Annotated in this window: 53 protein-coding genes, 3 tRNA genes, 1 rRNA gene and 1 other annotated feature; of the genes, 27 read left to right on the forward strand and 30 right to left on the reverse strand. The window is 37.1% G+C overall.

Going from position 1 to position 57,671, the window contains the following annotated elements; genetic code table 11:
• The 16 genes from H7T93_RS03235 to H7T93_RS03310 form a co-directional block, all read right to left on the reverse strand.
• A 16S ribosomal RNA gene (locus tag H7T93_RS03235) occupies window positions 1-76 on the reverse strand; the annotation flags it as partial.
• Between the two features lie 360 nt (window positions 77-436).
• The gene (ftsH, locus tag H7T93_RS03240; RefSeq protein ID WP_049553502.1) at window positions 437-2,416 is read right to left on the reverse strand and encodes an ATP-dependent zinc metalloprotease FtsH; all 1,980 of its coding nucleotides are present in this window, start codon (window positions 2,414-2,416) and stop codon (window positions 437-439) included.
• Between the two features lie 19 nt (window positions 2,417-2,435).
• The gene (gene hpt, locus H7T93_RS03245; protein WP_002883962.1) at window positions 2,436-2,978 is read right to left on the reverse strand and encodes a hypoxanthine phosphoribosyltransferase; all 543 of its coding nucleotides are present in this window, start codon (window positions 2,976-2,978) and stop codon (window positions 2,436-2,438) included.
• Between the two features lie 81 nt (window positions 2,979-3,059).
• Entirely contained in the window at window positions 3,060-4,325 is a 1,266-nt protein-coding gene (gene tilS / locus H7T93_RS03250; protein ID WP_084915162.1) for a tRNA lysidine(34) synthetase TilS, read from the reverse strand.
• Window positions 4,325-5,617, reverse strand: coding sequence for a serine hydrolase (locus H7T93_RS03255; RefSeq protein ID WP_201041622.1), 1,293 nt, complete (start codon window positions 5,615-5,617; stop codon window positions 4,325-4,327). The genes tilS and H7T93_RS03255 overlap by 1 nt, the downstream gene beginning before the upstream one ends.
• A complete protein-coding gene (locus H7T93_RS03260; RefSeq protein ID WP_021144772.1) occupies window positions 5,614-5,745 on the reverse strand; it encodes an SP_0009 family protein in 132 nt (43 codons plus the stop codon). Before H7T93_RS03260 ends, H7T93_RS03255 begins: the two co-directional genes overlap by 4 nt.
• On the reverse strand, window positions 5,745-6,116 hold the full coding sequence (locus tag H7T93_RS03265; protein ID WP_002886276.1) for an FtsB family cell division protein: 372 nt from the start codon (window positions 6,114-6,116) through the stop codon (window positions 5,745-5,747). The genes H7T93_RS03260 and H7T93_RS03265 overlap by 1 nt, the downstream gene beginning before the upstream one ends.
• Window positions 6,100-6,375 carry an RNA-binding S4 domain-containing protein gene (locus tag H7T93_RS03270; RefSeq protein ID WP_002883975.1) on the reverse strand — a complete coding sequence of 92 codons (276 nt, stop codon included), beginning with the start codon at window positions 6,373-6,375 and terminating at the stop codon, window positions 6,100-6,102. The genes H7T93_RS03265 and H7T93_RS03270 overlap by 17 nt, the downstream gene beginning before the upstream one ends.
• Before the next feature lie 185 nt (window positions 6,376-6,560).
• A complete protein-coding gene (gene mfd / locus H7T93_RS03275; RefSeq protein WP_059749056.1) occupies window positions 6,561-10,067 on the reverse strand; it encodes a transcription-repair coupling factor in 3,507 nt (1,168 codons plus the stop codon).
• Window positions 10,060-10,629, reverse strand: coding sequence for an aminoacyl-tRNA hydrolase (gene pth / locus H7T93_RS03280; protein WP_037597255.1), 570 nt, complete (start codon window positions 10,627-10,629; stop codon window positions 10,060-10,062). Before pth ends, mfd begins: the two co-directional genes overlap by 8 nt.
• Before the next feature lie 72 nt (window positions 10,630-10,701).
• Window positions 10,702-11,817, reverse strand: coding sequence for a redox-regulated ATPase YchF (gene ychF / locus H7T93_RS03285; RefSeq protein ID WP_175057339.1), 1,116 nt, complete (start codon window positions 11,815-11,817; stop codon window positions 10,702-10,704).
• A gap of 209 nt (window positions 11,818-12,026) precedes the next feature.
• Complete coding sequence (locus H7T93_RS03290; RefSeq protein WP_037599384.1) at window positions 12,027-12,218, reverse strand: DUF951 domain-containing protein; 192 nt, start codon at window positions 12,216-12,218, stop codon at window positions 12,027-12,029.
• 51 nt (window positions 12,219-12,269) lie between these two features.
• The gene (gene dnaN, locus H7T93_RS03295; RefSeq protein ID WP_049528165.1) at window positions 12,270-13,406 is read right to left on the reverse strand and encodes a DNA polymerase III subunit beta; all 1,137 of its coding nucleotides are present in this window, start codon (window positions 13,404-13,406) and stop codon (window positions 12,270-12,272) included.
• Window positions 13,407-13,560: 154 nt separating this feature from the next.
• Entirely contained in the window at window positions 13,561-14,925 is a 1,365-nt protein-coding gene (gene dnaA / locus H7T93_RS03300) for a chromosomal replication initiator protein DnaA (protein WP_037599382.1), read from the reverse strand.
• A gap of 237 nt (window positions 14,926-15,162) precedes the next feature.
• Window positions 15,163-15,930: a ParB/RepB/Spo0J family partition protein gene (locus H7T93_RS03305; RefSeq protein WP_037598566.1), complete on the reverse strand. Its 768-nt coding sequence runs from the start codon at window positions 15,928-15,930 to the stop codon at window positions 15,163-15,165.
• A gap of 65 nt (window positions 15,931-15,995) precedes the next feature.
• Complete coding sequence (locus tag H7T93_RS03310; RefSeq protein WP_002892211.1) at window positions 15,996-17,231, reverse strand: S1C family serine protease; 1,236 nt, start codon at window positions 17,229-17,231, stop codon at window positions 15,996-15,998.
• A 205-nt stretch (window positions 17,232-17,436) separates the two neighbouring features.
• On the opposite strand from H7T93_RS03310, the gene rlmH reads away from it, so the two are divergent.
• The gene (gene rlmH, locus H7T93_RS03315) at window positions 17,437-17,916 is read left to right on the forward strand and encodes a 23S rRNA (pseudouridine(1915)-N(3))-methyltransferase RlmH (RefSeq protein WP_037598563.1); all 480 of its coding nucleotides are present in this window, start codon (window positions 17,437-17,439) and stop codon (window positions 17,914-17,916) included.
• 16 nt (window positions 17,917-17,932) lie between these two features.
• Window positions 17,933-18,616 (forward strand): YoaK family protein, encoded by a 684-nt coding sequence (locus H7T93_RS03320; protein WP_002892206.1) that lies wholly within the window; start codon window positions 17,933-17,935, stop codon window positions 18,614-18,616.
• 25 nt (window positions 18,617-18,641) lie between these two features.
• Here the strand turns inward: H7T93_RS03320 and H7T93_RS03325 are convergent.
• Window positions 18,642-18,715, reverse strand: a tRNA-Arg gene (locus H7T93_RS03325).
• A gap of 186 nt (window positions 18,716-18,901) precedes the next feature.
• Here H7T93_RS03325 and H7T93_RS03330 point away from each other — a divergent pair.
• Window positions 18,902-18,973: transfer RNA gene (locus H7T93_RS03330), tRNA-Glu, on the forward strand.
• Between the two features lie 22 nt (window positions 18,974-18,995).
• Window positions 18,996-19,069 (forward strand) — tRNA-Asn (locus H7T93_RS03335).
• Window positions 19,070-19,165: 96 nt separating this feature from the next.
• Here the strand turns inward: H7T93_RS03335 and H7T93_RS03340 are convergent.
• From H7T93_RS03340 to H7T93_RS03350, 3 genes are all read right to left on the reverse strand, one after another.
• Complete coding sequence (locus H7T93_RS03340) at window positions 19,166-21,760, reverse strand: YfhO family protein (protein WP_175057877.1); 2,595 nt, start codon at window positions 21,758-21,760, stop codon at window positions 19,166-19,168.
• 49 nt (window positions 21,761-21,809) lie between these two features.
• Window positions 21,810-23,432, reverse strand: a complete 1,623-nt coding sequence (locus H7T93_RS03345; RefSeq protein ID WP_037602413.1) for an ABC-F family ATP-binding cassette domain-containing protein — start codon at window positions 23,430-23,432, stop codon at window positions 21,810-21,812.
• Window positions 23,433-23,498: 66 nt separating this feature from the next.
• Window positions 23,499-24,371: a YitT family protein gene (locus H7T93_RS03350; RefSeq protein WP_073686054.1), complete on the reverse strand. Its 873-nt coding sequence runs from the start codon at window positions 24,369-24,371 to the stop codon at window positions 23,499-23,501.
• A 144-nt stretch (window positions 24,372-24,515) separates the two neighbouring features.
• Window positions 24,516-24,755: a binding site (T-box leader), on the forward strand.
• A gap of 45 nt (window positions 24,756-24,800) precedes the next feature.
• Here H7T93_RS03350 and trpS point away from each other — a divergent pair.
• Both trpS and guaB read left to right on the forward strand, forming a co-directional pair.
• Entirely contained in the window at window positions 24,801-25,823 is a 1,023-nt protein-coding gene (trpS, locus tag H7T93_RS03355) for a tryptophan--tRNA ligase (protein WP_175057876.1), read from the forward strand.
• Window positions 25,824-26,001: 178 nt separating this feature from the next.
• Window positions 26,002-27,483, forward strand: coding sequence for an IMP dehydrogenase (guaB, locus tag H7T93_RS03360; RefSeq protein ID WP_175057875.1), 1,482 nt, complete (start codon window positions 26,002-26,004; stop codon window positions 27,481-27,483).
• A gap of 182 nt (window positions 27,484-27,665) precedes the next feature.
• On the opposite strand, the gene recF is transcribed toward guaB, so the two are convergent.
• Both recF and yaaA read right to left on the reverse strand, forming a co-directional pair.
• Complete coding sequence (gene recF, locus H7T93_RS03365) at window positions 27,666-28,766, reverse strand: DNA replication/repair protein RecF (RefSeq protein WP_175057874.1); 1,101 nt, start codon at window positions 28,764-28,766, stop codon at window positions 27,666-27,668.
• A gap of 2 nt (window positions 28,767-28,768) precedes the next feature.
• The gene (gene yaaA / locus H7T93_RS03370; RefSeq protein ID WP_037599372.1) at window positions 28,769-29,146 is read right to left on the reverse strand and encodes a S4 domain-containing protein YaaA; all 378 of its coding nucleotides are present in this window, start codon (window positions 29,144-29,146) and stop codon (window positions 28,769-28,771) included.
• A gap of 77 nt (window positions 29,147-29,223) precedes the next feature.
• Between yaaA and yfmF the strand changes: the two genes are divergently transcribed.
• The 18 genes from yfmF (at window position 29,224) to rpsD (ending at window position 48,258) form a co-directional block, all read left to right on the forward strand.
• Window positions 29,224-30,474 (forward strand): EF-P 5-aminopentanol modification-associated protein YfmF, encoded by a 1,251-nt coding sequence (gene yfmF / locus H7T93_RS03375; protein WP_175057873.1) that lies wholly within the window; start codon window positions 29,224-29,226, stop codon window positions 30,472-30,474.
• A 1-nt stretch (window position 30,475) separates the two neighbouring features.
• Window positions 30,476-31,753, forward strand: a complete 1,278-nt coding sequence (gene yfmH / locus H7T93_RS03380; RefSeq protein ID WP_175057872.1) for an EF-P 5-aminopentanol modification-associated protein YfmH — start codon at window positions 30,476-30,478, stop codon at window positions 31,751-31,753.
• A 58-nt stretch (window positions 31,754-31,811) separates the two neighbouring features.
• On the forward strand, window positions 31,812-32,669 hold the full coding sequence (locus H7T93_RS03385; RefSeq protein WP_073689262.1) for a helix-turn-helix domain-containing protein: 858 nt from the start codon (window positions 31,812-31,814) through the stop codon (window positions 32,667-32,669).
• Between the two features lie 12 nt (window positions 32,670-32,681).
• Window positions 32,682-33,224 carry a CDP-diacylglycerol--glycerol-3-phosphate 3-phosphatidyltransferase gene (gene pgsA / locus H7T93_RS03390; RefSeq protein WP_002892178.1) on the forward strand — a complete coding sequence of 181 codons (543 nt, stop codon included), beginning with the start codon at window positions 32,682-32,684 and terminating at the stop codon, window positions 33,222-33,224.
• 12 nt (window positions 33,225-33,236) lie between these two features.
• Entirely contained in the window at window positions 33,237-34,067 is an 831-nt protein-coding gene (locus tag H7T93_RS03395; protein WP_002892176.1) for an energy-coupling factor ABC transporter ATP-binding protein, read from the forward strand.
• Window positions 34,043-34,885, forward strand: a complete 843-nt coding sequence (locus H7T93_RS03400; protein ID WP_175057871.1) for an energy-coupling factor transporter ATPase — start codon at window positions 34,043-34,045, stop codon at window positions 34,883-34,885. Before H7T93_RS03395 ends, H7T93_RS03400 begins: the two co-directional genes overlap by 25 nt.
• Window positions 34,878-35,672: an energy-coupling factor transporter transmembrane component T family protein gene (locus H7T93_RS03405; RefSeq protein WP_002892171.1), complete on the forward strand. Its 795-nt coding sequence runs from the start codon at window positions 34,878-34,880 to the stop codon at window positions 35,670-35,672. Before H7T93_RS03400 ends, H7T93_RS03405 begins: the two co-directional genes overlap by 8 nt.
• Window positions 35,673-35,972: 300 nt before the next feature.
• Window positions 35,973-36,545 carry a LysM peptidoglycan-binding domain-containing protein gene (locus H7T93_RS03410; RefSeq protein ID WP_037599365.1) on the forward strand — a complete coding sequence of 191 codons (573 nt, stop codon included), beginning with the start codon at window positions 35,973-35,975 and terminating at the stop codon, window positions 36,543-36,545.
• A gap of 183 nt (window positions 36,546-36,728) precedes the next feature.
• Window positions 36,729-37,427 carry a transglycosylase SLT domain-containing protein gene (locus tag H7T93_RS03415; protein ID WP_060972945.1) on the forward strand — a complete coding sequence of 233 codons (699 nt, stop codon included), beginning with the start codon at window positions 36,729-36,731 and terminating at the stop codon, window positions 37,425-37,427.
• Between the two features lie 100 nt (window positions 37,428-37,527).
• Entirely contained in the window at window positions 37,528-39,237 is a 1,710-nt protein-coding gene (locus tag H7T93_RS03420; RefSeq protein WP_175057909.1) for a hypothetical protein, read from the forward strand.
• 144 nt (window positions 39,238-39,381) lie between these two features.
• Window positions 39,382-40,503 carry a tRNA 2-thiouridine(34) synthase MnmA gene (gene mnmA, locus H7T93_RS03425; protein WP_002892162.1) on the forward strand — a complete coding sequence of 374 codons (1,122 nt, stop codon included), beginning with the start codon at window positions 39,382-39,384 and terminating at the stop codon, window positions 40,501-40,503.
• Window positions 40,504-40,522: 19 nt separating this feature from the next.
• A complete protein-coding gene (locus H7T93_RS03430; RefSeq protein WP_073686048.1) occupies window positions 40,523-41,137 on the forward strand; it encodes a MarC family protein in 615 nt (204 codons plus the stop codon).
• Window positions 41,138-41,316: 179 nt separating this feature from the next.
• Window positions 41,317-43,218 carry a tRNA uridine-5-carboxymethylaminomethyl(34) synthesis enzyme MnmG gene (mnmG, locus tag H7T93_RS03435; RefSeq protein ID WP_073686047.1) on the forward strand — a complete coding sequence of 634 codons (1,902 nt, stop codon included), beginning with the start codon at window positions 41,317-41,319 and terminating at the stop codon, window positions 43,216-43,218.
• 73 nt (window positions 43,219-43,291) lie between these two features.
• Window positions 43,292-45,256 carry a DHH family phosphoesterase gene (locus H7T93_RS03440; protein WP_073686046.1) on the forward strand — a complete coding sequence of 655 codons (1,965 nt, stop codon included), beginning with the start codon at window positions 43,292-43,294 and terminating at the stop codon, window positions 45,254-45,256.
• A 1-nt stretch (window position 45,257) separates the two neighbouring features.
• Entirely contained in the window at window positions 45,258-45,716 is a 459-nt protein-coding gene (gene rplI, locus H7T93_RS03445; protein WP_002885729.1) for a 50S ribosomal protein L9, read from the forward strand.
• Between the two features lie 43 nt (window positions 45,717-45,759).
• Entirely contained in the window at window positions 45,760-47,121 is a 1,362-nt protein-coding gene (gene dnaB, locus H7T93_RS03450; RefSeq protein ID WP_002892156.1) for a replicative DNA helicase, read from the forward strand.
• A gap of 25 nt (window positions 47,122-47,146) precedes the next feature.
• Window positions 47,147-47,449, forward strand: coding sequence for a Veg family protein (locus H7T93_RS03455; protein ID WP_002885699.1), 303 nt, complete (start codon window positions 47,147-47,149; stop codon window positions 47,447-47,449).
• A gap of 197 nt (window positions 47,450-47,646) precedes the next feature.
• Window positions 47,647-48,258 (forward strand): 30S ribosomal protein S4, encoded by a 612-nt coding sequence (gene rpsD / locus H7T93_RS03460; RefSeq protein WP_002885833.1) that lies wholly within the window; start codon window positions 47,647-47,649, stop codon window positions 48,256-48,258.
• 210 nt (window positions 48,259-48,468) lie between these two features.
• Here rpsD and H7T93_RS03465 read toward each other — a convergent pair whose 3' ends face one another.
• Window positions 48,469-48,657, reverse strand: a complete 189-nt coding sequence (locus H7T93_RS03465; RefSeq protein ID WP_003095232.1) for a hypothetical protein — start codon at window positions 48,655-48,657, stop codon at window positions 48,469-48,471.
• Window positions 48,658-48,772: 115 nt separating this feature from the next.
• Here H7T93_RS03465 and H7T93_RS03470 point away from each other — a divergent pair, with 115 nt between their 5' ends.
• A complete protein-coding gene (locus H7T93_RS03470; protein ID WP_037601225.1) occupies window positions 48,773-49,135 on the forward strand; it encodes a DUF1304 domain-containing protein in 363 nt (120 codons plus the stop codon).
• Between the two features lie 74 nt (window positions 49,136-49,209).
• On the opposite strand, the gene H7T93_RS03475 is transcribed toward H7T93_RS03470, so the two are convergent.
• Entirely contained in the window at window positions 49,210-49,749 is a 540-nt protein-coding gene (locus tag H7T93_RS03475) for a TetR/AcrR family transcriptional regulator (RefSeq protein WP_037601229.1), read from the reverse strand.
• Between the two features lie 128 nt (window positions 49,750-49,877).
• On the opposite strand from H7T93_RS03475, the gene H7T93_RS03480 reads away from it, so the two are divergent.
• Window positions 49,878-52,247, forward strand: a complete 2,370-nt coding sequence (locus H7T93_RS03480) for a YhgE/Pip domain-containing protein (RefSeq protein WP_201041623.1) — start codon at window positions 49,878-49,880, stop codon at window positions 52,245-52,247.
• 37 nt (window positions 52,248-52,284) lie between these two features.
• On the opposite strand, the gene H7T93_RS03485 is transcribed toward H7T93_RS03480, so the two are convergent.
• Genes H7T93_RS03485 through H7T93_RS03495 form a run of 3 tightly spaced genes read right to left on the reverse strand, consistent with a single transcriptional unit; the run spans window position 52,285 to window position 54,024 of the window.
• On the reverse strand, window positions 52,285-53,130 hold the full coding sequence (locus tag H7T93_RS03485; protein ID WP_201041624.1) for a DUF4097 family beta strand repeat-containing protein: 846 nt from the start codon (window positions 53,128-53,130) through the stop codon (window positions 52,285-52,287).
• The gene (locus tag H7T93_RS03490) at window positions 53,127-53,711 is read right to left on the reverse strand and encodes a DUF1700 domain-containing protein (protein ID WP_073686043.1); all 585 of its coding nucleotides are present in this window, start codon (window positions 53,709-53,711) and stop codon (window positions 53,127-53,129) included. Before H7T93_RS03490 ends, H7T93_RS03485 begins: the two co-directional genes overlap by 4 nt.
• Complete coding sequence (locus H7T93_RS03495) at window positions 53,698-54,024, reverse strand: PadR family transcriptional regulator (RefSeq protein WP_175057860.1); 327 nt, start codon at window positions 54,022-54,024, stop codon at window positions 53,698-53,700. Before H7T93_RS03495 ends, H7T93_RS03490 begins: the two co-directional genes overlap by 14 nt.
• A 161-nt stretch (window positions 54,025-54,185) precedes the next feature.
• Here H7T93_RS03495 and H7T93_RS03500 point away from each other — a divergent pair, with 161 nt between their 5' ends.
• Window positions 54,186-54,794 (forward strand): NUDIX hydrolase, encoded by a 609-nt coding sequence (locus tag H7T93_RS03500; protein ID WP_073686041.1) that lies wholly within the window; start codon window positions 54,186-54,188, stop codon window positions 54,792-54,794.
• Between the two features lie 233 nt (window positions 54,795-55,027).
• Here H7T93_RS03500 and H7T93_RS03505 read toward each other — a convergent pair whose 3' ends face one another.
• The 3 genes from H7T93_RS03505 to H7T93_RS03515 are packed head-to-tail and all read right to left on the reverse strand — an operon-like array spanning window position 55,028 to window position 57,228.
• Window positions 55,028-55,528 (reverse strand): hypothetical protein, encoded by a 501-nt coding sequence (locus H7T93_RS03505; protein ID WP_073686040.1) that lies wholly within the window; start codon window positions 55,526-55,528, stop codon window positions 55,028-55,030.
• On the reverse strand, window positions 55,503-56,294 hold the full coding sequence (locus H7T93_RS03510; RefSeq protein ID WP_195918083.1) for a hypothetical protein: 792 nt from the start codon (window positions 56,292-56,294) through the stop codon (window positions 55,503-55,505). Before H7T93_RS03510 ends, H7T93_RS03505 begins: the two co-directional genes overlap by 26 nt.
• Before the next feature lies 1 nt (window position 56,295).
• Entirely contained in the window at window positions 56,296-57,228 is a 933-nt protein-coding gene (locus H7T93_RS03515) for a hypothetical protein (RefSeq protein WP_049545994.1), read from the reverse strand.
• Window positions 57,229-57,671: the final 443 nt, after the last annotated feature.

Raw genomic sequence — 57,671 nt, forward strand, 5'->3', positions numbered from 1 at the left:
CTCTTCAGCGTTCTACTTGCATGTATTAGGCACGCCGCCAGCGTTCGTCCTGAGCCAGGATCAAACTCTCATTAAAAATTTTAATAATTGTTCGAGCGTTAACTCATTACCGTCGTCTGACGATTTATTCTTGTAAATTGACAGGTTATAATTCTTCTATCATAACCCTGCACTTGGTTTCTTATTCAGTTCTCAAAGGTCTTTGTCTCTCTTAAGACAACTTCTATATTCTAGCAAATCTAGAATGACTTGTCAACACTTTTTTGAAGTTTTTTCACTTCTCGTGTCCGCTGTCTCTCCCGAAACAGCTTATTTATAATATCATCTCTAGCTTGTCTTGTCAATAACTTGTGTTGATTTTAATTTTCTTTTTTTATAATACTTTTTAATAGTATTTCTTCTCTCGATTTATCTAAAAAAAGAAGAGTAAAACTCCTTACTCTTCTTCATCTTTATTTTTATTTTCAATTCTTTCTTTGACTTCATCGTAAGATAGGGCATGATTATCTTCTTCTGAATCTCCAAGAGAATCCTCCGGCATCTTACCAGTCTCATAAATTGACTTGATTTGTGCAGCATCAAGTGTTTCATACTTAAGCAAAGCTTCTGCAATGAGTGCATGTGTTTCTCGGTTTGCATTGATAATTTCAGCTGCTTTGTCATGTGCCTCAACTAAAAGTGATCGAATTTCTTCGTCAATAAGTTGAGCTGTATGAGCTGAGTAAGACTTATCTGTCGTAAATTGTCCTGGATTCATCGCATGATTACCTTCATATTGGACTGGTCCAAGTTTTTCGCTCATACCATATTCAGTAACCATTGCACGTGCTAACTGTGTTGCTTGCTCAAAGTCATTTGAAGCGCCTGAGGTTTGAACGTTGAAAATAATTTCTTCTGCAACACGTCCACCCATAAGACCTGCCAATTGTTCTTTTAGCTCATCTTTAGATGACAACATCTGATCCTCTTTTGGTAGAGAAATCATATAACCACCTGCGCGACCTCGTGGAACAATAGTAACCTTGTGAACATCACGAGCGCTAGAAAGTGTTAAACCAACAATTGTATGGCCGGCTTCATGGTAAGCCACAACTTTACGTTCGTGTTCTGAAACTTGGCGGTCTTTCTTAGATGGTCCAGCAATAACACGATCCTCTGCTTCGTCGATATCACTAGCATCAATTTTAGTCTTACTACGTCGTGCAGCAACTAGGGCTGCTTCATTCAAGACATTCTCTAAGTCAGCTCCAACAAAACCTGGAGTTTGTTGAGCAACAACTTTAAGGTCAACATCTTCAGCCAATGGTTTATTCTTGGCATGGACTTTCAAGATAGCTTCTCGGCCTTTTACATCTGGGCGACCAACAAGAACTTTACGGTCAAAACGTCCTGGACGTAGGAGGGCTGGATCAAGAACATCACTGCGGTTGGTTGCAGCAATAACAATGATATTCTCATTTCCATCAAATCCATCCATTTCTATCAACAGTTGGTTAAGGGTTTGTTCACGTTCGTCGTTACCGCCGCCCATTCCAGTACCACGACGACGACCAACCGCATCGATTTCATCAATAAAGATAATAGCACGTTCGGCCTTCTTAGCGTCTTCAAAAAGACTACGAACACGACTTGCTCCGACACCGACAAACATCTCTACGAAATCAGAACCTGAGATACTAAAGAAAGGAACATCTGCTTCACCAGCAACAGCTTTAGCAAGCAGAGTTTTACCTGTCCCTGGAGGGCCTTCAAGGAGAACACCCTTAGGGATACGTGCACCAAGTGCTTTATATTTACGTGGATTTTTGAGGAAATCTACGACTTCTACAAGTTCTTCTTTTTCTTCTTCCGCACCAGCCACATCTGTGAAACGAACTTTAATATTCTCTTTTGATTGAGTCTTAGCACGGTTGCGGCCAAAATTCATAGCACCGCGGTTACCGCCTTGATTCATCATGAAAAGGAAGAAAATAGCAATCCCAATCAAAGGTAGGTAACTAAAAAGATATGAAATCCAAGCACCACTTGAACTTTCACGTATCATTTTAACATTAACATCAGCTGCTTCTGATGCTGACTGCAATTTCTGCATGGTTGTTTCATTCTGCAGCACAGTCGATGTAAAGCTACGTGTCTCTGATGATGCACTACCTAAAAATGGTAGACTAAGATCAGTATCAACCTTTTCGGCCTTTTTGTAGCTACCTTTAACTTCAATGATACTACCGTCTGGCTGATAAGTGATAGATTTTACCTTACCATCTTCAATTTTCTTAACCAACTGTGTGTAAGACAATTGTTGACTTGGGCTTTGGCTTCCTCCTGCAAAGTATTGTACTCCGGTTACAACCGCAATAATAACTATGATGTAGAGAAAAGCGTTCCGTAAGAAGCCATTATTATTTTTATTATTCATAAATTAATTAGACCTTTACTTATTTTGTATAAATTTCTTCTTTTAGGACACCGACATAAGGGAGGTTACGGTATTTTTCATCATAGTCTAGTCCGAAACCAACGATAAATTCATTAGGAACATCGTAACATACGTAATCTGCCTCAATATCAACAACACGACCTTCTGGTTTATCAAAAAGAGTTGCGATTTTGACTGAATTGGCTTTACGGTACTTGAACATATCTCGAAGATAAAGGAGCGTACGACCTGTATCAATGATATCTTCAATAAAGATGATGTCTCGTCCTTCAACATTAGTGTCAACATCTTTAAGAATCTTTACTTCACCACTGCTGACAGTTCCACCACCATAACTTGAAACGACCATAAAGTCCATCTCAATATGGGTATCGATATGTTTGATAAGTTCTGCCATAAATGGAACAGCACCTTTCAAAACACAGACTAGTAGAGGATTTTTCCCCGCATAATCCTCTGTCAATTGTTGTCCTAGTTCTTTAGTTTTAGCTACGATATCCTCTTGGGAAAAGAGGACTTTTTTAATGTCTTTTTCTAACATTTGGGTTCCCTTTCTCGAAGTCAATGTTCTGTTATTATACCACTTTTACTTCAATCATCGTTATTTGAACATGGTATTTGATTAGAAATTCTTATAAATGACTACAGTGCCATAAAGTATAGCATTTTCAGGTCTTTTTTTCAAATAGAGACGCCCAGCAACATAAAGAAAAATAATCTGGCCATCTTGTTCTCCTATAATGGCTTTTTGACGATCCTTCTCTAAAATCTTATTGTCTATAAACAGTCGTCTTAATTTTTTATGGTGACTACCAAGGTCAATCTTATCTCCTTCTTTTCTATGACGAATCACTATTGGGGCATCTGACCAAATGCTAATAGCATCTGTGTTAGAAACGTCATTGAATTCTGAAAAAGTCAAGGTATAATCCTCAAACTCAACAGATTTTCCAAATTCTAAGAGACAAGAAGGGGATAAAGAGATAACCTCTTCTTTCCTTACTAGGAAAGAAGTCTGTGTTTTTACTAGTTCGTAACCATTTTTTAGGGGTATCTTCCCTGAACCATTTTTTCTTAGATAACTTATCAATTGATTAAATTGGCCTTTAGAAAGCTGTAAATCAGGAAAGGTATCTAAATAGTTCTGAAGAAGAAAGAGCTGGACAGGATCTGACTGTTGCTGAAAAACAGATAAATCAGTGATAGTAATATCCTTTGTTAACTCCCCTAAAGCTTGCTTCATAAGACCAATCTCCTCGGCTAAAAGACAAAGGTGCTCCTTAAATTTAGGATTTTCCTGAGATAAGGTAGGAAGATAGGACAGTCTGATGCGATTCCGAAGATAGGCTAGTGACGTATTACTCCTATCCTCAAAATGGAAAGTTACGGGAAGCTGATCTTTCGTAAGATGCAAAAAGGGACGAATAATCTGACCAGTACCAAATGGTCTGATAGCTGAAATTCCTGTCAGGTGTCTTAAACGACTTCCTCTCAACAGTCTCATAAAAATCGTCTCTGCTTGATCATCTGCATGATGGGCTGTTACAAGAGCAGAGTAATCATAATCTTTCATGACCCGCTTAAAAAACTCATAGCGAAAGGTACGGGCAGCATTTTCTGAAAACTTTCCTGAGAAGGCACTATAGTGAAAAGGGACCTTATGTTCCTCTGCCCAATGACGTAAATACGCTTCTTCATGCTCCGACTCTTGTCGTTGTTTATGGTTAACGTGAGCAATCCCCAACTGAATATCCAAATCTTTTTGATGGTTATACAAAAAGTGCAGCAAACTCATAGAGTCTGCTCCACCTGATACTGCTACTAAAATTTTCTTGTGCTGGTTAAAATAACCCTTGGCTTGCATCATTTGCAACAATTTTTGTGTCATTATTTTAAAATTCCATAAACATCATCTGCAATTGAGGTGATTTTGTCATAGCCCTCTTTATCCGTAAAAATCGATAGAATAAAGGGAGAATCTGCATAAACAATAGCGACGTCATGTTTAAAGTCGTAGGCATCACCAATTTTATGAGCGACAGGCACATCAATGTTTTTGGAAATACGTTCGCCATCATAGTCCGTACTTGAAAGATAATTGATAATATCTCCATTTTGTCTATAAACAGCCTCCATCAAAGTACCTGCGGCTCTAGCAGTCAACTCCTTTTTATCCATATTCCACGAAGTCGCTGCGGCTTTATCTACTGATTTTTGGAAGGCCTTGTCATACTGATTGGTTACATAATAACCTAATATATTTGTCGCTACATTATCTGAGTTTTGGGCTACAGCCTTTAACAGATTTTCCAAGCTATAATTCTTATCATCAGGTATCTTACTAATCTTTCCAGAACCATCTGGATCATAGGCACCTGGAAAACCATGCACAGCTGCGGTATATTGATACTCATCTGATAATGATAATTTTTTTTGAGACAGACGTTCCTGTGCATAATAGAGTACTCCAAGCTTGGCTACGCTTGCTGCATACATGCTTTTTTCGTCATTGATAGCAGCTACTCGGTCCGTATCAAGCTGTTTAACATAAACTGAGATGCGCTCTTGATTGTTATACTTCTCATTAAGGACTTTTTGAACAGCCTCGATGCGATTGTCAGTCGTTGATAAATCAGAAGCGTTGATCCACCCCTCACCGTCTACCAAATAGTAGGTCCCTGCATGCGTCTGAGCTGCTTGGCTAACCTTAATGGGTTTAAAACTAGCGAGTTTGGAGTCAGCTTTTTCAGTTCCTAAAACGTAAGGTTCTTTGTATACCGTTAAACCATCTTTAGTCCATAAGGTCATATCTACTGGTTTTTCATTATAGATACTGTCGTCTACAATTGATTTCTGACTAGCGGCTACATAATCACCATCTTGAAGTTGGAAAACAGGCTCACCTTTAGCATTCCAAAAAATAGCAGAAATTGATAGTTTGGTATCCGCTTGGATACTGGTTTTAAATTCTGTTAAATCCTTGTTCTTATAAGTTAGGATAGTTGTTATCGTTCTTGGATTTTTAGGAATCTGTTTAAATTGAGCCAAACTAGCTGTAGTATTTTGAGTCAATTTTTGGACCTGTTTTTGGGTCAGAGTTAGCTCCTTCTCCATAGGAAGTAAGACTAGGGGGCTAGAAGATACAAGCACAACAGTTGCAGCTATTAAGAGCTTTTTCATGCTTGCTTCTTCACCTCCTCTTTCCTCGGTAATTCCATTTTAAGTTGCTGATTTTTTTCTGATAGTTCCTCTAACTTGGCTTCTGAATAGGTTAAAAAAGTTTCTACAGTTTTTAGTAAATCTTTCATTAGGGTAATAAGCTTGGTACAGGATAGATTGACTCTCCTTCACGTGAATAATAGTACTTAGCACGCGCATATTTCTCGGCGAAAGCATCATCCTTAAGTTTCTTAGCCAAATCCTTTCGTTCCTTTGTCTGATCCGACAATTTATCATAGTCTTTCTGAAGCGACAAGACTTCCTTCTCTTGCTGTTTGATATTCATATAGGTCTCAACCAGATTATAGGTTGGCAAGATAAAGAGTAAAACAACCACAAAAAGAATCCACCCCATAAAGCGATTCCTTTGTTCGTGTTCGGCACGCTCTAATCGTTGCTCTTGATTGGCATTATCAATGTAATCGTTCGTAAGCTGTACAATATTAGGCTTCTTGCTCATCTGCTTCAATCCTTGTTTCACTTATAATCTCGTACATTTTTGCCGCATCTTCTTTTTTAGTACTGTCTTTCATTTCTAAAACACGGACAGTTAAAAGTTTATTTCCAAAACGAACTTCCACTTGGTCACCAATTTTTAAATCTGTAGATGACTTAGCGAGTACTCCATTTACTTTTATACGTCCTTTATCAGCTACTTCTTTAGCAACTGGACGGCGTTTGATAATTCGTGATACTTTTAAATATTTGTCTAATCTCAATGTTACTGTTTCCTTTTCGTTAGGATATCTCTTCTATGATAGCATTTTTTTGAGAAAATAGGTGACTAAAGCCTTTTCAAGTACAAAAATAAGAGAATCGACACTAGTCGACCCTCTCAGGAGATTTATGAAAAAGAAAAGTTTTAGGATATTTTATAGTATAGAGAGACTTACTTAAACTTTCCTTAAGCTTCTTTTTTTTCTTTACGTTCTTTGATTTCCATAAATGTCTGTCCAAAAATTTTTAATTCTTCAAGAATCTCATAGTCTTTCTTGTTACGAACATCAAAAGTAATCTCTACTTTCCCTTGGTTATCACTGATTTTTGCTTTTAAATGCGTTTTAGAGATGGCTTCGAAATAGTCTTGAGTCAAGAAGAATTTAAGAGAGGCTTTTTCGAAACGAACAATAATAGTATCGTTCTTACGCTCGACTAATTCTGCAAAGGCAGCATCCAAATAGGCCTTAACCAGACCAATCTCAATGAGATAGGCAACTTGGTCTGGATATTCTCCAAAGCGGTCAATAAGCTCATCTTGAAGGTCTTGATAGTCTTTCTGATTCTCAATTTCTCGAATACGCTTATAAATTTCAATTTTTTGGCGCTCGTCAGAAATATAGTCAGAAGGGAGGTAAGCATCAATCTGAAGATTGAACTCTGCATTTCCTTTACGGCGAACTTGAGTTTTACCTTGACGTTTATTGATAGCCTCTTCCAAGAGTTGCGAGTACATTTCGAATCCGACTGAGTCGATGAAACCACTTTGAGAAGCACCAAGAATGTTCCCGGCACCACGAATTGATAAATCACGCATGGCAATTTTGAAACCTGATCCCAGTTCTGTAAATCCCTTAATAGCATCCAATCGCTTCTCAGAAACTTCCGTCAACACTTTGTCAGGACGATACATGAGATAGGCATAAGCAATTCGATTACTACGCCCCACACGACCTCTCAACTGATAAAGAGTAGATAAGCCCATATGATCTGCATTCTCAATAAAGAGCGTATTAACGTTGGAGATATCAATCCCTGTCTCGATAATGGTCGTTGCTACCAAAACATCGTAATCACCATTCAAGAAATCCAAGAGGGTATTCTCCAACATAACCTCACTCATCTGACCATGAACAAATCCGATACGTGCTTCAGGGACTAGCTCATGTAGTTCAGAAACTTTTTGATCAATGGTTTCAACACGATTATAAACATAAAAAATCTGGCCGCCTCGGTCCATCTCTCTTAATATCGCTTCTCGAATAAGACCAGGATTGGTTTCCATAACATAAGTTTGAACTGGATAACGGTTGGTAGGTGCTGTCTCAATAATCGACAAATCACGAATACCTAACATAGACATATGAAGCGTACGAGGAATAGGTGTCGCAGTTAGCGTAAGTACATCAACCCTAGCCTTCAACTCCTTAAGTTTCTCTTTATGCTTCACGCCAAAACGTTGTTCTTCATCAATTACTAGCAAGCCTAAGTCAGAAAACTTAACATCTTTGGACAGCAGGCGGTGGGTACCGATAATAATATCAATACGCCCTTTAGCTAAATTTTCAATAGTCTCATTTTGCTCTTTTTTACTTCTAAAACGACTGAGTTCATCTACCTCAACAGCATGATTTTCAAAACGTTCTTTAAAATTCAAATAATGCTGGTGGGCAAGAACTGTTGTAGGAACTAGGATAGCAACTTGCTTTCCATCATTGACCGCCTTGAAGGCAGCACGCATAGCTACCTCTGTCTTACCAAAACCAACATCACCAACCAAGAGACGATCCATGGGTTTGTCTGACTCCATGTCTGCCTTAATTTCCTTGATAGAACGCAATTGATCCTCTGTCTCAGCATAGGTAAAATCATCTTCGAAATCCCTTTGGTTATCATCATCTGGTGAAAAAGCAAAACCTTTAAGTTGACTACGCTCAGCATAAAGTTTTAAGAGATCATCGGCAATATCCTCTACTTGCTTGCTTACTTTTTGTTTAGTCTTTTGAAAACGCCCATCATTGAGTTTATTAATTTTAGGCTCTTTTCCGTCCGCTGATACATACTTAGAGAGACTCTCAATCTGCTCAACAGGTAGAGAAATTGTTGCAGCATCCTGATATTGGATGGTCAAGTAGTCACGATGCACCCCTTTAATCTCAATAGTCTCAATACCTTTAAATTGACCGATACCATGAGTCTGGTGTACAACATAATCACCTTTTTCAAGTTCATTGTAATCTTTGAGACGCTCTGCATTGGAAACGTGACTGGCACGCGCACGACGTTTTACTTTTTTATGAAAAATCTCACGTTCAGTGACAAGAACAAGCTTTTCATCCGCAAAGTAAAAACCATTGGATAAGTTTCCTAAGACTAACTGAGGCTTATGAGGGATCAAATCTCCAAAACTACTAAGGGGTAAATCTAAATCATATTCTTCCAAGGTTTCCTTCAAAGATTTGAGCTGCTTCTCAGACCCCACTTGTAAAATAACTGTTGCCTTATTCTTGGTATAGCGATGTATTTCATCAACTAGAAGTGGGAACTGGTTAAAGAACTCTTGCATAGGGTATTGCGTGAATTGATACAACTTATCAAATTTAAGATTTCCCAATCCCTTATGAAAATTCGAAAAGAAACTAGCTGGCTGATAGTTACGTAAAGTCTTAAATGAATCCACTAAGTAATTTAGATGACTCAGAGACTTGCCCTGATGAAGATCCTCAGTTAAAAGATTAGCCACTTCCAACTCAAGACGTCCATGGCGGTCCACTATCTTTTGAAAATCATCAATGAATACAGGAGTTCCCTTTGGAAGGTAGTCAAATAAGGTGTAAGCTTTATCATAAAAGAGAGACAAAAACTTACGTAAATCTTTATGACGGTAACCATCAATCGTAACTGACAGAACTTCCTCAAGGTAAGCTTTATGAGGACCTTCTGCCTTCGAGACCGCACTTTCTAGGGCCTTCTCAGCACGTTGGTAATCTTCTCTTGTTAAGATAATATCATCTGCCGGAGATACGATAACATGCTCTAAATTGTCTAAAGATTTTTGACTATCGCTATCAAACTGACGAATACCATCAATCTCGTCTCCAAAAAATTCTAAACGGTAGGGGAGTTCTGCAGTCAGTTCATAGATATCTAAAATATCGCCCCTACGACTAAACTCACCAGGTGAGAGAACCTGCTCTACCCTTTGGTATCCAATATGAGTCAGATGCTTACTGAGAGCCTCTAAATCATGTTCTTCCCCTAGTGCTAAGTTAATACGAGAGTCTTTATAAACCTTAGGGTTAGGCAAATGTAACTTAGTCCCAACTAAACTCGTGACCAAAACCCCACTGGCCTCTTTATCTATTAAAAAATTAAGACTTTCGAGACGAGAATGGGTCTTTTCTGGAGAAGCGAAGATAAACTCTGCAGCTACTACATCATCTGCAAAAAAAGAATAAACCTTATCCTCTCCTAAGATAGCTGACAAATCTCCTGTTAGTTGCTCAGCTTCATTTTGTGTTGAAGTAACGATTAGAATCTTAGGAACCTGCTCAGAAAGGGCAGATGCCATGACAACTGCCTTGCTGGAACCAGAAAATCCCATAACCAACTGTCTACTCAATAAAGTTACTTTATCACGCCACTCAAGCAATTGAGGATTCTTCTCAAAAAGATCTAATAGGGTATTAGCCATTATAACGCCTCATGGTGTCTTCGAAATCATTGGTTTTAAGGTAATGATTGAGGGCCGTCTCTACCTTGTCTAAAGTCAGTAAAATTGTGGCATAATCATCTTCACTAAATTTTCCAAGGACATGATTAACGACCGTCATTCCTTTCTGTGGACGGCCAATACCAATTTTTATACGGTCAAATTCTTGAGTGCCAGTTTCAGCAATGATAGATTTAATACCATTATGACCACCCGCTGAACCTTTTTGACGAAAGCGCAATTTCCCAACTTCCATATCTAAGTCATCGTAAATGACGATAAAATCCTCCATGGGAATATTGTAATAAGCTAGTAATGCTCTAACAGCTAGGCCAGATAGATTCATAAAGGTTGTTGGTTTCACAAAATAAACCTTCTCACCATTTAAAAAGGTCGAAGCCACTTCAGCCTTAAAGGTCCTTTCTTCAGAAAAAGTTAATCCCAGTTCCTTAGCCATTAGGTCAATAGCCATAAAACCAACATTGTGACGTGTCTCATGGTATTTTGAACCAGGATTTCCCAAGCCAACTACTAATTTTGTCATTATTTCTCCTCTTTGATAAACAGCAAAAGGACTGAAAAATACTTTTCAGCCTTGTGCACTATTTTTTATTTTCTAAACGTTGAAACGGAATTCCATGATGTCGCCATCTTGGACAACATATTCTTTTCCTTCTTCACGAAGGCGACCAGCTTCCTTAACAGCTTTCTCAGAACCATATTTAATGAGATCATCGTAAGACATGGTTACGGCACGGATAAAGCCTTTCTCGAAGTCAGAGTGGATAATTCCGGCTGCCTGTGGTGCCTTGATACCGCGTTTAAAGGTCCAAGCACGCACCTCTTTTTCACCAGCAGTGAAGTAAGTTCCAAGACCAAGCAAGTGATAGGCTGCGCGTGTCAGTTTATCAACTCCTGATTCTGTCAAACCAAGGTCTTCTAGGAACATCTCCTTATCTTCATCATCCAATTCAGAAATTTCTTCCTCAACACGTGCTGAGATAACAACTACTTCTGCATTCTCAGTCGCTGCAAACTCGCGAATTTGTTTGACATAATCAATATCATCAGGATTTGCGACTTGGTCTTCATCAACATTAGCCACATAAAGTACTGGTTTTGTTGTCAAGAGGAAGAGTCCCTTAACAATTTTTTGCTCTTCCTCAGTAAAATCAATCGTACGTGCAGACTTACCATCTTCTAGAACGGGTTTAATCTTTTGAAGAATGTTAAACTCTGCTACAGAATCTTTATCTTTTTGTGTACGCGCAATTTTTTCGACACGCGCATAACGTTTGTTAATTGATTCAAGGTCAGCCAAAATCAATTCTAGATTGATTGTATCAATATCAGCCATCGGATCTACAAAGGCATCCTCACGCCCTTGTTCACGCATAACGTTTTCATCATCGAAAGAACGAACCACATGGACAATCGCATCTACTTCACGAATGTTCGCCAAGAACTTATTTCCAAGACCTTCACCCTTTGATGCTCCTTTTACGATACCCGCAATATCTGTGAACTCAAATGTAGTTGGAACTGTCTTTTTAGGGGTAATAAGTTCAGTCAGTTTCGTCAAACGCTCATCTGGTACCTCAACCATACCTACGTTTGGATCAATTGTCGCGAAAGGATAGTTAGCAGCTTCCGCACCCGCTTTTGTAATTGCATTGAAAAGAGTTGATTTACCAACGTTTGGCAAACCGACGATACCTGCTGTTAAAGCCATTAATTTATTTCTCCATAAAAAAGTAATTCAGTTAATTATAACACAAAAATTGTTAAAAATAGGCAACTTCCCTTTGAGAATCATAAAAAGGAAAGCAAGGCAAAGAATGCTATAAAGAAGATGATTAGGGACTTTAGAAAGTCTTTATATTGCTAGTGAAGTAATTTTCTTAACATAAAACTCTTGTTATATAGTCTCTCCAACACCTGTTACAAAACCTTCTTAAGTTTCTTCTCGAAATCATGACGACTCATCATGACCACATGATCACAATTCGTACAACGAATCTTAATGTCAGCTCCAAGACGTATTACTTCCCATTCATTAGCTTTTTTTCCTGTTGCTTTGATAGTACAAGCATGTGGTTTTTTCATTTCAACTAAACTTCCAATTTGGTACATAAATTCCCTTTCTAGTAAAAAAGTTATCCACAGTGGATAACTTTTTCGATTTTAGTTTGTTCTTACAGGTGTAATCAATTGAATAAAATTCTCACTGTCATCTGCTGGCGTCAATGTAAATGGACGTACTGGTGAAATGAAACGTACACGGACAGTCTCACTCTTAAGAGCTTTCAAAGCATCTATTAGGTAGGTTGGATTGAAACTAATGACCAAATCTCTACCTGAAACATCTTGCACGTCAATGTCCTCATTCACCTTTCCGACTTCTGGCGAATTAACATGGGCACTGACACTACCATTAATGATTTCGAGTTTAACGGTACCACTTTGACTAGCATTAGAAATCAAATATGAACGTTCCATAGCAGAACGAAGGCTAGCAGTCTCAAAAACAACTTCTGTTTCAAATGAATCGGACAAGAGACGATTAGTGTCTGGATAATTTCCTTCAAGTAAACGTGTATAGAAAGAAATTGTTTCACTACGGAATAGAATTTGATTTATTGAGAAGAAGACCTCTAAGTTTTCAATATCATCGCTAAAGACTGCCGACAATTCTTTAAGTGAGCGACTTGGGATTACGACATCAAAGTTATCTGCAGAATGTTCCAGAACAAGTTGACGTTGACTCATTCGGTGAGAGTCAGTTGCTACAGCTTTGAGATCTTTATGATTTGAAAGAACAAAGTGAACTCCGGTTAAAATTGGACGACTTTCTTGTGTGCTTGCTGCGAATGAAGTTTCAGCAATGATAGATTTTAAAACTTTTGTGTCCATGAGTAATGGTGTCAAGCTATCAACTTCCTGAATACGGGGATATTGTTCAACATCTTTCCCTTTTAAAGTAATCTCTGATTTACCACTCTTTAGTAAAACTTGGTATTGTTCGATTTCTTCAAAAGTAAGGGTAACATCAGGCAAGCTTGAGACAACATTAATGAAAAAGTTTGCTTCCAAAAGGATACTACCTGGTTGTGTAATTAATAGACCTGCATTTTCCTCCGAAACTGAGATACTATTTTCAATTGAGATTTGCCCGTTTGATCCTGTCAAATAGATACCATCACTGGTAACTTCGATTTTAATCGTCGATAGAATTGGGATAGCATTTTTAGAAGAAATAGCACGGCGAGTCGTATGAAGTGCTTGTAAGAAATAAGCTTTATTAATCGCAAATTGAATCATGATGCTCCTTTATTTTATTAGTATTATTTTAGTAGTAGTAGTAGGTCTTGTGTACACTGTGCATAAGTCTACAAAACATAGTTTTATCAAGGCTTTGAACTTGTGCACAGCCTGTGGAAGAGTTTGAATGATTTTTAATAGTTATCCACAAGTGTCATTTTATCTTGTTTTTGATGGTATCAATTTCAATGCGTAAACTGTCATCTTGGGCAATCATATTTTTGATTTTATTGTATGCATGTAAGACAGTTGAGTGGTCTCTTCCGCCAAATTCTTTTCCAATTTTTGGAAGGGAGTTATCAGTCATTTCACGCGCAAGATACATGGCTACCTGACGTGCCAAGACAATATTTTGTGTTCGTTTAGTTGCCTTAATCTCTTTTACAGTGACATTATAAAATTTCCCTACCTCAGTTTGGATATCCTCAATCGGAATAAGAGTTAACTTAGGACCATCCATTTTACGTGCGCGAATGGCTTCGGCAGCTACCTCAACTGTGATAGTATCTAACTGGCGAACATTGGCAACTAAGCTAATATCTTTTAAGGCCCCCTCCAAGTCACGGACATTTGAATCAAATTGGCCAGCTAAATACTCAATTGTTTCAGGAGGAAAATGATAATCATAGTCCATAATCTTATTAGTAAGAATGGCCACTCGCGTTTCAAAGTCAGGTGGTGTGATATTGACGGTTAACCCCCATTTAAAGCGCGTGACAAGACGCTCTTCCATCTCGTTCAATTGATCTGGATTACGGTCGCTGGTCAGGACAATTTGTTTGTTATTATTGTGAAGGACATTGAAAGTATTGAAGAATTCCTCTTGAGTGGCTTGCGTTGATTTTTTAGCCAATGATTGAATATCGTCAATTAAGAGAACGTCCAGATGACGATATTTAAGTTTTAGTTCGTCCATTTTATCTAAACGGATATGTACAACAAATTCATTAATAAAATTCTCTGCAGTAATGTATTTAATGCGTGCTTGAGGATTATCATGTAAGACCTTGTTTCCAATGGCATTGAGCAAGTGAGTTTTCCCGAGACCAGGTCCTCCGTAAATAAATAGAGGGTTATAAGTAGCTCCTGGTGAATCAGCTACAGCTAAAGATGCAGCAACTGACCAACGATTTTCATCCCCTTGGATAAAATTATCAAAGGTATACTTACTATTTAAGTCTGAGTCCAATGTAGGAAGAGCAGGGGTCTGCTGTTCCTTTTTATTACCAAAGTCATTATTTGCTACAGTTGAATTTGCCTCGTTTATGAGCGCTTCGTCAAAGACGTACTCAACTTTTATTTCACTATTATAGGCTTCAAAACCAGCCATCAAAATGAAAGATTGCATATTCTTTTCCCAGAATAGCTTTTTGACTTCTTCAAGCAGAATTGTAGCAACGTTATTTTGAACTTTGATGAGCTTGGTGTCTAGGACATAATAATCAAAAGTGGCTTGTGTTAGTTCCTCTTTGGCCAGCTCTAAGAGCTTATTCCAAAAAAAATGCTCTTTTTCGGTCATTCCATCAATTCTCCTTCTTTATTCTTGTTCTCTGATTCTATCATAAAACAAAAAAGTTTTCCACAGGTCAGAAGATAAAAGTTTTTCGAGTTATCCACAGCTAAAAAAAGACAATTCACATTGTACACAAGAGTTATCCACAAGTTGTGAATAAAAAAAGAAACCCTCGTAAATAAAGGGAGGGCAACATTTTTATGATGTGGATAAGTTTGTTTCTTTTTCTCATCAATTCACAGGTCAAATTAGCTTGTTGATAATTCTGTTAAAATCTTCCTCCGTCGAAAAGTGGATCTGAATAGTTCCAGAGTGATTTTTGTGATAACGAAGAGTAACGGGGAGACCAAGTGATTTTTCTAGTTCTTTTTCTTTATCTTTTATGTGAATATCTTTTTTTGATTTTTGTTTTTTAGGAAGTTCTTGAAGTCTTTTTTCCAGAGTACGAACGGACCATTTTTCAGTAAGCACCTGATGATAGATAGTTAATTGCTTTTGGGTATCCTCAACAGATAAAAGCGCTCTAGCATGTCCTTGACTCAGTTTGCCATTTTCGATACTTGTCTGTATCTCTTTGGGAAGTTGGAGGAGTCTGAGAGCGTTACTGATATAGGGCCTGGATTTCCCCATAGCTTTTGCCAGTTCCTCGTGACTGTAAGCTAACTCATTAATTAAACTACGATAGGCCTTTGCTTCTTCAATAGGATTGAGATTCGAGCGTTGTAAATTTTCAATAATAGCTTGTTTACGACTCTCTTGATCTGAGACTTCCTTTACGACTGCAGGGATTTCTGTCATTCCCAGACGTTTACAGGCACGTAAACGTCTTTCCCCAGCAATTAGTTCATAACCAATAATGTCCGATTTTCGGACAATGATTGGCTGTATCAGTCCATTTTCAGCGATTGATTGGCTTAGTTCTGCTAATTCTTCATCAGAGAATTCTATACGAGGTTGAAAAGGATTTGGGTAGATTTCACTAATAGGTAAAGCTTTGAGTTGTTCTTGCATGTTATTCCTTTCCAAAAAAGACCTTTACATTATTGTAAAGGTCTTTTGACAGATTTGTCAATGACTTAGTCAGATAAGTCTTCTGTAGATTTTGTTAATTTAAGTTCTTCAGTTTTCTTCTCTTTACCACGATAGAAGGTTACCTTGATTGTATCTCCGATACTATGGCTGTAAAGATTGGTTTGAATATCAGTTTTTGAGCTGATTTCCTTACCGTCAATTTCAGTAATAACATCATTTTCTTGAAGTTTACCGTCAGCTGGCATACCTTTTTGAACGCTACCGACAACAACTCCAGATTTAACTTCATCTGGTAAATCTAATTTAGAAGTTGCACTGCTAGAAAGGCTATTAAGATCGGCCATTGAGATTCCTAGGGCTGGGCGTGTAACTTTACCGTCTTTTTCCAATTGATTAATGATTTCGACAACATCGTTTGATGGAATGGCGAATCCCATACCTTCAACGGCACTACCAGCGACTGCTGACGTTGATGAAATCTTACTTGAGTTAATACCGATAACTTGTCCTTCAATATTGACTAAGGCACCACCAGAGTTACCAGGGTTAATGGCAGCATCTGTTTGGATAGCATTTGTTGAGACAGTTTCACCATTGTCGTTTTGCATAGTTACGGTACGGCTAAGGCTAGATACGATTCCCTCTGTTACTGAGTTGGCGTATTCGGTACCAAGTGGGCTACCGATAGCAATTGCCTTTTCACCAACTGTGAGGGAGTTTGAATCTGCAAATTCTGCGACGGTTTTTATTTTATCTGAAGAAACTTTGACAACTGCTAGGTCAGAGTAAGTATCTTTACCAACGAGTTCACCAGTAATTTTTGATCCATCTGAAAGCATGATTTCAAGTTTTTTAGCACCATCAACAACGTGGTTGTTGGTTACGATGTAGGCCTCTTTCCCATCTTTTTTATAGATAACACCGGAACCTTCACCAGCGACTTGCAATCCATCAGAATCTTTTGATTTGTCTTGGCTAGAATCAGAACTATCATCTCCACCAAAAATACGACCATAAAGTTCATTTAGGGAATCTGAAGATGAGCCTTCTTGGTAATTGATGACAGAAACAACGGCATTTTGTACTTTCTTAACGGCCTTAGTTGTATCTGTTGTATTGTTGTATACGGTCTTAGCTGTTTTAACACCTGTATCTGTTGTATTGGTAAAAGATACCCCTGCTGCTGTTAATAGGATAAAGGCACCTAGTAGACCACCTAGTAAGCCAATAACAAGCATTGCAATTGGCGCTACTATTTTTTTCCAGTTAAATTTTTTCACGTTTAGTCCTCCTTTTTGATAAACATATCAAAGTAAGCTTAATTATATCATAAAGTGATTTTAAAAAACAGTTATCAACAGTCTGTGGATAAGTTTCAAAAAGTGTAGATAAAAAGCGATTTTATAAGGATAACTATAGATGCTTGACACGAAAAAGGTGTGGATAAGGTGTTAAAAGATTGTGGATATGTGCTATAATAAGCCTATGAAAGTTAAATTGATTACCGTTGGAAAACTGAAAGAAAAATATTTGAAAGATGGCATTGCGGAGTATGTCAAACGACTAGGACGCTTCACAAAATTTGAATCTATAGAATTAACGGATGAAAAGACGCCAGATAATGCAAGTGAAGCTGAAAATAAAGCTATCCTAGACAAAGAAGGACAGCGTATCTTGGCTAAAGTAGGTGATCGTGATTATGTCATTGCCTTAGCTATTGAAGGAAAACAATTTCCCTCGGAACAATTTGCTAAAGAGTTAGAGCAAGTGACCCTTAGAGGCTATTCAGATATTACTTTTATTATAGGGGGCAGTTTGGGACTCTCTCCAACAGTAAAAAAGAGAGCTAATCGATTGATGAGTTTTGGTCTCTTAACATTCCCTCATCAGCTTATGCGCCTTGTATTAGTAGAACAAATTTATCGTGCATTCATGATTCAGCAGGGAAGTCCTTATCATAAGTAGAAAAAAGGAAACAGACATGTTCAGAATGAAAAAACGCTCCTATCGTGTTTTTGAAGGATTACGAGTAGCAACTCTAGTTAGTTATATAGGAGGCTTCATTGATGCCTATACTTACAATACTCAAGACGGTCGATTTGCAAGTATCCAGACAGGCAATCTCCTCTATTTGGTCATTCACCTTGTTGAGGGGCATATTGCAAGAGCTTTTAGCTATGTAATACCTATCTTTTTCTTTGTTTTAGGTCAGTTTTTTGTTTTTTTTGTTAAGAAGTGGCTCATTAACCATAAGTGGGGATGGCATTTGCAAGCGATTAGACTTGCCCTTCTCTTGATGACTATTCTTGCAATTATTACACCATACGTTGATTCTACTATTACGATTGCAGGCTTGGCATTCTTCGCCTCTCTTCAAGTAGGTATTTTTAAGCGAGTCAGAGGTGTAAATTATGCTTCCTTTATGATGACTGGTAATATTACTAATACTTCTTTAACCATTGCTAGGGCTATTGACGAGGGTGATGCCAAAGCGCTTAAACAAGCTTCTTATACAACTATTATCATCTTTACATTCATGGTAGGAGTCGCAGCCTCAACTTGGTTTGCTCAATATTTACATGAATACAGCCTATATACGACTTTGCTTCCCTTGTTTGTTTTAAATTATTTCTTATTTATCGAGGCAAAAGAAAAACGCAACTAGAGATTCTAGAATGCGTTTTTTTATCTGATCCCAGCAGGATTCGAACCTGCGACCGTTCGCTTAGAAGGCGAATGCTCTATCCAGCTGAGCTATGGGACCAATAACTCTATTAGTTTACAAAATATATAGCAACATGTCAATACTTTGTAAAAGCAAGATAAAAACGAACGTAAAATTCGAATAAATTTAGCAAAATTTAATATTTTTTTTGAAAAAAAGTATAGACAAAATCGAATACTCTGATATAATAATAAGAGTATTAACGAGATAAAAATCTCAGAACTTGGTCCGTTGGTCAAGGGGTTAAGACACCGCCTTTTCACGGCGGTAACACGGGTTCGAATCCCGTACGGACTATTTTTGCTACTTAGCAGTTTTATCCGCCATAGCTCAGTTGGTAGTAGCGCATGACTGTTAATCATGATGTCGTAGGTTCGAGTCCTACTGGCGGAGTGATAAGACACCTCAAGTTGTATAGCTTGAGTTTTTTTGTACCCAAAGTTAAATAGGTCTGGAACACTTGTTCCAGACCTATTTAACTTAAGATAATCAGCTTTTTTGAATAATAGTTGTTTTTCTGATGAAGTAAGCGTAGCAACAAAATATGATACTTGCCAATAGACTAATCAATGAACCTGTCTTAAGTCCATAGGGAATAAAGGTTAGAACAACTTTTCCTTTTCCACTAGGGACATCGACTTTCATGAACCCCTTTTGGGCTCGTTGAATCTTAACTTTTTTATGATTTATGGTCGCTGTCCATCCCTTATCATATGGAATGGTAAAGAATAGTGAGGCATTCGTTTTACTGCTATAATCAACGAACACTTTATTTTTTGACGTAGTAACCTTGCTATCACGTTCATTAATAGTATCCATAGCTATCTGATAGTTTTGAGTATCAAGGGCATAAAAACTAGGATTATCAAAGGATATTGCTTTATTGCCAGAGAAACTAAGTTTGATGGTAACCATTGACTCTGTTTCAAAGTAGCCAAGGTCAAAAAAATCAAAGGTATTGTCAGTAACTTGATTCTTTGTCACACCATTTACAGTAATTGACAGAGAGTGGTTATTGTCATCAGACCAAGAAATATTAGGAATACTAACATAGAGTTGACTATGTGGTGGAGCAATAACTTGATAGGTTATTGTTACAAAATCTTTATTCGAGTTGCTAACGTTTTTAGCCACGCGCTGATTCAAAGATCTAGCATCCTTATCAAACAGTTGAGATGGAGCTCGTTTAAAATAGGTTAAGTTAAGTCCAGAGAGAGTATTCAGCAAGCTAGTTTGATTGTCAAGCGTATTGACAGTGAAGTCAATATTATTGTAAATGCCATCAGTTAAGATAGCAAGCTGGCTTGCATTATTATTTTGATAAAGTCCCATTGTTTTCTCAGAAGTTACGTGATTAAAACCATACTTATTAAGGTCAAAGTTCGATAAATTATATTTTATTCCGAAGAGACTATCAGCGATAATGGTGTTATTTTGGTAACGTAGGTTTAAATTAGTCCCTTCAGATTTGAAGCCTAACCTATCGAGTGTAGAGCTTGAAGCGGTATTTCGAATGGATGAAAACTGAGAAATACCATTATAATTGAATTTCATACTGTCGTTACCAGTTTGAGCCTCTAACCTTTCAGTACGGTAAAAAGTCTTATTCGCTTGCTTAGTTTTTGAAACTAGTTTTGTAATGGCAGACATATTTCGTAGATAGCCTTCACGAGTTGGGAATACCCACTCATTTCCAAGAGCTCCAACAACATAGTAAGTACTTAATGTAAGCTCAAAAATGCAGAATAAGAAGGTGAAACAGCGAAAAACACTCCCAGGAATCTGCTGGCTAAAATAGCTAGTAAATAGAATGGCATAGGCTAGGAGAAATGCTAGACTTAATAGCCAGGAGACTGGTTCAATGAAGCTATAGTGAGATTGAAAGATCCAAGTTAGTAAGTAAGTGGTACTCAATCCTAAGAAAGATAGGAGGAGCCTTTTAAAAGAAAACTTTCTAATTCGGTTGAGTGTTTCTCCTGCTAAAAGAACAGTTAGGAGAGATAGGAGCCAAGAATAGCGATGGAGAAACATGTTAGGCGCGTGCATACCTTGCCAAAACAAATCAAGAGGCTGTAAGTAGAAGCTAGCGATAAAGAAAGCTACTAATAAGAGGTAACCTAGACGTAATGATAGCTTGATTTCCCTACTAATAAAGAAAAGTAGAAAAAGAATCAAAGGTAAGATTCCCACATAAATCATAGGGATTGATCCGAATTTAGTAGTATCATAAACTCCAACGAGATTTTTCGCAAAGAAGTCAAAATAATAGGTAGACTCTGTCAACAAACTTGACGCACCTGTAAATTTTTCACCATGTGTTGTCAAGTCAAGTAGCGTTGGCAGCAGCATGATAGCACTACTTAAACCAGCTAGTATAGAGACAATTCCAAAGTCTATGAAATGAAGAATCTTACTCTTCCACCCCTTGATAGTTATCAATTGTACTATGGTGTAAAGGGTTAGGAAAATAGCCATCATATATCCAAAATAGTAGTTTTGGATAAAAAGGCAGGTTAGACTAAAAAAGTATAAGCCCCGTCTATTGAATCTTAGTAAGAGGTGTAAACCTAATATGATTAGAGGTGCTAGAATAAAGACATCTAGCCAGGTGTTAATTTCTAACTGACTGGTAGCAAAGCTCATCAAAGCAAATCCTGTAGAAAGACATAGGATGAAACTTCTTGACACTTTTGTAAAGAGACGCTTAAAGCTAAAAGCTCCTGAGAGCCCAATAAGACCAAACTTAAGCAGTGTTATATAATAAAAAGCATCGGCCATTTGGTTGACAGTAAAGAAATAGTAAAGTGGAGACAAGAAGGAACCTAAGTAATAGCTTGTTAGAGCATAGAAATTAAGACCTAGCCCACTTGTAAAGGTGTAAAAGAGGCTTCCATCTCCATGAAGTATATTCCTAAGTCCAGTTGCAAAAATCACATACTGATGAAAACCATCACTTGTTAAAATAGTCCGCTCACTACCAGGATAGATTTTTTGGCTATACAGCACACCTATCATGATTAGTACTGGCAAGAAAAAGGCAGCCAGATAAAATAATAAAGTCGTATGGTATTTTTTATTTGTCATAATGATACTAAGACAGGTTGGGATATCCCAACCTGCATCTTTTTATAGTTTAATCAGCCCATAGTGCTTTGACTTTAGCTTGCACTTCTTCATTTTCAAGGAATTCATCATAAGTTTCATCAATACGGTCAATAACCCCATTTTTAGAAACGACTACGATGTGGTTCGCTATTGTTTGGATAAATTCATGGTCATGACTGGCAAAGATAACAGACTCTTTGAAGTCACGGACGCCATCATTCAGACTTGAGATTGATTCCAAATCCAAGTGATTAGTTGGATCATCTAGAAGAAGGACGTTAGATTTCAAAAGCATGAGCTTAGAAAGCATGACACGTACCTTTTCTCCCCCTGAGAGAACACTAACAGATTTATTAACCTCATCTCCTGAGAAGAGCATACGTCCAAGGAATCCACGCAAGAAGGTATCATCATCTTCCCCTTTTTCGGCAAATTGACGGAGCCATTCGAGAATTGATTCACCGGATGCAAAGTCTTTAGAATTATCTTTTGGAAGGTAAGAGCGGCTAGTAGTAACACCCCATTTGATTGTACCTTCGTAGTCAATATCATCGGCAAGAGCACGAATCAATGCAGTTGTTTGAATATCGTTTTGACCGATGATGGCAGTCTTATCTCCTGGTCGTAAGATGAAACTAATGTTATCAAGAATAGTCTCACCATCCATCTTAACAGTGAGATTTTCAACTGTTAGAAGGTCATTACCGATTTCACGCTCTGCTTTAAAATTGATGAATGGGTATTTACGACTTGATGGGACGATTTCTTCTAGTTCAATTTTATCAAGCATTTTCTTACGAGAAGTAGCTTGTTTAGATTTTGAAGCGTTGGCAGAGAAACGTGCAACGAATTCTTGAAGTTCTTTGATTTTTTCTTCTGCTTTTGCATTACGGTCAGCCTGCAAGCGTGCAGCCAATTCTGAAGATTGTTTCCAGAAGTCATAGTTACCGACATAGAGTTTGATTTTACCAAAGTCAAGGTCGGCCATATGCGTACATACCTTATTCAAGAAATGACGGTCATGGGATACGACAATGACCGTATTTTCAAAATCAATCAAGAAATCTTCAAGCCAAGAGATTGACTGGATATCAAGACCGTTGGTAGGTTCGTCAAGAAGAAGTACATCAGGTTTACCAAAAAGCGCTTTTGCAAGGAGGACTTTCACCTTGTCACCATTAGCTAATTCGCTCATATTTTGATAGTGAAGGTCTTCTGAGATATTTAGGTTCTGAAGCAATTGTGAGGCTTCGCTTTCAGCTTCCCAACCACCCAATTCAGCAAAGAGTCCTTCTAATTCAGCAGCACGGACACCATCTTCATCTGAAAAATCTTCCTTCATGTAGATGGCATCTTTTTCTTTCATAATATCGTAGAGGCGTTCATTCCCCATGATAACAACATCAATGACGCGTTCATCTTCATAGTCAAAGTGGTTCTGACGAAGAACAGAAAGACGCTCATCAGGACCAAGAGAGATATGTCCTGTTGTTGGTTCGATATCACCAGCTAAAATTTTCAAAAAAGTAGATTTACCAGCACCATTGGCACCGATAAGACCGTAAGTATTACCTGGCGTGAAGGCAATATTAACATCATCAAAAAGTTTACGATCGCTAAAACGAAGCGATACATCCGATACAGTAAGCATATAATATCCTTTATTTTTATTCTTAACTACTATTTTACGAGAAATTAGACTTTATTTCAATCGATTTTATAAGGGATTAATAAAGTCATTTGGAACTCTTTGGTAATCTTTTTGGAGGCTAAATCCACGTCCCATAACTGTAGAAGCAGGAACAATGACGATAAAGGCAGTTTCATCTATTTTTTGGATTTCTTCTTGAACTTTCGGAACTTCATGAGTTGACAAGGTAGTCATAATCATATTTTGTGCATGTCCAGTATGTCCACCAAGAACTGGAATTTTTGTTGCTCCTCGATCAGCCACTCTAGTGATGTATTTTAGGATTTGTTCACTATTTTGCGAAATGATTAGAAGATTTCGTGATGAATTGAGTCCGACCATCATTTTATCAATTGTAAGAGAAACAACTCCAAGTGAGAGGATGGAGTACATAACAGTATCAGGTGGAAAGGCAATAGCACTGATTGCGACAATGATTCCATCAACAATAAGTAGTACCATTCCTAGTGGGAGTGGCGTATACTTGTGGAGAATTTGTGTGATAATTCCAGTTCCCCCAGTTGAGGAATTTCCATAAAAGACTATTCCTAGTCCTAACCCTAATACAATCCCACCAAAAATAGCAGCCAACAAAGGTTGTTTGGTGAGTGTAGGTAAGCCCTCGGTTAATTTAATAAAAGTTGGGAAGATAAGAGACCCATAGAAGGTTTTTAGGAGAACTTCGCGACCAAGAAAGCACCAACATAAAATTAACAAAGGGATGGTGGTTGCTAAGACGAAGTTAGCATTGTTCCAACCAAAAAGGGCATTTAAACTAATGGCTAGCCCTCCGACACCACCCGAGGCAATATTATTCTTAACTAAAAGTGAGTTATAGCCAACCGCAGCAATAAAAGAACCGATTGTAACTAAAAGTATATCTATTATTCGACGTTTCATATATTATCTCCTAGAAATGATATTCTTATTATCAAGTCTTTTTAAGTTTCCGTCAAGTATTGACTATTTTGGTTGTATCTAAGGTTGTGTTTCACGTGAAACTAGAAACATAATCTTGACAAGAATAGATAAAACAATGTAGAATAATAGTCATCAGAAGAGTAATTCTTTCCTTTTTTATAGAGAGCTGGTGGTTGCTGAAAACCAGTATGAAGGTGGAATGAATGGGCTGAAGAGAATTGACGGTTAACGTGAACACATAAACGTTAGGTTTGGCACCCCTTATCGTGCAACTTCTTTGTTGAGAAGGTTTGAGATGATAGCTTCAGAAAGAGTTATCAACTGAGGTGGTACCGCGTATCAAAAGTGATTAACGCCCTCACGCATGTTTTTGCGTGGGGATTTTTTTTGTATTAGAGAGGTAATTATATGACGAAACCTATTATTTTGACGGGAGACCGTCCAACAGGGAAACTTCATCTAGGACACTATGTTGGTAGTTTAAAAAATCGTGTCCTTTTACAAAACGAAGATAAATATAACATGTTTGTCTTTTTGGCTGATCAGCAAGCCCTTACGGATCACGCCAAAGAGTCAGAGATTATCAAAGAATCAATTGGGAATGTTGCTTTAGATTATCTCTCTGTAGGTTTGGATCCAACGAAGTCGACTATTTTCATTCAAAGTCAGATTCCTGAGTTGGCTGAGTTGACTATGTATTACATGAACCTAGTTTCATTGGCACGTTTAGAGCGTAACCCGACAGTTAAGACGGAAATTGCTCAAAAAGGCTTCGGAGAATCTATTCCAACAGGCTTTCTAGTTTATCCAATTTCTCAGGCAGCTGATATCACGGCCTTTAAAGCAAATTATGTTCCTGTAGGTAATGACCAAAAGCCAATGATTGAGCAGACACGTGAAATTGCACGTAGCTTCAATCATACTTATCATTGTGATATTTTGGTTGAGCCAGAGGGGATCTACCCTGAAAATGAAGCTGCGGGACGCCTTCCAGGTCTAGACGGTAATGCTAAGATGTCTAAATCCTTGGGTAATGGTATCTTCCTTTCAGATGATGAGGACACTGTTCGTAAAAAAGTCATGAGCATGTATACGGATCCAAATCATATTCGTGTGGAAGATCCAGGCCAAATTGAAGGTAATATGGTTTTCCATTATCTTGATATCTTTGGTCGCGAAGAGGATGCTACTACAATTGCTGAAATGAAAGAACATTATCAACGAGGTGGTTTAGGAGATGTGAAGACAAAACGTTATCTTCTAGAAATCTTAGAACGTGAGTTAGCTCCAATTCGTGAACGTCGTTTAGAATATGCCAAGGATATGGGAGAAGTTTTCCGTATGCTTGAAAAAGGTAGTCAAGCAGCGCGTGAAGTTGCTGGACAAACATTGGCGGAAGTAAAAGAAGCGATGGGAATTAAGTATTTCTAAGAAATAAAAAGTAGGGACTCAAGATAATCTGGAGCCCTATTTTTATTTGGAAAAAGGTTTTCTTAGAATCTTATGCGAAATCTGTTGACAAATCATTTTAGCATGATATGATATTAACAATTAAAAAATAGGCTGGGGTTTTTGTACCTCAAAACTTTGAGAAAAGAGGACGATTATAATGTCAAATTGGGACACTAAATTCTTGAAAAAAGGTTACACTTTTGATGACGTATTGCTTATTCCTGCGGAAAGTCATGTTCTACCAAACAACGTCAACTTGAAGACGAATTTGGCTAAAAATTTGACATTAAATATCCCAATTATCACTGCAGCCATGGATACGGTCACAGATAGTAAGATGGCTATCTCAATTGCTCGTGCAGGTGGTTTGGGTGTCATTCACAAAAACATGTCTATTGCGGAACAAGCTGAAGAAGTTCGAAAAGTAAAGCGCTCTGAAAATGGTGTCATCATTGATCCATTCTTCCTAACGCCTGAAAATAAAGTTGCTGAAGCTGAAGAGTTGATGCAACGTTACCGTATCTCAGGGGTTCCGATTGTTGAGACACTTGAAAATCGTAAATTGGTTGGTATTATCACAAACCGTGATATGCGTTTTATCTCTAATTACGATACTCCAATTTCAGAACACATGACTTCTGAGAAATTGGTCACTGCTCCAGTTGAAACAGATCTTGAAACGGCTGAAAGTATTCTTCATGAGCATCGTATTGAAAAGCTACCTCTAGTTGATGAAGAAGGTCGTTTGTCAGGACTTATTACTATTAAGGATATCGAAAAAGTTATCGAGTTTCCTAATGCAGCTAAGGATGAGTTCGGTCGTCTTTTGGTAGCAGGTGCTGTAGGTGTTACTTCTGATACCTTTGAACGTGCAGAAGCTCTTTTTGAAGCAGGCGCAGATGCTATTGTCATTGATACTGCACATGGTCATTCAGCAGGTGTTCTTCGTAAAATTGCTGAAATTCGTGCCCACTTCCCAGACCGTACTTTGATTGCAGGAAATATCGCAACAGCTGAAGGTGCGTGTGCACTTTATGAAGCAGGTGTCGATGTTGTTAAAGTAGGTATCGGACCAGGTTCTATTTGTACAACACGTGTGGTTGCGGGTGTAGGTGTTCCTCAAGTCACTGCTATTTACGATGCAGCTAGTGTTGCGCGTGAATACGGAAAAACAATCATTGCTGATGGCGGTATCAAATACTCAGGTGATATTGTAAAAGCTCTTGCAGCAGGTGGTAATGCTGTAATGCTTGGTTCTATGTTTGCTGGTACTGATGAAGCACCAGGTGAAACTGAGATTTTCCAAGGTCGTAAATACAAATCTTACCGTGGTATGGGATCAATTGCAGCGATGAAGAAGGGATCAAGCGATCGTTACTTCCAAGGTGCAGTTAATGAAGCGAATAAACTTGTTCCAGAAGGAATTGAAGGCCGTGTAGCTTATAAAGGTTCTGCTGCTGATATCGTATTCCAATTGATTGGCGGTATCCGTGCAGGTATGGGTTATACAGGTGCAGAAGATATCCAGGCTTTACATGACAAAGCTCAGTTTGTTGAAATGTCAGGTGCAGGACTTATTGAAAGTCACCCTCACGATGTTCAAATTACAAACGAGGCGCCTAACTACTCAGCTCATTAAAAAAACATAAAAGTACTTACTTCAGGTAAGTACTTTTTCTTTACATTAATTTTTACAGTAGGTTTACAATATATTTACACAAACAAAATTGTTAACAAAGGGTTTGGGTGAGTTTTCATTTACACTCTTTTTAACATCACTTGTCATATATGTAAAGCACAAAAAACAGAAAAACAAGTCGCTTAATCGACTTGTTTTTCACAAATAATACCATTCTTGACTAAGAAGGTCTTTAAATCGGGTGGTAGCTTACTCAGATGATCAAGTGAAGTTGTCGTCATGAAGGTTTGAACCTCTTCGTCAATACTTTCTAACAGTTTGAGTTGACGGTGATTGTCAAGCTCACTCATGACATCATCGAGGAGAAGAATTGGAAATTCACCTGTTACTTTTTTTATCAGAGCAATCTCAGCCATTTTTAAAGAAAGAATGAGACTACGTTGTTGCCCCTGACTGCCGAAAGATGCGTTCATGTCATTAATGTAAAATGTCAAATCATCCCTATGTGGACCAACACCAGTGTTCTTTTTGAAGATATCCCTTTTGTGATTTTGCTTTAACGTGGTTAAAAATGATTCACGAATAACTTTGTTATTCCCGAATGGTATATTAGATTCGTAGGAGATTTTAAGGCGCTCTATCTGATTTGAGAGATTACTATGATGTCTATCTGCCTCTTCCTCTAATTGCTTGATAAATTCTAGTCTATGTTCGATAACGCGTGCTCCAAAATCGGAAAGCTGTTCATCTAACACTGAGAGAAAATTAATGTCTACATTGTCAGTAGATTTGAGATAAGCATTACGTTGCTTGAGTACATGATTATAACTTGATAGGTCTGAAAGGTAAACAGGCTTAATCTGTCCTAAATCAATATCTATAAATTTACGTCTTAGGCTTGGAGATCCCTTTACAAGTTGTAAATCCTCAGGAGCAAAGAGTACCACTGTCATGTGACCGATATAATCGGATAATTTAGCTTGTTTGAGGTGGTTGACCTTTGTTATGCGGCCTTTATTAGATAAACTGATTTCCAGAGGTAGCTTTCCACTATGACGATGCACGATGCCGTTCAGTTTGAGAGTATTTTGCTGAAATTGAATCAGTTCCTTATCTGAACGGGTCCGATGACTACGTGTCAATGCTAGAAAATAGATGGCCTCAAGAATATTTGTTTTTCCTTGAGCATTGCGACCAAGAAAAATATTGAGATGAGGTGAGAAGCTCACAGAGGCTTCAGTATAATTTCTAAAGTGTTGAATATCAATATTTTCGAGCCACATAGTTAGGTTCCTGGGAAACGAACGGGTTTTCGTTTAGTTTTATTGCCTTCTTTTGACGGATGTGCCTTTTGTTTCTTTTTATTATCCTGATTCATTTTTTTAACAATGGCAGCAACACGTGCTTTTTCAGCGACTTCTTTTTGATGCTCTTCAATTTCATTTGTTGTAGGAGCTACAATCGTTATTTCAAGTTTCTCAGACGGAATGGTAATAACGTCTCCATAACGAAGTTTTTTTCCACGACGTTTTTCATCTTCACCATTGAATAAAACGGTATTGTTAGCTAAAAAACCTTTAATAGCTCCGCCACTATGAATGATACTTAATTCTTTTAAAAGTGCCTGCAGTGTGATGTATTCATCAAATAATTTATATTCCATAGTACCTCAACTTTCTCTTGAGATAAGATAGCATAAAAATGGTATAATTGGAAGCATAAACTTTTTAGAGGTTATCAATGAAAATTGCTGATGGTGTCTATGTACACTTCATTCCAACACAAAAATATAAAACTAATCGTATTGTTTTTCGAATGACAGGTTCTTTGAATAAACAAACAATTGCTAAACGAGCTCTGGTTTCACAAATGTTGGCTACAGCCAATCAGACGTATCCAACAGTACAGTCTTTTAAAGAGAGATTAGCTTCTCTTTATGGAACACAGTTGTCAACTAGAGTGTTAACTAAAGGGTTGACACATAGTGTTGACATAGAGTTGACATACCTGAAGGATGCCTTTATCCCTACGAATAATGGATTATTTTGGGAAGTTCTAGGATTTTTGAAAGAGTGTCTTTACAAGCCACTGTCAAGAGTAGCTCAATACCAAAATAAAGTATTTGATGTAGAGAAACAAAATTTAAAGACCTACCTTGATGTTGACACAGAGAATAATTACTATTACAGTGAAGTTAAGGGAAGAGAGCTTTATTTTGTAAATGAGGGCTTGAAAGTTCCCAAATATGGTCAAGCAGAACTTGTTGAAGCCGAGACTTCGTTTACAGCTTATCAAGAATTTCAAAGTATGTTGACAAGAGATCGTATTGATATCTTTATGGTTGGAGAATTTGATGATTATCAAGTACTCCAAGGTTTACATCGTTTTCCTTTGGAGGGACGTCAAGTTGATTTACAGTTTAGCTATAGTCAACCTTATGTCAATGTGGTGAAAGAAAAGATAGAACCTAGACAGAGTAGTCAATCTATTTTACAATTAGGGTACCAATTTTCATGTCAATATGGAGATAAAGATTACTTTGCTTTAATTGTATTCAATGCCATGTTTGGTGAATTTGCCCACTCTGCTTTATTTACAACGCTTCGAGAAAAAGAAGGATTGGCTTATTCAATTAGTAGTCAATTTGATGTCTTTACAGGTTTACTAGAAGTTTACGCTGGAATTGAAAAATCTAATAGAAATCAGGCTATGCGAGGAATTAGTAGAGAATTGAATTACATTAAATTAGGACGTTTTTCAAGTTCTCTCCTGAATCAAACCAAAAAAATCATACGAATGAATGCCCTACTCTCTGAAGATCATGCCTTGACATTGGTGGAACAACGTTTTAATAAGGTGATTTTTGGCGATAAAAGTCTTTCATTAGAGAATTGGTTAGATGAGATTGAGAAGGTTACTAAAAAAGATGTTTGCCGTGTAGCGCGTCAAGTTAAGCTACAGAGTTTGTTCTTTTTAGAAGGAGTGTCTTAGAATGGCTGCTTTGAAGAAACGTTATTATCAAAAAATTGATGAAGAAGTTTATTCAGCAATTTTAGATAATGGTATGTCTTTATCAATTATTAAGAAAAAAGGATTTTTAGAAAAAGCCGCCTTTCTGTCAACGAATTTTGGGGCGCTAGATAATCACTTTTATATTGATGGTGAGTTACAATCTTACCCTGCAGGTATTGCTCATTTTCTAGAACACAAGCTATTTGAGGATGAACAGGGAAGGGATGTGACATTGGATTTTGTCAAGCTTGGAGCTGATGTCAATGCTTTTACAACCTTGGATAAGACAACATATTATTTCTCTACCCTTGACCACTTTGAGGAGTCTTTAGAACTTTTATTAAAGTTTACATCAAAGTTTACAAGTTCCGAAGATGCTGTCAACCATGAAAAAAGAATTATTGAACAAGAAATAAATATGTATCAGGATGATCCTGATTATAGAGTATATCTGGGTTGTTTACAAAGTTTGTATCCCAATACTATATTAGGGCAAGACATTGCTGGAAGTGTTGATAGCATTGAAAAAATTACTGTAAAGGATTTGAAAGATAATTTTGACTGCTTTTACAAACCAGCAAACTGTCATCTCGTTTTGGTAGGTGATTTTGATGTTGAAGATATTTACACTTTTGTCAATGAAAAACAAAGCGAGTTTACACTACCTGAGAGAATAGTTGAAAAAGAAAAGAACCCCATTGAGTCAGATATCCAAAAATTAGATAGTCTTCAAATGGAGATTTTCATCTCAAAGCTAGCCATTGGTTTTAAGAGTGTTCCTTTTACTGATAATCGTATGAGAGAAAACATACTGGTACAGTTATTGTTTAATTTACTGTTTGGCTGGACGTCTCCTTATTATCAAAATTGGTATGCTGAAGGAAAAATAGATGAGTCTGTGTCAATTGAATACGAGGTATCTAATCGATATTCATTTGTCATTATGACTATGGACACTGCAGAACCTATCCGTATGTCAAGTTTAATTCGTCAAGTGATGACGTCGGCAGATAAAAAAAGACTGTTGACGGATGAGGCATTGGATTTGCAAAAGAAAGCTTTGTATGGTGAATTTTTACGTAGTCTAGACAATATCCAGAATTTAGGAAGTCAGTATTTAGCTTATTTTGAGAATGATAAAACATACTTTGATTTTGGTCAGGAACTAATGAGCATTACTTCCAAGGATTTGAAGGATTTTTTGAATCACTATCTCTCAAATACAGAGATTACCGATTTTGTTGTCTTCCCTAAATAAGTGATTATTTGCTATAATAGAGACACGAAAACAAAGAAGAATATTAGAAAGGGGAAAAATGAAGTTACACTCTCTAGGTGAGCAATTACGTGCAGCACGTATAAAGAAAGAATTAAGTTTATATGATGTAGAAAAAATTTCTGGAGTAGAAGCTCAGTTTCTTCTGGCTATGGAAATGGATCAACTTAAAGCTTTGCCAGAGGACATTCAGCAAGAAGCGCTTGAAAAGTATGCCACTTCGGTTGGTTTAGATGGAAAGCGTCTGTTTGAGGAGCAGAGACAGAGCGAGCAAAAACTAAAAAAAGAAAAGAAACCAGTTGAACGTAAGGAAGAAAGCATAGCTACCAAAGCACCTATGTCACGCTTTTTAAAGCATAAACGTGAAGAAAAAAGAAAGTCTAACTATCTACCTTTACTAATTCTTAGTGCGGTTTCGTTACTTATCATTTGTTCAGTAGGTTATATTATTATTAGACATCTTTCTAATCAACCTCAGGTGATAAAACCGAATACTATCTCTACAGTTAATCATCTATCAACGGCTAGTAAGGCTAAATCGTCACGAAGCATTTCTGAGGTTACCGTTTCGGGGGCAAATGTAACAACGACAACTCAAGGAAATCAGCTAATGGTTGATTTCTCCAATGTAAATTCTTCAGTAGTTTTAGATGTAGAGTTATCAGAAAATAATGATGACACCTGGTTTTCAGTAGATAATTCAGAGACTTCAGAGAGTTACCTCCTTTCAAAAACGAAAAATTCAAAATACTCTTTAGATTTTTCTGATAAAACGAAACCAACTCAAATTATTATTGCTCAATCTTCAAAAGTAACTCTAAAGGTAAATGGGGAGTCACTTGATTTATCTCAATTAGATAAAAATACACCTAGCTACCTCACATTAAGAATCCAATAGAATCGAGAAGAAATGTTTAAAAAAGAAAATTTACCTAATTTATTGACACTTGCTAGAATTGTTTTGATTCCTATCTTTTTACTGATGACATCACTTGCGTCAAGTAATGTTATGCATATTGCTGCGGCGGTTGTCTTTGCTATTGCCAGTATTACAGATTATTTAGATGGCTATTTGGCACGAAAATGGCATGTTGTTACTAATTTCGGGAAATTTGCAGATCCATTGGCAGATAAGATGCTAGTGATGTCAGCATTTATTATGTTAGTCGGTATTGATCAAGCGCCAGCCTGGGTGGTTTCAGTTATTATCTGTCGTGAGCTTGCAGTCACAGGTCTTCGTCTTTTATTAGTGGAAAACGGTGGTACAGTTCTCGCTGCAGCTATGCCTGGTAAGATTAAGACAGTGACTCAGATGTTATCTATCATTCTATTATTGTGTCATTTGCATTTTATTGGAACAATTATGCTTTATATCGCTTTGTTCTTTACAATTTACTCAGGCTATGATTATTTCAAAGGTGCAGGTTTCTTATTTAAGGATACTTTCAAGTAGTACGATAAACAAATGATTGAAATAAAAAATTTAAAATTTAAATATCATCAAGATCAACCATCCTATATTCTTGATGATGTATCGTTTCACGTGAAACGTGGGGAGTGGCTATCCATTGTAGGGCATAATGGTTCTGGAAAATCCACGACAGCACGTCTTATTGACGGACTATTAGTGGCAGAGTCTGGGCAGATTATCGTTGATGGTCAAGAATTAACAGAAGAGAATGTCTGGGATATTCGTGATAAGATTGGCATGGTCTTTCAAAATCCAGATAATCAATTTGTTGGGGCAACTGTTGAAGACGATGTTGCTTTTGGTCTTGAAAATAAAGGTGTTCCCTATGAAGAAATGGCTTCAAGAGTTCAAGAGGCTCTGGAATTTGTAGGAATGTCAGAATTTAAGGATAGAGAGCCAGCTAGATTATCTGGAGGTCAAAAACAACGTGTGGCTATCGCAGGTATTGTAGCTATGAGACCATCAATTTTGATTTTGGATGAGGCAACTAGCATGCTGGACCCAGAAGGTCGCCAGGAATTGATTCAATCTATTAAAGCTATTCGTAAAGAATACGGAATGACTGTTTTATCAATTACTCATGATCTCGATGAGGTCGCTTTGAGTGACCGTGTTTTGGTTTTGAAAAAAGGTAAAGTGGAGTCTGTTTCAAGTCCTCGTGAACTATTTAGTAGAGGCACAGAGTTGGTTGACTTAGGTTTGGATATCCCTTTTAGTGCATTATTAACTCAAAAGCTAAGAAATAAAGGTCTGATAGAGTGTGAAGACTATCTGACAGAAAAGGAATTGGTAGAACAATTATGGGAATCTCTCTCGAAAATGTAAGTTATATCTATCAAGAGGGTACTCCTTTTGAGGGGCGTGCCCTTTTTGAATTGACAACGACGATAAAAGATGGTTCATATACAGCCTTTATTGGACATACAGGAAGTGGTAAATCTACTATTATGCAGCTCTTGAATGGCCTCTATATACCAACTAGTGGTCAGGTTCAAGTTGATGATACTATCATAACCAGTCAATCAAAGAACAAGGACATAAAACCAATTCGTAAGAAAGTAGGTTTAGTTTTTCAATTTCCAGAAAGTCAGTTATTTGCAGAGACTGTTTTAGAAGATGTTGCCTTTGGACCTCAAAATTTCGGAGTTTCTAAGGAAGAAGCAGAACAACGTGCTATTGAAAGTCTAAAATTAGTTGGACTCCCGGAAGAATTTCATGGACAGAATCCTTTTGATTTATCAGGAGGGCAAATGCGACGTGTTGCCATTGCAGGGATTCTAGCTATGCAACCAGATATTCTAGTGCTGGATGAACCGACTGCCGGTCTAGACCCACAGGGACGGAAGGAATTGATGTCTCTCTTTAAGGAGTTACATCTTTCTGGAATGACGATTGTTTTAGTCACTCACTTGATGGATGATGTTGCCGATTATGCGACAGCTGTGAATGTTATGGAAAAAGGGCAACTGGTATTTTCGGGAGCTCCTAAAGATGTTTTTCAAAAGGTTACTTTTCTTAAAGAAAAGCAATTAGGTGTTCCTAAAATTACAGAGTTTGCACTACAGCTACAAGAAAAAGGTTATCGATTTGAAACTCTCCCTATTACAATCGAGGAATTCGTAGAGGTGTTGTCGCATGGATAAGTTAATTATTGGACGTTATATTGTTGGGGACTCTTTTATACACCGATTAGATCCTAGAAGTAAATTATTAGCCATGTTGATTTATATTGTTATTATCTTTTGGGCTAATAATCCTTTAACTTATGCTGTAATAACTTTATTTACACTTTTCTTGGTTTTCTTGTCTAAAATAAAACTTGGTTTCTTTTTAGGTGGAATTAAACCAATGATTTGGATTATTTTATTTTCTACCCTATTTCAAGTTTTCTTCAATACAAAAGGGAGTGTGCTTTGGTCTATCGGCTTTTTAAAGATTACGGAAGTCGGTTTAAATCAAGGATGGATGATATTTCTTAGATTTATCCTCATTATTAGTTTTTCTACCCTACTTACTCTAACGACAACACCTTTAAGTTTATCTGATGCAGTTGAATCACTTTTAAAACCACTTACTGTTTTCAAAGTGCCAGCACATGAAATTGGTTTAATGCTATCTTTGAGTCTACGTTTTGTACCAACTTTGATGGATGATACGACTCGCATTATGAATGCTCAAAAGGCGCGTGGTGTTGACTTTGGTGAAGGAAATATTATTCAGAAGGTACGGTCAATAATACCTATTTTAATTCCTTTGTTTGCATCAAGCTTTAAACGAGCAGATGCTCTGGCGATTGCTATGGAAGCACGAGGCTATCAAGGTGGTGAAGGACGAACAAAATATCGTCGACTTTCATGGAATAGTCGAGATACCTTATCAATTATTGCTATTTTAGCTTTAGGATTAATGCTTTTTTATCTTAAGAGTTAATTCGTTGAGATAAATAAAAACTAGGTCTTAAGACCTAGAAATTTTAGATGGACGCCCACGTAGGCGTTCTTTTTTCGTCTAATCCCAACCTACTTGTAATATTTTTAATATCCCTAACAAGGGGATGTTATATTTCCAAGGTATCATAGATACATGGTTATAGTTCTTCAGCTTAATCTGGATTGAAAAATCCCTATATAGAATAAGCCAGTTGATTTACCCATTAGTCATAAACAATAAAATAACTTAATATCTTTGACTAATCTGGATTGGACTATAAATAGATAAAGGAGCATCATCATGCAAAAAAAGAATACATCTAACACTAAAAAATTAGGTCTTTTTGGACTTGTTACAGTAGCAACACTTGGAGCAACAGCCTTAGCTAATGCAGAAACTTACACAGTTCAAAAAGGCGATACCCTTTCAGCTATTGCTAAGAAGAATGGTACGACTGTAGATGAAATCGTTTCAAAAAACGGTATTCAAGATGCCAATAAGATTTCTATTGGTCAAAACTTAACAATTAATGAAACTACTGAAGAAACTACAGAACCTTCAGTTACAACAGAAGCAACTGCTGAATCAACACAATCAACAGAGTCTACACAAAGTGAAGATACTCAAGCAACCAATACAAATCTTTCTTCTTCAGAGGCAGCTGCCAAAGAAGAAATTGCACAACGTGAGTCAAGCGGTAGCTATACAGCTCAAAATGGGCAATATTATGGACGTTACCAATTAGCATCATCATATTTGAATGGAGACTTGTCTCCTGAAAATCAAGAGAAAGTAGCAGATAATTATGTAGCAAGCCGTTATGGTTCATGGACTGCAGCTCTTGCTTTCTGGAATGCTAATGGTTGGTACTAAATCATTATTACTGACTTATGAGGAAAACTAGTAAAACCTCATACAAATAAGGGAAAAATGCCAGATTTTTGGCATTTTTTTATTAAATTGATAAATCATTGTAACATTAGACATAATACAAATAATCGGCAGTAATATTACTAGGTTATGATGAATGTAACTAGAATTAACTAGGAGGGATTTATGTTTAAAAAAAGTTATAAGGGACGCCGTATTAAATTTGCAGCGAAGAAATCATTGGCGGTACCAGTAGCAATTGTAACAAGTTTTATTGTTATTTTGGCAGTATCACTGTCTACACTAATTAATAAAGGGTTGGTTAATGCATTTTCAGATTCTGTTACTCCAGCGCCTTCAACAGCATCAACAACGTCAGAATCGACAGCAGATTTAGTAAAATCAACAGAAATTAGCTCAAGTAAAGATAATAAGGCTAATAAAGAAAAGGTTGAAGAAAGTAAGCCTCAGTCAGAAACAACAGGAGAAGCGGTAGAAGCAGCTGAAAAGTCTCAGTCAGATACTGCTACTACAAGCACTGCTACAACGAGTACTGATACTACGTCGACTCAAAATACTGGGACAGCTCCTTCGGTTGCTGCAAGTGGTAGTGGGTCAGTTGCTCTCTCAAATGGTAACACTGCAGGAGAAGTTGGTTCTTATGCAGCGGCACAGATGGCAGCTGCTACTGGTGTTCCTCAGTCAACTTGGGAGTCAATTATTGCGCGTGAGTCAAATGGTGACCATACTGCAGCAAATGGTTCAGGTGCATCAGGTCTTTTTCAGACAATGCCTGGATGGGGCTCTACTGCAACGGTTGAGGATCAAATTCAATCAGCCTTGAATGCCTATAACGCACAAGGTTTGTCAGCTTGGAATTACTAATATTAATAGAAGTTGGGAGCATACTCTCAGCTTTTTAATTTGGATGTGGGTAATATGTTTTATAGAGCTTTTTGTTATAATAGGAATGAAAGGTATAGCAATGAAACAAATTTTTAAATCAAGAGAAAAGTTGTGGGTTTCTCTTATTATTATAGCTTTTGCTGTGTTATTGGTTACACCACAACTATTTACAAGAAAAGTCATTTTAGGTTCAGATTCCATCTTTCACTATAACAGATTCTATGAAGCTGCTATGCAACTAAAAAATGGTAACCTTTCTTACTTTTTATCTTTATATGGATTCCAACAGTCAGGCCGCATTGTCAATGCTCTTTACGGTCCTTTTTTTGCCTATTTACAAGGAGGGCTTGTTTTAATAAGTGGCACTTGGTTTCGTTATCAGATTGTGTCAAGGGTATTACTACATATACTGTCTGAGTCTTCAATGTATGCTTTGCTCAAGCAGTGTAAAGTTAAGACAACAATTGCCTTGTCACTAGGTTTACTTTATGCGACAACATTCTCTATTCAATACTGGACGATGCGTCAGGGGTTCTCTAGTTGGGGAGCAGCTTTACTACCTTTTTGTTTTATTCCAGCAATTCACTATGTCTTTTATCAAAAAGTAGAACCAATTAGACTTGCCTTATCTATGGCGTTGATTTTTCAGGTTCACGTACTTAGTGCTTTGATGCTAGTGATGATGTATCTTCCTTTTTATCTTTACACTTTTGTAAAGTCTCCTATCGCAAAGAAAAAGGAAACCTTCGTGCAAGTCCTTATAGCAGTCATTCTGTTCCTCTTACTGACTGTTAATGTCTGGTTAGTACTTCTATATTTGAGAGGGACTAATCACCTTTTAGATCCATTTATAAATAGAGAAATAGGTAAGAATGGGATAGATGGAACGGCAAGATACTGGCTATATACCCCAATTTCCTTAATGGTGTTACTCATTTTACAGTTTATTTACGCTGTTTTGAATTGGAAGAAATTTGCTAAATGGAAAAAAATACTGCATTTTATTTATTTTATCTTTTTCTTCTTATCGACAGGTCTTTTTCCATGGCAGTATCTAGTAGAAAATGGAAATACATTTGCTGAATTGATTCAATTTCCATTTAGATTTTTTGTTCCTGCGACTATTTTACTTTTAGCAATTACAGGGTTAACGGTCACGCGATTTGTAAACTGGCGAAAAAGTATTGCTGTTTTACTCTTTGCCTTTGCGGGCGTTGGTCTTATTCAGAATATGATGGATACTACCGATCTTGTAAAAACTGCGGCACAAGATGGTGAACTTATTTCCATTGTTAAACATACTTACGTTGAAGGAGATTACCAGACGATAAGTCTTACCATGAATGACAGTGACTTGTCACAGTTTTTAAATTTAGTTGTCAAACCCACACCAGATTACGTACCGATTTATGGGAAAATAGGTGAGCAGAATACTTACGATCTTTATTATAAAAATATCGTTACGAATCAGAAGGCAGAAAAGCTAGTAGAAGATGGTTATCTTGTATTAACTTGGCCAGCTGCTGAAGGGGAGGAACTGAATCTACCAATAGTTGTTTATAAAGATTCTATCTTGACACTAAATGGTAAAGAACTAGACAAGGATGACTATAGTTTGTCAACGATTGGTACACCGACCGTTTCATCACAAAAAGGACAGAATAAACTTGTGTTAAGTTATCAGGAGCCAGGATGGCTATTTGTAGCGTTAGTGATTCCAATAATAGTTCTGGGAGTAATAGGTTTACAGTGGCTTTACACAAAAATAAGTATAAAAAAGGTTGCCTAGTGGTAACCTTTTTGCATTATTCTTTAATCATGATATAATTAGGCTTGCGTGCTTTTACGCTTCAAAATCGACCTTCAAATCGATATTTGAATAACTAGACCCTTCAAGTCTATGTTAATTTTTATTTGATGGGAGGAGTTATCTATGACTGATAATTCAAAAACACGTGTTGTTGTCGGTATGAGTGGTGGCGTTGATTCATCAGTGACAGCCTTACTTTTAAAAGAGCAAGGTTATGATGTAATCGGTGTTTTCATGAAAAACTGGGATGACACAGATGAATTTGGTGTGTGTACAGCAACCGAAGATTATAAAGATGTAGCAGCAGTAGCTGATCAGATTGGTATCCCCTATTACTCTGTCAACTTTGAAAAAGAGTACTGGGATCGTGTATTTGAGTATTTCTTAGCAGAGTACCGTGCAGGCCGTACCCCTAATCCAGACGTTATGTGTAATAAGGAAATCAAGTTTAAGGCATTCTTAGATTATGCGATGACATTGGGAGCAGATTATGTGGCTACAGGACATTACGCTCAAGTTGTTCGCGATGAGGACGGCATTGTCCATATGTTGCGTGGTGCAGATAATAATAAAGATCAAACCTACTTCCTTAGTCAACTTTCGCAAGAGCAGTTGCAGAAAACGATGTTTCCCTTAGGACATCTACAAAAGCCAGAAGTTCGTGAGATTGCTGAACGTGCAGGTCTTGCAACAGCCAAGAAAAAAGATTCGACAGGAATTTGTTTTATTGGTGAGAAAAACTTTAAAGAGTTTCTTAGCCAATACTTGCCAGCTCAAAAAGGTCGTATGATGACTGTCGATGGTCGTGATATGGGGGAACATAACGGACTCATGTATTACACCATTGGTCAACGTGGAGGTATGGGTATTGGTGGTCAAAAAGGTGGCGATAATGCTCCTTGGTTTGTAGTAGGGAAAGATCTTTCTAAAAATATTCTTTACGTGGGTCAAGGTTTCCACCATGAGTCGTTGATGTCAACTTCACTTGACGCTTCAATGATTCACTTTACTCGAGATATGCCAGAAGAATTTGAAATGGAATGCACAGCAAAATTCCGTTATCGTCAACCTGATAGTAAAGTTACTGTAAAGGTTAAGGGTGATAAAGCAGAGGTTATTTTTGCTGAACCTCAGCGTGCTATTACACCTGGTCAAGCCGTTGTTTTCTATGATGGTCAGGAATGTTTGGGCGGCGGTATTATTGACCAAGCGTATAAAGACGGAAAAGTTTGTCAGTATATCTAACTGGAGGTAAGTATTAACGATGGGTTCCCAATTGTTTTATGCATTTATGGCATTTTTCGCTATAATGAATCCAATTTCAAATCTTCCTGCTTACATGGCTTTAGTAGCAGATGATAGTCAAAAAATTTCACGAAAAATTGCTTTTAGGAGTCTTTTGATTGCCTTTGTTATTATAACTGTTTTTATCTTTTCAGGAGATTTCATTTTTAAAGTATTTGGAATTACAATTGTTTCTTTCAGAATTGCTGGTGGAATATTAGTGGCCGTTATCGGTTATCATATGATTAATGGTAATCATTCACCTAGCTATAAAGGAATGGAGCAGCAAGCAGTAAATTCAGATCCAATGTCTATTGCTATTTCTCCTCTTGCAATGCCGCTTTTTGCAGGACCAGGAACAATTACAACTGCCTTAAGCTTGGCTAATGGAGGTTTGCGGAATCAACTAATAACCGTAGTTGCTTTTGCTATACTATGTGTAATCACTTATCTCCTACTAAGAAGTGCAAAACAAATTGCAGGCTTCTTGGGAAAAAATTTGATGAAAATTATAACGAAAATGATGGGACTTTTACTATTCTCGATAGGAATACAGATGATTATCGTCAGTGTGCAGACCTTGATCAAACAGTGATTTGCATTGACAAAATGATTTGATTTGATAAAATAACTTTAACAATAGTCATGATGGTCAAAGCTCATGAGAATTGTACGTTTTTGCGTACAGTTTTCTGGAGTTTTGGCTATTTTTGTAGGAAAAAAATAAAGAAAGGATGGGGCAGTTGATTGTAAATCACTGCATAAATCTAAAAAATGTCTTACGAGTTTGATGAAAATTTTGATGTAATTGTTGTTGGTGCTGGTCACGCTGGTGTAGAAGCCTCCCTAGCTGCAGCCCGCATGGGATGTAAGGTTTTATTAGCGACTATTAACCTAGAGATGCTGGCATTTATGCCATGTAATCCTTCTATTGGAGGATCGGCCAAGGGTATTGTTGTCCGTGAGATTGATGCCCTCGGCGGAGAGATGGGTAAAAATATTGATAAAACTTATATTCAAATGAAAATGTTGAATACTGGTAAGGGACCTGCTGTCAGAGCTTTACGTGCACAAGCAGATAAAGCCTTGTATGCTATGACGATGAAGCATACAGTTGAGCGTCAGGAAAACTTAACTCTCCGTCAGTCAATGGTTGATGAAATTCTTGTTGAAGATGGTAAGGTAGTTGGTGTCAGAACAGCCACAAATCAAAAATACGGAGCAAAAGCGGTTATTGTAACAACAGGAACGGCTTTGCGTGGTGAAATTATCCTAGGTGAGCTCAAATATTCTTCAGGTCCTAATAATAGCCTTGCATCTGTTACATTGGCAGATAACCTGAGGGATCTTGGCCTTGAAATAGGAAGATTTAAAACGGGTACCCCTCCTCGTGTTAAGGCATCATCAATTAATTACGAAGAAACTGAAATTCAACCAGGTGATGAAAAGCCAAATCATTTTTCATTCTTGTCGAAAGATGAAGATTATCTTCAGGATCAAATACCTTGTTGGCTAACTTATACGAATCAAGAGAGCCACGATATTATCAATAATAATTTACACCGTGCACCAATGTTTTCAGGTATTGTCAAGGGTGTAGGACCTCGTTATTGTCCATCAATCGAAGATAAAATTGTCCGATTTGCCGATAAGAATCGCCATCAACTTTTCCTTGAACCTGAAGGAAGAGAGACTGAGGAAGTCTATGTGCAAGGTCTGTCAACTAGTCTGCCAGAAGATGTTCAAAAAGAGTTGATTCACTCAATTAAAGGTCTCGAGAAGGCAGAGATGATGCGAACTGGTTATGCGATTGAATATGATATCGTGCTCCCTCATCAATTACGTGCAACACTTGAAACGAAGTTGATTTCAGGTCTCTTTACAGCAGGACAGACCAACGGAACTTCTGGATACGAGGAGGCAGCAGGTCAAGGTCTAGTTGCTGGTATCAATGCGGCTCTTAAAGTTCAAGGTAAACCTGAGCTTATTCTCAAACGTAGTGATGCCTATATTGGTGTAATGATTGACGATCTTGTCACAAAAGGAACCTTGGAGCCATATCGTTTATTGACATCACGCGCAGAGTATCGTCTCATATTACGTCATGATAATGCTGACATGCGCTTGACACCTATTGGTCGAGAAGTTGGTTTGGTTGACGATAAACGTTGGCGTATCTTTGAAATTAAGAAAAATCAGTTTGACAGCGAGTTGACACGTCTGTCAAAAGAAAAATTAAAACCTATTAAAGAAACGAATGAAAAAATTCAAGCCCTAGGCTTTAAGCCATTGACAGATGCCATGACAGCTAAAGAGTTTATGCGTAGACCAGAGATTGATTACGCCACAGCTACTCAGTTTGTGGGCCCAGCTGCAGAAGATTTGGACGCTAAGATTATAGAGTTGCTTGAGATCGAAATCAAGTACGAAGGTTATATCAATAAAGCTTTGGATCAAGTAGCTAAGATGAAGCGTATGGAAGAAAAGAGGATTCCGAAAAATATTGATTGGGATGCTATTGATTCCATTGCTACCGAAGCTCGTCAAAAATTTAAGAAAATCAATCCTGAGACCATTGGTCAAGCGAGTCGTATTTCAGGGGTCAACCCAGCAGATATCTCAATTTTGATGGTTTATCTTGAAGGTAATAATAAGGCCCGCAGGAAAGTAGACTAACGGTGCTAACACGTTTAAAAGCCTTTTAATTAAGGCTTTTTTATGTTATAATTGTTAGATTAAGAGGTTTTATATGAAAAGATTTCACTTTGCAACGATTCATCTTGTAATGATTGGGCTAATTCTTTTTGGAATTGCTACTATTTTTGTTCGCGTACTAAAATCGGAGTCTGCACTCATTTTTGCGCTTTTTATTATTATGGTAGTAGTTGTTGCCTTATTGCATTACCAAAAGACAACATATGAGTCCTTAGAAATAGAGCAATTAGATGAACTGAATCAGGATGTTGAAGATTCTTTGAAGACCCTTCTCGGAAAGATGCCTGTTGGGGTTATTACTTTTGATGAGAACGATCATATTGAATGGTTCAACCCCTATGCGAAGCTAGTACTTTCGGATGAAAATGGAAATTTCAATAAGCAGTTGATTGCGGATTTTATTTCCCAGAAACGAAAGGGTTCACCTTCGAATGTGATAACCGTTGGTGATAATAAATATGCCGCTTTTGTGGATTTTGACAATAAGTTGACATATTTTATTGACAATGTTTATGATCAAGATGAAAATGCTGATCCAAATATGACTCGTCCTGTTATCGGGATTATTTCAGTTGATAACTACGACGATGTGACGGGAAGTTTACCCGATGCCGATGTTTCAAAAATCAATACATTTGTGGCAGGGTTTATTTCTGAGTTTGCTAAGGCCAAGCATATTCATTATCGACGTATTGAAGGTGATCGTTTTTACTTCTTCACCAACTACAGTGTTTTGACAGAATTCATGGATCAAAAGTTTTCTGTCTTGGATGACTTCCGTCAGCAGGCTCAAGAGCGTGGTTTACCACTGACTTTGAGCATGGGAATTTCGTTCGGTACGCTTAAGCATGATCAAATCGGTCAGGTTGCCTTGCAGAATCTGAACATCGCACTAGTTCGCGGTGGAGATCAAGCTGTTGTCAAGGAAAACGATGATCACAAGGAACTTCTTTATTTTGGAGGAGGTTCTGTCTCAACAGTAAAACGTTCTCGTACAAGAACAAGAGCTATGATGACTGCAATCTCAGATAAGTTGAAAACAGTCGAAAAAGTGTTTGTTGTCGGACATAAGAATCTCGATATGGATGCTCTAGGGGCCACTGTCGGTATGGCTCATTTTGCTAGTCAAATTGTTCGAAAAAGCTATGCTGTTTACGATGATACGGCTATGAATGCAGATATTGAGCGTGCGGTCGAACGCTTAAAAGAAGATGGTCAATCACCTCTTGTTACACTTTCAGAGGCTGAAGAGTTAGTCAACCAACAGTCATTACTAATTATGGTTGACCATTCTAAAATCAATTTAACTTTGTCTAAGGATTTTTATGATCGATTTAATGAAGTTATTGTGGTAGATCATCACCGTCGAGATGACGATTTTCCTGAAAATGCTGTTTTGACCTTTATTGAAAGTGGGGCAAGCTCAGCCTGTGAATTGGTTACGGAGTTGTTGCAATTCCAAGGTGCCCCAGAACGTTTGAGTAAAATCCAAGCCTCTATCCTTATGGCAGGTATCATGCTAGATACTAAAAATTTCTCAACTCGTGTGACTAGTAGAACCTTTGATGTCGCCTCTTATCTACGTAGTTTAGGAAGTGACAGTGGAGAAATCCAAACAATCTCTGCTACTGATTTTGAAGAGTATCGACGTATCAATGAGCTAATTCTAGCAGGTGAACGTATTACAGATGATATCATTGTTGCCTCAGGTGATAATCCTAAATGTTATAATAATGTTGTGATTTCTAAGGCAGCAGATACGATGCTTGCCATGGCAGGTATCGAAGCAACTTTTGTTGTCGCTAGGACAAGCGATTCTACTGTGAATATCTCTGCTCGAAGTCATAAAACGATTAATGTACAACGTATTATGGAGAAAATGGGTGGTGGTGGCCATTTCAACTTAGCTGCCTGCCAATTGCGAGACTGTAGTGTTGCTCAAGCAAAAAATAAATTGATTGAAACTATTATGGGAGAGTTGGCTCCCAAGGAGGACTAAAATGAAAGTTATTTTCTTACAAGACGTTAAAGGTAAAGGTAAAAAAGGCGAAATTAAAGAAGTACCATCAGGTTATGCTCAAAACTTCTTGATTAAAAAGAATCTTGCTAAGGAAGCGACAAACCAAGCTATCGGTGAGTTGAAAGGCAAGCAAAAATCTGAAGAAAAACATGCAGCAGAGTTGTTGGCTGAAGCGAAGCAAGTTAAAGAGCAACTTGAAAAAGAAGAAAATCGTCTTCAATTTACTGAGAAGGTCGGACCAGACGGACGTACTTTTGGTTCAATTACAGCCAAAAAGATTGCAGAAGGACTTCAAAAACAATTTGGTATAAAAGTTGATAAACGTCATATTGAACTTGAACATCCTATTCGTGCGATTGGTCTGATTGAGGTTCCTGTAAAGCTTCATAAAGAAGTTAGCGCACAAATTAAACTTAACATCAAAAATAGTGCTGAGTAATTCGTTGACACTATAAGTAAATCTTGTAAAGGAGGGAATAATTGTGGCAGAGGCTCAAGAATTACGAGTACAACCTCATGATTTAGTAGCGGAACAGTCTGTTCTAGGGGCTATTCTCATTAACCCAGAAAAGTTGATTACAGTTCGAGAATTTATCGAAGCAGACGACTTTTACAAGTATTCCCATCGTGTCATTTTTAAAGCAATGGTAACGCTGTCGGATCGAAATGATGCCATTGATGCCACGACAGTACGTACCATTTTAGATGACCAAGATGACCTCCAAAATATAGGGGGTATTTCTTATCTTGTAGATTTGGTCAATAGTGTCCCAACATCCGCAAATGCTGAGTACTATGCTAAGATTGTGGCTGAGAAAGCCATGCTTCGACGTATTATAAATAGGCTGACAGAGACTGTCAACCAAGCATATGAGGGCGCAACGGAATCTGATGAAATTATTGCGAATGCTGAGAAAGCCTTGGTTGATGTTTCAGAGCATAGTAATCGTAGTGGTTTCCGCAAAATATCTGAAGTTCTTGACGTTAATTTTAATACCTTGGAGATGCGTTCCCAGCAAACATCAGATGTTACTGGATTACCAACAGGTTTCCGTGACCTTGACAAGATTACAACAGGTTTACACCCTGATCAATTAATTATTTTAGCAGCTCGCCCCGCAGTTGGTAAAACAGCCTTTGTGTTGAACATTGCTCAGAATGTTGGCACCAAGCAAAATAAAGCTGTTGCAGTCTTTTCATTAGAGATGGGTGCAGAAAGCTTGGTTGATCGTATGTTGGCAGCTGAAGGGATGATTGATTCTCATGCTTTACGTACAGGTCAATTGACAGAGCAAGATTGGAATAATGTTATGATTGCTCAAGGAGCACTGGCTGAGGCACCGATTTACATAGATGATACCCCTGGTATAAAGATTACTGAGATTCGTGCACGGTCCCGTAAATTGTCACAAGAAGTAGAGGGTGGTCTTGGTCTTATTGTGATTGACTACTTGCAGTTGATTACAGGTACGCGACCAGAAAATCGCCAACAAGAGGTTTCAGATATTTCAAGACAGTTAAAAATCCTGGCCAAGGAGCTCAAAGTTCCTGTAATTGCCTTGAGTCAGTTATCTCGTGGGGTTGAACAACGTCAGGACAAACGTCCAGTCTTATCTGATATCCGTGAGTCAGGATCTATCGAGCAGGATGCCGATATTGTCGCCTTCTTGTATCGTGATGATTACTACCGAAAAGAGGGTGAAGAACCAGAAAATGCGATTGAAGATAATACCATCGAAGTTATCCTAGAAAAAAATCGTGCTGGTGCGCGTGGAACAGTCAAGTTACTATTCCAAAAAGAATACAATAAATTTTCATCGATTGCTCAGTTTGAGGAATCATAATTTTCAGATTTAAGGAGATATATATATGAGTGATGCATTTGCAGATGTTGCTAAGATGAAAAACATCAAGGAAGCTATTAAGTCACATGAAGGTCAGCTAGTAGAATTGACCCTAGAGAATGGGCGTAAACGTGAAAAGAATAAAATTGGTCGATTGACAGAAGTTTATCCATCATTGTTTATTGTTGAATATCAAGACTTCAGTTCCCAAGCAGGAGCTATTAATAATAGTTATGTTGAATCTTACACTTATTCAGATATTTTGACTGAGAAGACTCTCATTCGTTATTTGAGTCCTGAGGAACAAGCTGAAATCGAAAATAAATAAGAAAAAGCCTTTACTTGGGCTTTTTTTCGTGGTAAAATATTTAGGTATGTGAAATAATAGCAGGATAAAATGAAGCTCGTCAACAGGAAGTCGGCTAGAAAAGTAACCTTTGCTGTTTGGGCGAAGTCTTTCTGAACGAATCAGGTTTATCTAAAACGTTATTTCCTAAAAATATTTTTTATAGGAGGACATTATTAATGTCACGTTATACAGGTCCATCATGGAAACAATCACGTCGCCTTGGTTTCTCACTTACAGGCACAGGTAAAGAATTGGCACGTCGTAACTACGTACCAGGTCAACACGGTCCAAACAACCGTTCAAAACTTTCAGAATACGGTTTGCAATTGGCTGAGAAACAAAAACTTCGTTTCTCATACGGTTTGGGTGAAAAACAATTCCGTAACTTGTTCGTACAAGCTACTAAAGTTAAAGGTGGAACACTTGGTTTCAACTTTATGGTTCTTTTGGAACGTCGTCTTGACAACGTTGTTTATCGTCTTGGTCTTGCAACTACTCGTCGTCAAGCACGCCAATTCGTAAACCACGGTCACATCCTTGTTGACGGTAAACGTGTTGATATCCCTTCATACCGCGTTGAAGTTGGTCAAGTAATCTCAGTTCGTGAAAAATCAGCTAAAGTTCCTGCTATCCTTGAAGCAGTAGAAGCTACTATCGGACGTCCAGCATTTGTATCATTCGATGCTGAAAAACTTGAAGGTTCATTGACACGTCTTCCAGAACGTGATGAAATCAACCCAGAAATCAACGAAGCACTTGTCGTTGAATTCTACAACAAAATGCTTTAATTTTAAAATTCATTTTGCAAAAAGCCCGTTATTATGGGCTTTTTTGTTTGTCTTAAATCATTGATTTCTAGGTTTGTTCAGTTACAAGTTCCCTAAAGCTATTTCATAGAATGAGACGGCTTTTTGTTTTCGAATATTAAAAAGCCCCCTAGTCTGATAAAAGTGACTAAGGGATTCGTAACATGATGATAGATGATTTTGAGGTATAAATTATTTATTATCCAATCCGCCTTCAAAATCTGCTGAAACGTTTGAAACGTAGTTGGTGAAGTAGCTTTCAAAATCTTTTTTTAGTTGGTCGTACTCCTCTTCGGAGTAATCTTTATCCTCTATATAAGCCTGAAATCTAGGAATTCCCAAATCTTTTTGGAGACGTTGGATTACTTCTGTCTTTGTCATAAGAACCTCTCTTTCATTCTTTATTTTACCATATTTCAAATTGTATGAAGTAAATATATTGTTTTAAAAGTTTACTTTTGATATACTCTCAAAGTTATTTAAGAAGGAGGCTACTATGTCTATTATTACACTAATCTTAGCTGGGATTGTTGCTTTGGAGCATCTCTATATTATGTATTTGGAAACTTTTGCGACACATTCAGACACGACTAGTCGTGTTTTCAATATGAGTAAAGAAGAACTTCAACGTGATTCTGTTACACACTTATTTAAAAATCAAGGGATTTACAATGGTTTGATTGCGGTATTCCTCTTGTATGGGATTTTCACAAGTAGTCAGCTACTTGTAACTGTTTTTGTACTCAATGTTTTCTTTGCTGCTATTTATGGTGCTATAACTGCAAATAAGAAAATTATTTTAACGCAAGGTGGACCCGCAATCTTGACCTTACTTTCACTTATCATTTCCTTATTTTAAGGATTTTATTGTAAAAGAAAAAGCTGCTTTAACTGTTGAAATGGTTTGCAGCTTTTTATGCTTTTGAAGTTGTTTTATTGTGGAATAAATCGTAGAAGAAAATCTGTCATTTCTCGGGGTGATTCTTTTTTTCCTTTATTTATCCAGGCTTGACAAGCACCAAAAATAGCGTGCGCAAAATAAATACTGGCATAGTCTTTCTCAAATCCTTTTAGAGATCTTTCTTCAGCACTAGGGACAATGAAGTCCTCAGCTATCATACGCTGAAGTTTATGTATTAGAAAATCTTGAATTTCTTTTGATCCATTGGTAGACAATAGAGCTGACAGGAGTTTTTCACGAGTAAGAAATTCAAAGATTTCGAGGAAGGCTCCCTCCTTCTTTCCTTCGTATTTATCGAAGATATACTCTAGTTTATGGAAAAGCTCTTTCTGATAACTATCAATCATTTCATACTTATCTTTGTAGTGGGTATAAAAACTCGAACGGCTAATCCCAGCTGTTTGAACCAGACGAATGGTAGTAATATCATTGAAATCTTGGTTTTTTAAGCATATTACTAAAGCATCTAAAAGAGCTTTTTTAGTTTGAGCTCGCCTTTGATCTTTTGACATACAAATCTCCTTTTATACACTTTTAGACTATGCGTCCAAAAACTAATTGTTTAACATTGATTTTCATGTAAATGAGTTTATAATTGATTATATCATAAAAATAAACACAATGTCTAAAAAGGAGAAATATGTTAGCAGAATTAAAGGCGCTTCTTAAAAGTCCAAAGCTCTGGATAACTATTATTGGTGTCTCATTGATACCCGCTTTATATAATCTAATCTTTTTATCTTCTATGTGGAATCCTTATGGAAATGTAAAGCATCTACCAGTAGCCGTAGTGAACAAAGATAAGAGCGCTAGTTTCCAGAATAAAACTCTAGATATTGGTCATGACATGGTAGACAATATGTCTAAAAATAAAAATCTAGACTATCATTTTGTGACTGAAAATGAAGCCAAAAAAGGAATTGATGATGGTGATTACTATATGGTAATCACTTTTCCAGAAAATCTCTCAAGTAATGCAGCAAGTCTTTTGACAAATGATCCTAAGAAACTTGAAATTTCTTATCAGACAACAGCAGGGCATAGCTTCGTTTCTTCAAAAATGAGCGATTCTGCCATGTCTAAGTTAAAGGATACCGTTTCTAAAAATATTACGTCAACTTATGTTGGAGCTGTCTTTAAGAGTATGTCTCAACTTCAGGGTGGTATGGGAACTGCGGCGAATGGAGCTAGTCAATTATATGCAGGTGCAGGCGCACTTCAGTCTGGGAGTCAGACTTTATCAAGTGGTTTAGGAACTCTTGCTGGTTCTACACAGACATTGGCTACAGGTGTTGATACCTTGAGTTCAGGTGCATCTGCCTATACTTCAGGTGTGTCAACTTTGTCAGGTGCTTTGTCACAGTTAAACGCTAACTCTGAGGCTGTTAATTCTGCTGCAGGTCAATTTGTATCAGGAGCAGATGCTATGAGTACCTTAGTTACTGGTGCAGATTCTTTGTCAACTGCACTCAGTCAAATGGCTACGGCAACAAGTTTATCTGAAGAACAGCAAGCACAGTTGTCAACCTTGTCAACTAATTTAACTGATTTAAATACAGCAATTCAAAATCTTAATACAGCGGTAAGTAACACATCATTACCAAGTGGAACATCAACAACATCAGTAGATACAAGTTCAATAGCGACTTATCTTTCAAATATTTCTTCTGCAGCTAGCTCTATAGCTACAGCTAGTGCAACTGATAAAGCAAATGATTTGGCTGCGGTACAAGGAACAGCTGCTTATCAAAGCTTGACGGCAGATCAACAAGCAGAGATTACATCGGCAATTAGTAATGCAGGATCTACAGCTAGTAGTTATGCTTCAACTATTGCATCTGATGTGTCAAGTATGTCAACTGCTTTATCTAGCTTAACAGGTACGACAACAACTAATATCGGAGATTCAAGTAGTTTAGCTTCTCTACAAACATCTATTTCAGGCATTGCCAGTTCGGCGAATGCACTTCTTCCTGTAGCTTCATCAACGGTATCATCAATGCAAGCTAATATTGCTAATGTCAATTCAGTACTTGTCAATCAATTATCACCAGGAGCAAGTCAAGTGGCTTCAGGTGTGTCAACTGCTCAAAGTACTCTAGCAACAGGTGCAAGCGCACTTTCAACTGGTTTGTCAACTTATACTGGTGCTGTGTCAACAATTGCCAGTGGTGCTCAAACTCTAGATGCTAACAGTAGTAGTTTAATGACTGGTTTTGCTACTCTTCAGAGTGGTACAAGTGCTCTCAATACAGGAGCTCAACAATTAGCAACTGGAGGAAATACCTTAACAAATGGGTTGACAAGTTTGTCAACTAACCTTTCCACATTGTCTGATTCATTAAATAAGGCTAATCAGCAATTATCTCTTGTTTCTGTAAACTCAGACAATGCAAAAATGGTTAGTGCTCCGCTTAAAGAGAAGAAAACTGATAAGGATAAGGTTGACACTAATGGTGTGGGGATGGCTCCATATATGATTTCTGTTTCTCTTATGGTTGTCGCTCTTTCAACTAATGTTATCTTTGCTAAGAGCTTGACAGGAAGAAACTTTACGAGCCGTTTTGATTGGGCTAAGAATAAGTTCTTTATCAATGGTATCATTACGACTATGGCTGCAATTGCCCTTTATATTGCCATTCGATTTGTGGGAGTTGAACCAAATCATCCATTAGCTACATTTGGTATGATTCTCCTTGCAGCATGGACTTTAATGGCGCTCGTTACAGCTCTTGTGGGTTGGGATGATAGATATGGTGCATTTGCTTCTATGATTATGCTCCTTTTGCAGCTAGGTTCTAGTGCAGGAACTTATCCAATTGAACTTAGTCCTAAGTTCTTTAAGGTCGTCCAACCATTCTTACCAATGTCCTACTCCGTATCAGGTCTTCGTCAAACTATTTCAATGACAGGACAGATCTCAGATCAAGTACGTATGTTATTTATTTTCTTACTTATTTTTGTAGTTGTAGGTATTATTATTTATAGACCAAAGTCTGAAAATGAATAAACTAAAGGCCAGCTCTAATGTGAGCTGGCTTTTTATGTTATTCAATAGTTATATCACCGAGGTCTGAGGTAATGGTTAGTGTGTTATCCTTTGAGATCTTAAGGTTATTTGTGATGTCCACCTCTCCTGAATGACTATCGGCTTGAACATTGAGCGTGTAATCTTTAAGAGCTATTTCAATATCACCGGATGTAACATCAAGTTTATTGTGACCATTGAAAATCAGGTTATCTCCAGAGTAATCTCCCATTGCAATAGATAAATCTGAGTTAGTAAAAAGTGTATGATTACTATCAACACTACCAACATCAAGATTAGCTTTTAGGTTGCTGACAATCATTTTAGTAAAAGTTAGGTCCCCTACATTTAGATTGATGTCTGCTTGTTTGATGGTGCTATTACTTAAATCTAGATTTCCAGTTGCTAAATCAACCTTTAAAAAATCAATCGTTTGTTTTTTAGGGAGTGTAATGACAATGGTTTTATTTCTGACTTCCTTGTTGAGAGTAGAAAGCCTTACTAAATCTTTTAATCCGAAAAAGTTAATATTTTTGTTAGAAGTCGAATCTAATTTAGAGTTGTTATCATTGATAGTCAATTGACCATCCTTTACAGATGTGTCAATTGGAGTTTTTGCTTTTTGGTAGTAAGAAAGAGTAGCCTTGTCAACGTTTCCTGTTTTAATAAGTACATTGTAGTTACTACTTTTAATATCAATTTTATTGAAGTCATCAACTTCTTTCTTGACATAATCTTGCTCACTTTTAGTTTGATTTTGTAAATCTGTCAAGCCACCTTGGCTATACCCCCAAGCTACGAATCCTCCTCCTAAAAATAGAGAGATAAGAGACACTCCGAGGATGATCTTTTTCCAAGTTTTCATGATTTTCTTCCTTTCTTGATGAGCCATTTAATTAATAGGGTAATTAGCTTTACAATAAGTTTACAGATTTCAAACGAAATCAAAAGTAGTAAGAGTGCTCCTCCAAACATCAATAGACCTAGACCTCCTCCAAACAGTGTTGAAGCTAGTGAAACACTTAAGAGAGAGAAGCTTGTAAAGAAAGTGTAAATACCACTAATGAGTAAAGCAAAAGTAAGAGCTAAGGCAGTCACTATAACTGCGAAAATAATCATAAGAAGTGTCATTATCATAGCTAAGAAGAATAGTAGAATTGGTAAGGCGACTGGACTGGCTAAAACAGCTAGAATCGCAATCCAAAGGATAGCTGTTTTATTGCGTAAGCTGCTCTTGTCCTCAACAATCTTTTCTTCTAGAAGACGACTAATGACTTCATGTGCGGCTTCCTTAGGTGTACCCAGTTCCGCAATAACCCGAGCTTCATTCTCAGGTCCAGCCTCTTCAAAATATTCCATGAAATATTCTATAGCTTCTTCGTAGTCCTGTTGTGGTAATTTTCGTAGATATTTTGTTAATTTGGCTATATATTCAGTCCTTGTCATGTCTTAATCTCCCTTCTACAATACCATCCAGAGTTTCTTTATAGGTTAACCATTCTTTATTAAGAAATTGAAGTTGCTCTTTTCCCTCCTGGGTAATACTGTAATATTTACGTTTACGCCCTTGATACGCTTGGCTATAGGTGGTCATATAGCCTGCTTTTTCAAGCTTTTTTAAAATAGGATAAAGTGTTGACTCCTTGATATTAGCTACAAGCTTTATGGTTTGACTAATCTCATAGCCATAAGAGTCTTCTCTATCGATAATAGCTAGTATTAGGAACTCTATCAGGATTGACGATGTTGGAAAATACATAGTGTGCTCCTTTGCTTTTAGATATGTATAAAAATTATATATAATTATTTTATATATAGAGTGTATCTCTTTTAGAAAGATATGTCAATATTTTATATATAAAAATTTTACATAATGGGGCTATCTCCTTTTTTATGATAATATGAAATCAAGGAGTTCTTATGACTATTAAAGATAAACTAGCTCATTACGAGCCGAAGCCACTAGGGGAGAAAGGACGCTATGCAGTGCTTTTACCCTTGATATATGATGTAAAAACTGATAAGTATCAAATCCTTTACCAAGTACGAAGTGAGCATATTTCTCAACCAGGTGAGGTCTCTTTTCCTGGTGGCCGTGTCGAAGATGGTGAGACTTTTCAAGAAGCTGCTATACGAGAAACGTGTGAGGAACTAAACTTAAGTCCTGATCAAATTGACATTTGGGGAGAGATTGATTATCTGATTCATCAGGGGAGAACCATCCATTGCTTTGTTGGAAAGATAAATATAGAAAATTGGGAGGATATTCATCCAAATGAAGAGGTGAAACGGTTGTTTACAGTTTATGTTGACACTTTGTTGACAGAGGAACCGATTTATTATAAAGTGACTTCTACCTTGAGTGATGCGAAAGATTTCCCATTTTTCCTGGTAAAAAATAGAGAAAAATACAATTTTGGGTATAGTGAACGTCATATTCCTTTTTACAGAAAATTGACAGAAAACATATGGGGAATGACAGCTATGTTTACACATAGATTTACAGATATTCTGAAAGATTTAGAGTAAAAATAAAAGATCAACGGTAATATGTTGATCTTTTTACTATTAATTAAATTGTTTATTTGCTACCAAAGGAGTGAAATTTATTTCTGGGACATGAGTCTAGAGTATTCCTAAAATGATTTTCAAAATTAATATCGAAGCTTTTAGCTAGGTGGTCAAATTCAGAGTGGACAATGACTTTTTGTTTCGTTTGTGTCATTCCTATGCTAAAAAGAAGGGGAGGTGGATACAGGCAGTTATGCTTTGGTATTATTCTGCCTAAGATTGATGATTCTATTGATATTTCTTAGGGAGTAACCTATGTTGAAGAGAAGGTAAAGCATATAACTATAAATAGTAAAGCTCCAAAAATCTGGGACAATACTGAGACTATAGACAAATAAGACTGTTGCACTAACAAAAATTAAACAGCTACATATTATTGAAAGTAGAGGATATCCTTTTGAAAATAATAGGCTTTCTACGATTAAGGCAAGAGCAGGCAGCAACAGTGTTAGGATGATAATAATAAAAATGAAGCGTTGTGTATCATCTAGTATCAAGTTACCCAATGATTTACCTAGGTAAAAACGAGAATCACTCCCACCAGGGTAAATCAATTCTCTTGTCAAGGGACTAACTAGGATTAGGGTGTCAAATAGTGAGAAAGCCGCCCATCTCCAAATAGGGAAAGACCATTCTTCCTCAGATAATTCGTTCTGAGTTCTTACTTCAGTTACTTCTAATTTGATTGCCATCAATATGTACCTCTTTTGGAAAGTCGTTATTTTGATTTAAGATATACCATCCATCTGGTAGTTCAGAGTTTTTTAGTACTTGTTCTAATTGAGAATGTAAGTCAATTTCTTTAGTCGTGGAACCAGAAGGAAAACTCAATTGGACAGTAAGTTGTTTGTTTCGTAGAGCATCTTTAAGTGAAAAATCATAATAGCCACCTAGCGCTTTAGAATGTCCCCTCTCATAAGTATAGAGCGTCGTGTATGGTACAGGTTCTATCTGAACAATAATATTTTTTAAATCTTTCTCGGTTCTTAAAGCTTCAGAGATATCATTGATAAATTTTTGATTTCTAGGGTTGATTTTAATAGACTTCTTAACAAAGTCGTCCCCATATTCTCTTTCATCAGGTAAAATCTTATATTCACTATTTTGGCGATTAAAATCTGAGTCGCTTTCTGTTGGGCTGGCAATGTAAAGATAGAGTAAATCTTGAATATGGAGAGGAAGTTGAGTATTTACATGTTCTTTTTTGTTATTAATGGTCTCTTGATAATCAATATGGAAAATCAGGTAATGTTTAACCTCATCTTCTTTATTCATACGATAAGTAATTTTATCTGCCCATCCGATACCAGTTATTTGCACCTTTCCTTGAAATCCACGAGTTTTATAAAACCCTTTAATATTTTCTTGAGCATTGTAATAGAAAAAGATAGCAATCATGGTCAATAATAAAATCAAGGGCATAGTAATTTTAAGGTATTTGAAGTTATTTTTTACCATATTAGTTATGACTCTCCTTAACTAGTAGGTTGTAATCTTTTTGACTTTTAACTTCCTCGAGGTGTCCAGTCGTTGTATCAGTACTTGTAAAATACCAATAGATATCCTCCTTATCTGGTGTTAACTTTTTTTGGAGTTTAATGGCATCATCCAAATTAAGTGAATCAGTTGTTACGATAATTAGGCTGACTCTTTTTTTGAGCGATTGGTCACTGTATTCGTTATCGTCTTGATCTTTGTAATCAGCAAAATTTCTTTCTTTGGTCCAGATAAGGGGCATGGAGTTGATAGTGAGGGGATCATCTTTATGACCTACAGAAAAATTATCCTTTGAAAGGAGATAGCGATAAGGTTTAGCAAATCCGTAGTATTGACTGACTTTTGCTGGTTTGGTTTTAGTTGCCTTATGGGTGCGTAAATTGACATAGAATACTTTTTCGTTGTCATAGGATGAAAATTTCACAAACTCATCCCTACCATCGGAGTACATGGTATTATCCATGGAACCAGGATCATCATATCCTAGTTTCTTAGCAAGGTCTAGTACATTAATAGTGTGTCCTTTTCCAGTATCTTTACCAAGCTGATAATAGTGGATAATATCATAATTTTTAGAGTCCTTCTTGTGTTTAGATACTTTATACCTAGATTCTTGGAAGGCTAGATAGGTGCGACCGACGGCTAATTGACTTCTCTCAAGTGCATTTTCATTTCCAAACTTAACACCTAAAACGTTAAAGTTTCCAATTTTGACGTTTTGAAAGGATGTTACAGTAACTTTTTTGTTAGTATAGTCGTAAAGTCTATCGTCTAAGGAATAAGCGGCCTGAATTCTATAACCATAGCGAACGAATGTACCTGTAAGTAGAATGGTTATAAAAATAAGGAGATAAACATGCCACATACGCCATCTAAATGTTTCTATTTTTGTCATAGGAGATCCTCTTTGAGTAATAGAAAAACCATGAAAATCTTATTTTCATGGTTTTTAATTCAATTATTTTACTTCAGTAAGAATCAGAGAAGTTAGTACCGTCTGAAATTAAATATTATCTTGGTCAAAATTATGAGATTTTAGTTGAAATAGAAGAGGTTGATTACTTCGATACGGACTTTAGCAGAGCATCCCATCGACTTTCTTTGGCTGAAATAACTGAAATTGTTAAATATCAAAGTATGGACAATGTTTGAAGCAACTACCAGAAGGCATAGGAAAAGGTGAAAGGGAATATTGGGAAAACAACTATAAAAGAGATAGATAAAGGGCTATTTTGATTGTTCACGAGAACCAAAATCTGATATTGCTTTTGTAGATATGAGATTTTTCTATGCTAGTGTTGAGTGTGTGGAACGTGGATTGTATCTTTTAAGGACCTC

Source organism: Streptococcus sp. 9.1, from assembly GCF_016648815.1.
Taxonomy (GTDB): Bacteria; Bacillota; Bacilli; order Lactobacillales; family Streptococcaceae; genus Streptococcus; species Streptococcus salivarius_E.

What these genes read in the sequence shown, in the direction of transcription:
- pgsA (WP_002892178.1), top strand. Translation starts at nt 32,682, where the DNA reads ATGTTTAAAAAAGAAAATTTACCTAATTTATTGACACTTGCTAGAATT.
- H7T93_RS03440 (WP_073686046.1), top strand. Translation starts at nt 43,292, where the DNA reads ATGAAAAGATTTCACTTTGCAACGATTCATCTTGTAATGATTGGGCTA.
- H7T93_RS03350 (WP_073686054.1), bottom strand. Translation starts at nt 24,371, where the DNA reads ATGAAACGTCGAATAATAGATATACTTTTAGTTACAATCGGTTCTTTT.
- mnmG (WP_073686047.1), top strand. Translation starts at nt 41,317, where the DNA reads ATGTCTTACGAGTTTGATGAAAATTTTGATGTAATTGTTGTTGGTGCT.
- H7T93_RS03490 (WP_073686043.1), bottom strand. Translation starts at nt 53,711, where the DNA reads ATGACAAGGACTGAATATATAGCCAAATTAACAAAATATCTACGAAAA.
- H7T93_RS03260 (WP_021144772.1), bottom strand. Translation starts at nt 5,745, where the DNA reads ATGAAAGATTTACTAAAAACTGTAGAAACTTTTTTAACCTATTCAGAA.
- H7T93_RS03290 (WP_037599384.1), bottom strand. Translation starts at nt 12,218, where the DNA reads ATGTACCAAATTGGAAGTTTAGTTGAAATGAAAAAACCACATGCTTGT.
- H7T93_RS03305 (WP_037598566.1), bottom strand. Translation starts at nt 15,930, where the DNA reads ATGCAAGAACAACTCAAAGCTTTACCTATTAGTGAAATCTACCCAAAT.
- H7T93_RS03395 (WP_002892176.1), top strand. Translation starts at nt 33,237, where the DNA reads ATGATTGAAATAAAAAATTTAAAATTTAAATATCATCAAGATCAACCA.
- H7T93_RS03495 (WP_175057860.1), bottom strand. Translation starts at nt 54,024, where the DNA reads ATGTATTTTCCAACATCGTCAATCCTGATAGAGTTCCTAATACTAGCT.
- H7T93_RS03430 (WP_073686048.1), top strand. Translation starts at nt 40,523, where the DNA reads ATGGGTTCCCAATTGTTTTATGCATTTATGGCATTTTTCGCTATAATG.
- tilS (WP_084915162.1), bottom strand. Translation starts at nt 4,325, where the DNA reads ATGACACAAAAATTGTTGCAAATGATGCAAGCCAAGGGTTATTTTAAC.
- H7T93_RS03505 (WP_073686040.1), bottom strand. Translation starts at nt 55,528, where the DNA reads ATGGCAATCAAATTAGAAGTAACTGAAGTAAGAACTCAGAACGAATTA.
- H7T93_RS03455 (WP_002885699.1), top strand. Translation starts at nt 47,147, where the DNA reads ATGAGTGATGCATTTGCAGATGTTGCTAAGATGAAAAACATCAAGGAA.
- ftsH (WP_049553502.1), bottom strand. Translation starts at nt 2,416, where the DNA reads ATGAATAATAAAAATAATAATGGCTTCTTACGGAACGCTTTTCTCTAC.
- hpt (WP_002883962.1), bottom strand. Translation starts at nt 2,978, where the DNA reads ATGTTAGAAAAAGACATTAAAAAAGTCCTCTTTTCCCAAGAGGATATC.
- ychF (WP_175057339.1), bottom strand. Translation starts at nt 11,817, where the DNA reads ATGGCTTTAACAGCAGGTATCGTCGGTTTGCCAAACGTTGGTAAATCA.
- H7T93_RS03415 (WP_060972945.1), top strand. Translation starts at nt 36,729, where the DNA reads ATGTTTAAAAAAAGTTATAAGGGACGCCGTATTAAATTTGCAGCGAAG.
- H7T93_RS03345 (WP_037602413.1), bottom strand. Translation starts at nt 23,432, where the DNA reads ATGCTTACTGTATCGGATGTATCGCTTCGTTTTAGCGATCGTAAACTT.
- H7T93_RS03265 (WP_002886276.1), bottom strand. Translation starts at nt 6,116, where the DNA reads ATGAGCAAGAAGCCTAATATTGTACAGCTTACGAACGATTACATTGAT.
- H7T93_RS03465 (WP_003095232.1), bottom strand. Translation starts at nt 48,657, where the DNA reads ATGACAAAGACAGAAGTAATCCAACGTCTCCAAAAAGATTTGGGAATT.
- H7T93_RS03255 (WP_201041622.1), bottom strand. Translation starts at nt 5,617, where the DNA reads ATGAAAAAGCTCTTAATAGCTGCAACTGTTGTGCTTGTATCTTCTAGC.
- pth (WP_037597255.1), bottom strand. Translation starts at nt 10,629, where the DNA reads ATGACAAAATTAGTAGTTGGCTTGGGAAATCCTGGTTCAAAATACCAT.
- rplI (WP_002885729.1), top strand. Translation starts at nt 45,258, where the DNA reads ATGAAAGTTATTTTCTTACAAGACGTTAAAGGTAAAGGTAAAAAAGGC.
- H7T93_RS03420 (WP_175057909.1), top strand. Translation starts at nt 37,528, where the DNA reads ATGAAACAAATTTTTAAATCAAGAGAAAAGTTGTGGGTTTCTCTTATT.
- H7T93_RS03480 (WP_201041623.1), top strand. Translation starts at nt 49,878, where the DNA reads ATGTTAGCAGAATTAAAGGCGCTTCTTAAAAGTCCAAAGCTCTGGATA.
- H7T93_RS03320 (WP_002892206.1), top strand. Translation starts at nt 17,933, where the DNA reads ATGTTCAGAATGAAAAAACGCTCCTATCGTGTTTTTGAAGGATTACGA.
- H7T93_RS03400 (WP_175057871.1), top strand. Translation starts at nt 34,043, where the DNA reads ATGGGAATCTCTCTCGAAAATGTAAGTTATATCTATCAAGAGGGTACT.
- H7T93_RS03385 (WP_073689262.1), top strand. Translation starts at nt 31,812, where the DNA reads ATGAAGTTACACTCTCTAGGTGAGCAATTACGTGCAGCACGTATAAAG.
- yfmF (WP_175057873.1), top strand. Translation starts at nt 29,224, where the DNA reads ATGAAAATTGCTGATGGTGTCTATGTACACTTCATTCCAACACAAAAA.
- H7T93_RS03470 (WP_037601225.1), top strand. Translation starts at nt 48,773, where the DNA reads ATGTCTATTATTACACTAATCTTAGCTGGGATTGTTGCTTTGGAGCAT.
- recF (WP_175057874.1), bottom strand. Translation starts at nt 28,766, where the DNA reads ATGTGGCTCGAAAATATTGATATTCAACACTTTAGAAATTATACTGAA.
- H7T93_RS03500 (WP_073686041.1), top strand. Translation starts at nt 54,186, where the DNA reads ATGACTATTAAAGATAAACTAGCTCATTACGAGCCGAAGCCACTAGGG.
- rpsD (WP_002885833.1), top strand. Translation starts at nt 47,647, where the DNA reads ATGTCACGTTATACAGGTCCATCATGGAAACAATCACGTCGCCTTGGT.
- mnmA (WP_002892162.1), top strand. Translation starts at nt 39,382, where the DNA reads ATGACTGATAATTCAAAAACACGTGTTGTTGTCGGTATGAGTGGTGGC.
- H7T93_RS03475 (WP_037601229.1), bottom strand. Translation starts at nt 49,749, where the DNA reads ATGTCAAAAGATCAAAGGCGAGCTCAAACTAAAAAAGCTCTTTTAGAT.
- guaB (WP_175057875.1), top strand. Translation starts at nt 26,002, where the DNA reads ATGTCAAATTGGGACACTAAATTCTTGAAAAAAGGTTACACTTTTGAT.
- H7T93_RS03405 (WP_002892171.1), top strand. Translation starts at nt 34,878, where the DNA reads ATGGATAAGTTAATTATTGGACGTTATATTGTTGGGGACTCTTTTATA.
- H7T93_RS03340 (WP_175057877.1), bottom strand. Translation starts at nt 21,760, where the DNA reads ATGACAAATAAAAAATACCATACGACTTTATTATTTTATCTGGCTGCC.
- yfmH (WP_175057872.1), top strand. Translation starts at nt 30,476, where the DNA reads ATGGCTGCTTTGAAGAAACGTTATTATCAAAAAATTGATGAAGAAGTT.
- H7T93_RS03510 (WP_195918083.1), bottom strand. Translation starts at nt 56,294, where the DNA reads ATGGTAAAAAATAACTTCAAATACCTTAAAATTACTATGCCCTTGATT.
- trpS (WP_175057876.1), top strand. Translation starts at nt 24,801, where the DNA reads ATGACGAAACCTATTATTTTGACGGGAGACCGTCCAACAGGGAAACTT.
- H7T93_RS03515 (WP_049545994.1), bottom strand. Translation starts at nt 57,228, where the DNA reads ATGACAAAAATAGAAACATTTAGATGGCGTATGTGGCATGTTTATCTC.
- dnaA (WP_037599382.1), bottom strand. Translation starts at nt 14,925, where the DNA reads ATGACCGAAAAAGAGCATTTTTTTTGGAATAAGCTCTTAGAGCTGGCC.
- yaaA (WP_037599372.1), bottom strand. Translation starts at nt 29,146, where the DNA reads ATGGAATATAAATTATTTGATGAATACATCACACTGCAGGCACTTTTA.
- rlmH (WP_037598563.1), top strand. Translation starts at nt 17,437, where the DNA reads ATGAAAGTTAAATTGATTACCGTTGGAAAACTGAAAGAAAAATATTTG.
- H7T93_RS03410 (WP_037599365.1), top strand. Translation starts at nt 35,973, where the DNA reads ATGCAAAAAAAGAATACATCTAACACTAAAAAATTAGGTCTTTTTGGA.
- mfd (WP_059749056.1), bottom strand. Translation starts at nt 10,067, where the DNA reads ATGGCTAATACCCTATTAGATCTTTTTGAGAAGAATCCTCAATTGCTT.
- H7T93_RS03485 (WP_201041624.1), bottom strand. Translation starts at nt 53,130, where the DNA reads ATGAAAACTTGGAAAAAGATCATCCTCGGAGTGTCTCTTATCTCTCTA.
- dnaN (WP_049528165.1), bottom strand. Translation starts at nt 13,406, where the DNA reads ATGATTCAATTTGCGATTAATAAAGCTTATTTCTTACAAGCACTTCAT.